Source organism: Pseudomonas sp. D4-21, from assembly GCF_051132125.1.
Lineage (GTDB): Bacteria > Pseudomonadota > Gammaproteobacteria > Pseudomonadales > Pseudomonadaceae > Aquipseudomonas.
Genome location: NZ_CP071664.1, coordinates 57,672 through 113,662 on the forward strand (window position 1 = coordinate 57,672; position 55,991 = coordinate 113,662).

At 60.7% G+C, this 55,991-nt stretch carries 53 protein-coding genes (2 of these 53 cut by a window edge); 29 read left to right on the forward strand and 24 right to left on the reverse strand.

The genetic code is table 11. From position 1 onward, the window contains the following. Both J3Q04_RS00280 and J3Q04_RS00285 read right to left on the reverse strand, forming a co-directional pair. A protein-coding gene (locus tag J3Q04_RS00280; protein WP_420766025.1) for a homoserine kinase crosses the window boundary here: on the reverse strand, positions 1 to 176 show its start. 775 nt of this gene lie to the left of the window's left edge; only the first 176 of its 951 coding nucleotides appear in the window; its start codon is at positions 174 to 176; its stop codon lies beyond the left edge, outside the window. A gap of 59 nt (positions 177 to 235) precedes the next feature. Beyond that, entirely contained in the window at positions 236 to 523 is a 288-nt protein-coding gene (locus J3Q04_RS00285; protein ID WP_030138994.1) for a DUF2782 domain-containing protein, read from the reverse strand. A gap of 74 nt (positions 524 to 597) precedes the next feature. On the opposite strand from J3Q04_RS00285, the gene polA reads away from it, so the two are divergent. Then, on the forward strand, positions 598 to 3,366 hold the full coding sequence (gene polA / locus J3Q04_RS00290; RefSeq protein ID WP_434608659.1) for a DNA polymerase I: 2,769 nt from the start codon (positions 598 to 600) through the stop codon (positions 3,364 to 3,366). Positions 3,367 to 3,841: 475 nt separating this feature from the next. Here the strand turns inward: polA and yihA are convergent, their stop codons facing one another. Continuing rightward, positions 3,842 to 4,483 (reverse strand): ribosome biogenesis GTP-binding protein YihA/YsxC, encoded by a 642-nt coding sequence (gene yihA / locus J3Q04_RS00295; RefSeq protein WP_420766023.1) that lies wholly within the window; start codon positions 4,481 to 4,483, stop codon positions 3,842 to 3,844. A 191-nt stretch (positions 4,484 to 4,674) separates the two neighbouring features. Between yihA and J3Q04_RS00300 the strand changes: the two genes are divergently transcribed. The 7 genes from J3Q04_RS00300 to J3Q04_RS00330 all read left to right on the forward strand — a co-directional run bounded on the left by J3Q04_RS00300 (position 4,675) and on the right by J3Q04_RS00330 (position 11,934). Continuing rightward, on the forward strand, positions 4,675 to 4,965 hold the full coding sequence (locus J3Q04_RS00300; protein WP_420766022.1) for a c-type cytochrome: 291 nt from the start codon (positions 4,675 to 4,677) through the stop codon (positions 4,963 to 4,965). A 45-nt stretch (positions 4,966 to 5,010) separates the two neighbouring features. Beyond that, positions 5,011 to 5,622, forward strand: coding sequence for a c-type cytochrome (locus J3Q04_RS00305; RefSeq protein WP_434608656.1), 612 nt, complete (start codon positions 5,011 to 5,013; stop codon positions 5,620 to 5,622). Positions 5,623 to 5,809: 187 nt separating this feature from the next. Further along, on the forward strand, positions 5,810 to 6,451 hold the full coding sequence (locus tag J3Q04_RS00310; RefSeq protein ID WP_420766020.1) for a thiol:disulfide interchange protein DsbA/DsbL: 642 nt from the start codon (positions 5,810 to 5,812) through the stop codon (positions 6,449 to 6,451). Between the two features lie 15 nt (positions 6,452 to 6,466). Then, a complete protein-coding gene (locus J3Q04_RS00315; RefSeq protein ID WP_420766019.1) occupies positions 6,467 to 7,345 on the forward strand; it encodes an endonuclease/exonuclease/phosphatase family protein in 879 nt (292 codons plus the stop codon). Continuing rightward, on the forward strand, positions 7,342 to 9,375 hold the full coding sequence (locus tag J3Q04_RS00320; RefSeq protein ID WP_434608652.1) for a diguanylate cyclase: 2,034 nt from the start codon (positions 7,342 to 7,344) through the stop codon (positions 9,373 to 9,375). Before J3Q04_RS00315 ends, J3Q04_RS00320 begins: the two co-directional genes overlap by 4 nt. Before the next feature lie 90 nt (positions 9,376 to 9,465). Further along, positions 9,466 to 10,245, forward strand: coding sequence for an N-acetylmuramoyl-L-alanine amidase (locus J3Q04_RS00325; protein ID WP_434608651.1), 780 nt, complete (start codon positions 9,466 to 9,468; stop codon positions 10,243 to 10,245). 75 nt (positions 10,246 to 10,320) lie between these two features. Further along, positions 10,321 to 11,934 (forward strand): EAL domain-containing protein, encoded by a 1,614-nt coding sequence (locus J3Q04_RS00330; protein WP_420766122.1) that lies wholly within the window; start codon positions 10,321 to 10,323, stop codon positions 11,932 to 11,934. 7 nt (positions 11,935 to 11,941) lie between these two features. Here J3Q04_RS00330 and J3Q04_RS00335 read toward each other — a convergent pair whose 3' ends face one another. Continuing rightward, a complete protein-coding gene (locus J3Q04_RS00335) occupies positions 11,942 to 13,732 on the reverse strand; it encodes an ATP-binding protein (protein WP_434608648.1) in 1,791 nt (596 codons plus the stop codon). Between the two features lie 10 nt (positions 13,733 to 13,742). Continuing rightward, positions 13,743 to 15,089 carry a sigma-54-dependent response regulator transcription factor AlgB gene (algB, locus tag J3Q04_RS00340; protein ID WP_420766015.1) on the reverse strand — a complete coding sequence of 449 codons (1,347 nt, stop codon included), beginning with the start codon at positions 15,087 to 15,089 and terminating at the stop codon, positions 13,743 to 13,745. A gap of 437 nt (positions 15,090 to 15,526) precedes the next feature. Between algB and J3Q04_RS00345 the strand changes: the two genes are divergently transcribed. The 5 genes from J3Q04_RS00345 to J3Q04_RS00365 all read left to right on the forward strand — a co-directional run bounded on the left by J3Q04_RS00345 (position 15,527) and on the right by J3Q04_RS00365 (position 19,967). Then, entirely contained in the window at positions 15,527 to 15,814 is a 288-nt protein-coding gene (locus J3Q04_RS00345) for a hypothetical protein (RefSeq protein ID WP_420766014.1), read from the forward strand. Between the two features lie 78 nt (positions 15,815 to 15,892). Further along, positions 15,893 to 16,057, forward strand: a complete 165-nt coding sequence (locus J3Q04_RS00350; protein ID WP_003177151.1) for a DUF1328 domain-containing protein — start codon at positions 15,893 to 15,895, stop codon at positions 16,055 to 16,057. 1 nt (position 16,058) lies between these two features. Further along, positions 16,059 to 16,523, forward strand: a complete 465-nt coding sequence (locus J3Q04_RS00355) for an inhibitor of vertebrate lysozyme family protein (RefSeq protein ID WP_434608645.1) — start codon at positions 16,059 to 16,061, stop codon at positions 16,521 to 16,523. A gap of 692 nt (positions 16,524 to 17,215) precedes the next feature. Then, positions 17,216 to 18,547: a glutamate/aspartate:proton symporter GltP gene (gltP, locus tag J3Q04_RS00360; protein ID WP_420766012.1), complete on the forward strand. Its 1,332-nt coding sequence runs from the start codon at positions 17,216 to 17,218 to the stop codon at positions 18,545 to 18,547. A gap of 190 nt (positions 18,548 to 18,737) precedes the next feature. Beyond that, a complete protein-coding gene (locus J3Q04_RS00365) occupies positions 18,738 to 19,967 on the forward strand; it encodes a nucleoside recognition domain-containing protein (RefSeq protein ID WP_420766011.1) in 1,230 nt (409 codons plus the stop codon). Positions 19,968 to 20,010: 43 nt separating this feature from the next. Here the strand turns inward: J3Q04_RS00365 and J3Q04_RS00370 are convergent, their stop codons facing one another. From J3Q04_RS00370 to J3Q04_RS00380, 3 genes are all read right to left on the reverse strand, one after another. Next, a complete protein-coding gene (locus J3Q04_RS00370) occupies positions 20,011 to 21,018 on the reverse strand; it encodes a DUF5924 family protein (RefSeq protein ID WP_420766010.1) in 1,008 nt (335 codons plus the stop codon). 56 nt (positions 21,019 to 21,074) lie between these two features. Then, positions 21,075 to 22,463: a M16 family metallopeptidase gene (locus J3Q04_RS00375; RefSeq protein WP_434608643.1), complete on the reverse strand. Its 1,389-nt coding sequence runs from the start codon at positions 22,461 to 22,463 to the stop codon at positions 21,075 to 21,077. Positions 22,464 to 22,535: 72 nt separating this feature from the next. After that, on the reverse strand, positions 22,536 to 24,194 hold the full coding sequence (locus tag J3Q04_RS00380) for a Na/Pi cotransporter family protein (protein ID WP_434608641.1): 1,659 nt from the start codon (positions 24,192 to 24,194) through the stop codon (positions 22,536 to 22,538). Positions 24,195 to 24,450: 256 nt separating this feature from the next. Here J3Q04_RS00380 and J3Q04_RS00385 point away from each other — a divergent pair, with 256 nt between their 5' ends. Both J3Q04_RS00385 and J3Q04_RS00390 read left to right on the forward strand, forming a co-directional pair. Further along, the gene (locus J3Q04_RS00385) at positions 24,451 to 24,753 is read left to right on the forward strand and encodes a transposase (RefSeq protein WP_014717988.1); all 303 of its coding nucleotides are present in this window, start codon (positions 24,451 to 24,453) and stop codon (positions 24,751 to 24,753) included. Between the two features lie 8 nt (positions 24,754 to 24,761). Next, the gene (locus tag J3Q04_RS00390) at positions 24,762 to 25,586 is read left to right on the forward strand and encodes an IS3 family transposase (RefSeq protein WP_434611621.1); all 825 of its coding nucleotides are present in this window, start codon (positions 24,762 to 24,764) and stop codon (positions 25,584 to 25,586) included. A 190-nt stretch (positions 25,587 to 25,776) separates the two neighbouring features. On the opposite strand, the gene J3Q04_RS00395 is transcribed toward J3Q04_RS00390, so the two are convergent. Continuing rightward, positions 25,777 to 26,544, reverse strand: a complete 768-nt coding sequence (locus J3Q04_RS00395; protein ID WP_420766007.1) for a TerC family protein — start codon at positions 26,542 to 26,544, stop codon at positions 25,777 to 25,779. A gap of 77 nt (positions 26,545 to 26,621) precedes the next feature. Next, positions 26,622 to 27,929, reverse strand: coding sequence for a CitMHS family transporter (locus J3Q04_RS00400; protein ID WP_039593443.1), 1,308 nt, complete (start codon positions 27,927 to 27,929; stop codon positions 26,622 to 26,624). Positions 27,930 to 28,492: 563 nt separating this feature from the next. On the opposite strand from J3Q04_RS00400, the gene J3Q04_RS00405 reads away from it, so the two are divergent. Next, positions 28,493 to 29,152, forward strand: coding sequence for an NAD(P)-dependent oxidoreductase (locus J3Q04_RS00405; RefSeq protein WP_434561436.1), 660 nt, complete (start codon positions 28,493 to 28,495; stop codon positions 29,150 to 29,152). A gap of 5 nt (positions 29,153 to 29,157) precedes the next feature. Here J3Q04_RS00405 and J3Q04_RS00410 read toward each other — a convergent pair whose 3' ends face one another. Beyond that, positions 29,158 to 30,108 (reverse strand): choline sulfate utilization transcriptional regulator, encoded by a 951-nt coding sequence (locus J3Q04_RS00410; protein ID WP_420766005.1) that lies wholly within the window; start codon positions 30,106 to 30,108, stop codon positions 29,158 to 29,160. A gap of 114 nt (positions 30,109 to 30,222) precedes the next feature. Between J3Q04_RS00410 and betC the strand changes: the two genes are divergently transcribed. The 3 genes from betC (at position 30,223) to J3Q04_RS00425 (ending at position 34,399) form a co-directional block, all read left to right on the forward strand. Next, positions 30,223 to 31,731 carry a choline-sulfatase gene (gene betC / locus J3Q04_RS00415; RefSeq protein WP_434608637.1) on the forward strand — a complete coding sequence of 503 codons (1,509 nt, stop codon included), beginning with the start codon at positions 30,223 to 30,225 and terminating at the stop codon, positions 31,729 to 31,731. Positions 31,732 to 31,754: 23 nt separating this feature from the next. Next, the gene (choX, locus tag J3Q04_RS00420) at positions 31,755 to 32,675 is read left to right on the forward strand and encodes a choline ABC transporter substrate-binding protein (protein ID WP_420766003.1); all 921 of its coding nucleotides are present in this window, start codon (positions 31,755 to 31,757) and stop codon (positions 32,673 to 32,675) included. A gap of 155 nt (positions 32,676 to 32,830) precedes the next feature. Beyond that, positions 32,831 to 34,399 (forward strand): SulP family inorganic anion transporter, encoded by a 1,569-nt coding sequence (locus tag J3Q04_RS00425; RefSeq protein WP_434608635.1) that lies wholly within the window; start codon positions 32,831 to 32,833, stop codon positions 34,397 to 34,399. Positions 34,400 to 34,478: 79 nt separating this feature from the next. Here the strand turns inward: J3Q04_RS00425 and aroE are convergent, their stop codons facing one another. After that, on the reverse strand, positions 34,479 to 35,300 hold the full coding sequence (gene aroE / locus J3Q04_RS00430) for a shikimate dehydrogenase (protein ID WP_434608633.1): 822 nt from the start codon (positions 35,298 to 35,300) through the stop codon (positions 34,479 to 34,481). A gap of 13 nt (positions 35,301 to 35,313) precedes the next feature. Then, positions 35,314 to 36,228 (reverse strand): oxygen-dependent coproporphyrinogen oxidase, encoded by a 915-nt coding sequence (gene hemF / locus J3Q04_RS00435; RefSeq protein WP_434608630.1) that lies wholly within the window; start codon positions 36,226 to 36,228, stop codon positions 35,314 to 35,316. A 162-nt stretch (positions 36,229 to 36,390) separates the two neighbouring features. On the opposite strand from hemF, the gene J3Q04_RS00440 reads away from it, so the two are divergent. Continuing rightward, positions 36,391 to 37,368: an NADPH:quinone reductase gene (locus J3Q04_RS00440; RefSeq protein WP_434608628.1), complete on the forward strand. Its 978-nt coding sequence runs from the start codon at positions 36,391 to 36,393 to the stop codon at positions 37,366 to 37,368. Between the two features lie 267 nt (positions 37,369 to 37,635). Here J3Q04_RS00440 and J3Q04_RS00445 read toward each other — a convergent pair whose 3' ends face one another. The 3 genes from J3Q04_RS00445 to J3Q04_RS00455 form a co-directional block, all read right to left on the reverse strand. Next, positions 37,636 to 38,193 carry an L-threonylcarbamoyladenylate synthase gene (locus tag J3Q04_RS00445; RefSeq protein ID WP_434561424.1) on the reverse strand — a complete coding sequence of 186 codons (558 nt, stop codon included), beginning with the start codon at positions 38,191 to 38,193 and terminating at the stop codon, positions 37,636 to 37,638. A 60-nt stretch (positions 38,194 to 38,253) separates the two neighbouring features. Then, complete coding sequence (gene dprA, locus J3Q04_RS00450) at positions 38,254 to 39,348, reverse strand: DNA-processing protein DprA (RefSeq protein ID WP_434608625.1); 1,095 nt, start codon at positions 39,346 to 39,348, stop codon at positions 38,254 to 38,256. Between the two features lie 80 nt (positions 39,349 to 39,428). Beyond that, the gene (locus J3Q04_RS00455) at positions 39,429 to 40,454 is read right to left on the reverse strand and encodes a LysM peptidoglycan-binding domain-containing protein (protein WP_434608623.1); all 1,026 of its coding nucleotides are present in this window, start codon (positions 40,452 to 40,454) and stop codon (positions 39,429 to 39,431) included. 155 nt (positions 40,455 to 40,609) lie between these two features. On the opposite strand from J3Q04_RS00455, the gene def reads away from it, so the two are divergent. The 8 genes from def to J3Q04_RS00495 all read left to right on the forward strand — a co-directional run bounded on the left by def (position 40,610) and on the right by J3Q04_RS00495 (position 48,920). Next, positions 40,610 to 41,116 (forward strand): peptide deformylase, encoded by a 507-nt coding sequence (gene def, locus J3Q04_RS00460; protein WP_053126951.1) that lies wholly within the window; start codon positions 40,610 to 40,612, stop codon positions 41,114 to 41,116. Between the two features lie 71 nt (positions 41,117 to 41,187). Next, on the forward strand, positions 41,188 to 42,147 hold the full coding sequence (gene fmt / locus J3Q04_RS00465) for a methionyl-tRNA formyltransferase (protein ID WP_434608621.1): 960 nt from the start codon (positions 41,188 to 41,190) through the stop codon (positions 42,145 to 42,147). Beyond that, positions 42,144 to 43,454: a 16S rRNA (cytosine(967)-C(5))-methyltransferase RsmB gene (gene rsmB / locus J3Q04_RS00470; RefSeq protein WP_434608619.1), complete on the forward strand. Its 1,311-nt coding sequence runs from the start codon at positions 42,144 to 42,146 to the stop codon at positions 43,452 to 43,454. Before fmt ends, rsmB begins: the two co-directional genes overlap by 4 nt. Positions 43,455 to 43,478: 24 nt before the next feature. Next, complete coding sequence (trkA, locus tag J3Q04_RS00475; RefSeq protein WP_420765993.1) at positions 43,479 to 44,852, forward strand: Trk system potassium transporter TrkA; 1,374 nt, start codon at positions 43,479 to 43,481, stop codon at positions 44,850 to 44,852. A gap of 176 nt (positions 44,853 to 45,028) precedes the next feature. After that, on the forward strand, positions 45,029 to 45,340 hold the full coding sequence (locus tag J3Q04_RS00480; RefSeq protein ID WP_434608617.1) for a tetratricopeptide repeat protein: 312 nt from the start codon (positions 45,029 to 45,031) through the stop codon (positions 45,338 to 45,340). Between the two features lie 209 nt (positions 45,341 to 45,549). Then, entirely contained in the window at positions 45,550 to 45,792 is a 243-nt protein-coding gene (locus tag J3Q04_RS00485; RefSeq protein WP_434608615.1) for a hypothetical protein, read from the forward strand. A gap of 61 nt (positions 45,793 to 45,853) precedes the next feature. After that, the gene (locus J3Q04_RS00490) at positions 45,854 to 46,561 is read left to right on the forward strand and encodes a DUF2459 domain-containing protein (protein WP_434608613.1); all 708 of its coding nucleotides are present in this window, start codon (positions 45,854 to 45,856) and stop codon (positions 46,559 to 46,561) included. A 166-nt stretch (positions 46,562 to 46,727) separates the two neighbouring features. After that, entirely contained in the window at positions 46,728 to 48,920 is a 2,193-nt protein-coding gene (locus J3Q04_RS00495; RefSeq protein ID WP_434608611.1) for a TonB-dependent receptor, read from the forward strand. 607 nt (positions 48,921 to 49,527) lie between these two features. On the opposite strand, the gene J3Q04_RS00500 is transcribed toward J3Q04_RS00495, so the two are convergent. From J3Q04_RS00500 to J3Q04_RS00520, 5 genes are read right to left on the reverse strand one after another with little or no spacing between them, the layout of a single operon-like run. Continuing rightward, complete coding sequence (locus J3Q04_RS00500) at positions 49,528 to 50,163, reverse strand: SCO family protein (protein ID WP_434608609.1); 636 nt, start codon at positions 50,161 to 50,163, stop codon at positions 49,528 to 49,530. Beyond that, the gene (cyoE, locus tag J3Q04_RS00505) at positions 50,160 to 51,059 is read right to left on the reverse strand and encodes a heme o synthase (RefSeq protein WP_420765987.1); all 900 of its coding nucleotides are present in this window, start codon (positions 51,057 to 51,059) and stop codon (positions 50,160 to 50,162) included. Before cyoE ends, J3Q04_RS00500 begins: the two co-directional genes overlap by 4 nt. Beyond that, positions 51,047 to 52,126: a COX15/CtaA family protein gene (locus tag J3Q04_RS00510; RefSeq protein ID WP_420765986.1), complete on the reverse strand. Its 1,080-nt coding sequence runs from the start codon at positions 52,124 to 52,126 to the stop codon at positions 51,047 to 51,049. Before J3Q04_RS00510 ends, cyoE begins: the two co-directional genes overlap by 13 nt. Before the next feature lie 10 nt (positions 52,127 to 52,136). Beyond that, a complete protein-coding gene (locus tag J3Q04_RS00515; RefSeq protein WP_434608607.1) occupies positions 52,137 to 52,730 on the reverse strand; it encodes a hypothetical protein in 594 nt (197 codons plus the stop codon). Beyond that, a complete protein-coding gene (locus tag J3Q04_RS00520) occupies positions 52,696 to 53,433 on the reverse strand; it encodes an SURF1 family protein (protein WP_434608605.1) in 738 nt (245 codons plus the stop codon). The genes J3Q04_RS00515 and J3Q04_RS00520 overlap by 35 nt, the downstream gene beginning before the upstream one ends. Positions 53,434 to 53,503: 70 nt before the next feature. On the opposite strand from J3Q04_RS00520, the gene J3Q04_RS00525 reads away from it, so the two are divergent. Beyond that, positions 53,504 to 53,707: a twin transmembrane helix small protein gene (locus J3Q04_RS00525; RefSeq protein WP_420765983.1), complete on the forward strand. Its 204-nt coding sequence runs from the start codon at positions 53,504 to 53,506 to the stop codon at positions 53,705 to 53,707. A 24-nt stretch (positions 53,708 to 53,731) separates the two neighbouring features. Here J3Q04_RS00525 and J3Q04_RS00530 read toward each other — a convergent pair whose 3' ends face one another. From J3Q04_RS00530 to ctaD, 3 genes are all read right to left on the reverse strand, one after another. Then, entirely contained in the window at positions 53,732 to 54,619 is an 888-nt protein-coding gene (locus J3Q04_RS00530) for a cytochrome c oxidase subunit 3 (protein ID WP_420765982.1), read from the reverse strand. A 24-nt stretch (positions 54,620 to 54,643) separates the two neighbouring features. Next, positions 54,644 to 55,195, reverse strand: a complete 552-nt coding sequence (locus J3Q04_RS00535; RefSeq protein WP_420765981.1) for a cytochrome c oxidase assembly protein — start codon at positions 55,193 to 55,195, stop codon at positions 54,644 to 54,646. A gap of 121 nt (positions 55,196 to 55,316) precedes the next feature. Next, positions 55,317 to 55,991 carry the 3' portion of a cytochrome c oxidase subunit I gene (gene ctaD / locus J3Q04_RS00540; RefSeq protein ID WP_420765980.1) on the reverse strand. It continues 912 nt past the right edge of the window, so only the last 675 of its 1,587 coding nucleotides appear in the window; the start codon falls outside the window, past its right edge — the gene reads right to left on this strand; the stop codon is at positions 55,317 to 55,319.

The window sequence follows — 55,991 nt, forward strand, 5'->3', positions numbered from 1 at the left end:
TGCACCGGGCCGCGCTCGACCAGGGTCAGGACGAATTCGCCCCGCTCAAGGCTGATGAAAAAATTGGTGTTTTCGCTGCCAGCGGCGATCCCCTGGAAGTCAAGCAGGCGGCCGAGCCCGTAAGGGGCGAGAAAGGTTTCCAGCTCGGGCCGAGCCAGGGGCGTGAACACAGACATGGTTAAAACTGCCAGTACGGGCGCTCTTCAGCGAGCGCCGGTTGAAGTCGAGAGCGGCATTACCACTCAAAGATTTTCCACGAAGGGATCAGCATATCCGGCTGGTCCGAGCGGATGAAATTTGCATCGGTGCCGTCGGCGCGTACCAGGAAATAAGGCTTGCCGTTCTTGGGCGTGACCTTGATCGCGTACAAAAAGCCGTTTTGCCGATATTCCTGGATGGTTTTATCGCCTTCGGTGCGGATGGTGACATCCGGGTCCGCCGAGGGTGCGTCATCCGCCGCCATGACGGCTATCGGGGTGAATGCAAACAAACCAGCGAGTAACAGGCGATTTAGTGTACGCATGATAACCTTGTCCCTTTGTCGTCAACGGTCCCGCTATTCTAGCCCCGGACCCGCCGAAAAGGTTGATCCTGCTCATGAGCCAAGCCCCCCTCGTCCTGGTGGACGGTTCTTCTTATCTGTACCGCGCCTTTCACGCGCTGCCACCGCTGACCACCTCCAAAGGCCTGCCGACCGGTGCGGTCAAGGGCGTGCTGAACATGCTCAAGAGCCTGCGCAAGCAGTATCCGGACAGCCCATTCGCGGTGGTATTCGACGCAAAGGGTGGGACATTTCGCGATGCGCTGTACGCTGAATATAAAGCCAACCGCCCAAGCATGCCCGACGACATGCGCGTGCAGATCGAACCGCTGCACGCCAGCGTCAAGGCCCTGGGTTTCCCACTGCTATGCGTGGACAACGTCGAAGCCGACGACGTGATCGGCACCCTGGCCCGGAGCAGTGCCGCCGTCGACCGGCCTGTGGTGATCTCCACTGGCGACAAGGACATGGCGCAACTGGTCGATGGGCACATTACCTTGGTCAATACGATGACCGGTAGTGCGCTGGACGTGGCTGGCGTGAAGGAGAAGTTTGGCGTCGCTCCAGAGCAGATCATCGATTACCTGGCGTTGATGGGCGATTCTTCCGACAACATCCCGGGCGTTCCGGGTATCGGACCGAAGACCGCGTCCGGCCTGTTGGTAGGCGTCAACGGCGGCCTGACCGAGCTGTATGCGCAACTGGACATCGTTGCCACGCTGCCGATTCGCGGCGCCAAGACGTTGGCTGCCAAGTTGGAAGAACACAAGGAAATGGCGTTTCTTTCCTACGAACTGGCGACCATCAAGACAGACGTGCCCCTGGATATCGGCCTTGACGACCTGCAGATGGGCTCGCCGGATCACGAAAAGCTCGCCGAGTTGTATACGCTGCTGGAATTCAAGAGCTGGTTCGAAGAGAACCAGCGCGACGCCAAGCGTGCCGGCCAGGATATCGTGGAAGTCACCGAAGAGCCGGCGGCGGGTATCGAGAAGAAGTACGAGGTCATCCTTGATCCGGCCAGCTTCGATGCGTGGCTGGCGAAGCTGGAGCAGGCGCCGCTGTTTTCCCTGGTGACACAAACCAATGGTGGGGATGCGCAGCACTCTCAACTGGTGGGGTTGTCGTTCTCCGTGGCCCCTTTCGAGGCGGCCTACATCCCGCTGACCCATTCCTACATGGGCGTGCCGGAGCAATTGGATCGCGACACAGTGCTCAAGGCGCTCAAGCCTTTGCTGGAAAATCCGCACAAGCTCAAAGTCGGTCAGCATGCCAAGTTCGAAACCAACATCCTGGCTAATTGCGCCATCGATGGCGACCAAAACAACGGTATTCTGGTGCAGGGCATCGTCTTCGACACCATGCTGGAGTCCTACGTACTGGATTCCACGGCGACCCGTCACGACATGGACAGCCTGGCGCTGAAATATCTGGGGCAAAGCAAGACCGATATCCAGGACATCGCCGGCAAAGGCGTCAAACAGCTGAGCTTCGACCAGATTTCACTTGAGCTGGCGGGCCCGTACGCGGCCGAAGACGCCGACGTGACCTTCCGCCTGCACCAGGCCTTGCAAGAAAAACTGGCCGTCACGCCAAGCCTGGGCAAGGTGCTCAACGAGATCGAAATGCCGTTGATGCCGGTCCTGGCGCGCATCGAGCGCCAAGGGGCGCTGGTGGATGCCAACCTGCTCGGCGTACAGAGTGTCGAGCTGGGTGACAAACTGGTGGCGCTGGAGCGTGAGGCGTTTGCCATTGCCGGTGAGGAATTCAACCTGGGCTCGCCCAAGCAATTGGGCGTGATCCTGTACGAAAAGCTCGGCTTGCCGGTGCTCAGCAAAACCGCCAAGGGCCAGGCATCGACCGCCGAAGCAGTGCTTGCCGAGCTGGCGGAGCAGGATTACCCGCTGCCCAAGGTGCTGATGCAGTACCGCTCGTTGAGCAAGCTCAAGAGCACCTACACCGATCGCCTGCCGGAGCAGATCAACAGCCGCACCGGACGCGTCCATACCAACTACCAGCAAGCCGTCGCCGCGACCGGGCGTTTGTCATCCATAGACCCGAACCTGCAGAACATTCCTATCCGCACCGCGGAAGGCCGTCGGATTCGTCAGGCATTCGTCGCGCCCAAAGGCTACAAGCTGTTGGCGGCGGACTACTCGCAGATCGAGCTGCGGATCATGGCGCACCTGGCTAAGGATGAAGGGCTGCTCCATGCCTTTCGCAACGACCTGGACGTGCACCGCGCCACTGCTGCCGAAGTGTTCGGCGTAGAGCTGGAGGCGGTGACCCATGATCAACGACGCAGCGCCAAGGCAATCAATTTCGGTTTGATCTACGGCATGAGCGCCTTCGGCCTGGCCAAGCAGATCGGTGTCGATCGCAAGCAGTCCCAGGCTTACATCGATCGCTACTTCACGCGTTATCCCGGTGTGTTGGAGTACATGGAGCGCACCCGCGCACAGGCCGCCGAACAAGGTTTCGTCGAAACCATTTTCGGACGCCGGTTGTACCTGCCGGACATCAACGCGAAAAACCCGGCCCTGCGCAAAGGCGCCGAGCGCACCGCCATCAACGCGCCGATGCAAGGCACGGCGGCCGACATCATCAAGAAAGCCATGGTTGCCGTGGATGGCTGGCTGAGCGCGTCAGGGCTGGATGCGAAAGTCATCCTGCAGGTCCACGACGAACTGGTGCTGGAAGTGCGTGAAGACCTGGTCGACCAGGTGAGTGTGGAAATCCGCCAGCACATGAGCGCCGCGGCTAAGTTGGACGTGCCGCTGCTGGTGGAAGTGGGCGTGGGCAATAACTGGGACGAGGCACACTGATTCTTTTGTGCTGAGACCTCCAAGCTCTTGTGGCGAGGGAGCTTGCTCCCGCTCGGCTGCGCAGCAGTCGTAAACCGGGCGATGCGGCCTACTGGAAAAATGCAGGGGCCTACGGCGCAGGCCAGCGGGAGCAAGCTCCCTCGCCACAGGGGATTGGTGTCAGGATAGGGATATGGCCATCGCGAGCAAGCTCGCGATAGCGTCAGCCCAGGCAATCGATACCGCATTGAATCACCGCAAACCCAGGCGTGGCCTCGTTAGCTCTGAAATTTCCTACAGTTATTTCCAAAATAATCTGAACTAAAGATGTGAATTACCACTCAGAGATTCTGAATGGCTGGTGAAGCCCTTCAATGCTCCTATGTTGTGTTAAGTGTTGGCAGATATCTGGACCCCGCCCTAGCGGTCCGGAACTTGGACCCCGAACTTCCCCCTCCCCATACGAAGTCCGGGGTTTTTTTTGCCTGCGATTTGGCTATTCAGCCGCCTCGCCGCCCTTGTCCGCCAGCTCCATCCAATCGGCCAATACCGTGTAGGCCTCTTCCAGCCCCATGCGCTTGGGGGCAGAGAACAACTGGATAGTAATCGTGTCGCCCCAACCCTTACGGATCTCCGATTGCACTTTGAGCAGGGTGTTCTTTGCCGCGCCGTAAGTGAGCTTGTCGGCCTTGGTCAGCAAGATGTGCATCGGCATGCCGCTGGCAACGGCCCAATCGAGCATCAGCAGGTCGAAGTCGGTCATCGGATGGCGGATATCCATCATCAGAATCAGGCCTTTCAAACTCTCGCGGCTACCCAGGTAAGCTTCCAGGTGTCGTTGCCAGTGCTGTTTGAGCGGGATTGGCACCTTGGCATAACCGTAGCCCGGCAGGTCGACCAAACGGCGTTCATCGTCTAGCTTGAAGAAGTTCAAGAGCTGTGTGCGACCCGGGGTTTTCGAGGTGCGCGCCAGGCTTGCATGGGTCAGGGTGTTCAGCGCGCTGGACTTGCCAGCGTTGGAACGTCCGGCGAAAGCCACTTCGAAACCTTCGTCGTCAGGGCATTGATCGACTTTGGCAGCGCTGAGCATGAAGGTGGACTGTTGGCACAGGCCAAGGATGGGGTTCTTCAGTTGCATGGGATTTCCGATGTGGGCGGCGTCGGGAATGGACGCGGCAAGCTGTGTCGTTTCCGTTTCAGTGACGCCAGTATATAATGCCGCAGATTTTGTGTGCGCTTTGTCCCAGCGTAGGATGAAGCTCACGGGAGCGATAGAACTGAATTGCGCATCAGAACGCAGCTCGTTCCCAACCCTGAAAAGGTCGTTTTATGACGAAATGGCTGCTAGCTGCCGGTGTCTTGATGCCGCTTTACAGCGCTCAGGCTACACAGGATCCGGAAGCTGTGTACAACCGTGTTTGTGGTGCCTGTCATTCCGGCCAACTACCCATGGCGCCTCGCAAGGGTGACCAGGAAGCTTGGACGCCGAGGTTGGCGAAAGGTATGGGGACGCTGGTGCAACACGTGACCCAGGGTTTCAAGGCGATGCCGCCGCGTGGTTTGTGCATGGACTGCAGTGCCGAGGATTACCAAGCCATCATCCAGTGGATGAGCGAGTAAGCCCGGTCCATAACTCTTAACCCTTAGCCGTAGTTGGATTAGCTGATGAACAAACTGATCGTGAGTCTGCTGTTGACCTTGGGGATATCCGGCGTAGCCCACGCCGCTGGCGATGCCGCCGCCGGTCAGGCGAAAGCGGCCGTATGCGGGGCCTGCCACGGTCCGGATGGCAATAGCATGGCGCCCAACTTTCCAAAACTGGCGGGCCAGGGTGAGCGCTACCTGACCAAGCAGCTGAAGGAAATCAGGGATGGCAAGCGTGTCGTCCTGGAAATGACCGGCCTGCTGAACAACCTGAACGATCAGGATCTGGCGGACCTCGCGGCGTATTTCGCCAGCCAGAAGGGCAGCGTTGGCGCCGCCGATCCAAAACTAGTGGCTCGCGGCGAAGCGCTGTTCCGCGGTGGCAACCTGGAAAAAGGCCTCCCAGCCTGCACCGGGTGCCACTCCCCTGACGGCAAGGGCAATGCCGCTGCCGGTTTCCCACACCTGGGCGGCCAGCATGCCCAGTACATCACCAAGCAACTCACCGATTTCCGCAAGGAAGAAGGTGGTCGCGCCAACGATGGCGACGCGATGACCATGCGTACGATTGCTCGCAAGCTGAGCGACGAAGACATCGCGGCCGTTTCCAGCTACATCCAGGGCCTGCACTGAGGCCGTTGCAAGGGGGACATCTCTTGCAACGTTAACGCCCGATTAATCTATCGATGCAAACATCAAAAGGGTGGCTTTGGCCGCCCTTTTTTGTGGCCGCTGCCGTTACACTAGCGAAACTGAACCCGCCGGGCCCTGTCTGAAAAACACGCCTCGCGAGGCCACCTCATTTGTCCAGGAGTAAAGCATGCGTAATCTGATCATCAGCGCCGCGCTCGTCGCCGCCAGCCTGTTCGGCGTGACTGCCCAAGCAGCTGAAGCACCCGCCGCGCCTTATGTCGAATTGGCCAACCCCGTGCCGGTAGCAGTGCCTGGCAAGGTCGAGGTCGTGGAGCTGTTCTGGTACGGCTGCCCGCATTGCTACGCATTCGAGCCTGTGATCAATCCATGGGCTGAAAAGCTGCCTTCGGACGTGAATTTCGTGCGCATTCCCGCCATGTTCGGCGGCCCATGGGACGCCCACGGCCAGATGTTCCTGACCCTCGAGGCCATGGGCGTCGAGCATCAGGTTCACGCTGCGGTGTTCAACGCGATCCAGAAAGAAGGCAAGAAGCTCACCAAGAAAGAAGACATGGCTGAGTTCCTCGCAACCCAGGGCGTCGACAAGGATAAGTTCCTGGCCACGTTTGATTCCTTTGCTATTCAGGGACAGATCAAGAAGGCCCGTGAGCTGGCGAAGAAATACGAAATCACCGGCGTACCGACCATGGTCGTCAATGGCAAATACCGCTTTGACATCGGCTCCGCTGGCGGCGCGAACGAAGCGCTGCAACTGGCGGACACGCTGATCGCCAAAGAGCGAGCGGCCACCAAGGCTGCTGCCAACTAAGCCCGGCCCACGGCCATGGCCCGCTGGAGTACCGAGCGCATCGTTGGCCTGCACGAACCGCGGGTCAACGAGCACCATGTCGCCTCCACGGGCCTGCCGGCGGACAGCCGCCTGCGGTTGCTCAGTTTTAATATCCAGGTCGGCATCAGCACCGAGCGCTACCGGCACTACCTGACCCGGGGCTGGCAACATCTGCTACCCCATACGGGACGCGCCGGTAACCTGCAAAAGATAGGCGACCTGCTGAAAGACTTCGACCTGGTTGCCTTGCAGGAAGCCGATGGCGGAAGCCTGCGCTCCGGCTACATCAATCAAGTCGAACACCTTGCCCATCTTGGTGCGTTCCCCTACTGGTACCAACAACTCAATCGCAACCTCGGCCGGCTCGGCCAGCACAGCAACGGCGTGCTGAGTCGCCTGCGACCGTGGGCGATCGAAGACCATCCGCTACCAGGCCCCAAGGGGCGTGGAGCGATCCTGGCGCGCTTCGGCGAAGGTCCGGAGGCGCTGATTGTGGTGATGATGCACTTGGCTCTCGGGGCTCGCACCCGAACGATGCAGTTGGCCTACATTCGCGAACTGATCGGCGGCTACAAGCACCAGGTGCTGATGGGCGACATGAACACCCACGCCAATGACTTGCTCCAGACGTCGCCACTGCGCGACCTTGGCCTGCTCGCCCCGCAGCTCGAAGCCACGTTTCCCAGCTGGCGCCCCCAGCGCTGCCTGGACCATATCCTGCTGAGCCCGACCTTGACCCTCGAACGCGTCGAAGTATTGGCCCAGCCCATTTCCGATCACCTGCCGGTCGCGGTCGAAATACGTCTGCCGGGTTCGCTCACGGCCGACGCATTCCCTGCGCTGAGTCCTTCCCCTTGCGGACCCGATGAATGAGCGACGACGCCGAACGCTGGAGAGAGAAGTACCTCAAGAGCATCGAACAACAGGAAAAGCTTGAGCGCCGCTGGGACGCTCGGCTCGACTTGCTGCGTCGAGGCCTGGTGCGCAGCACCTTGGCCGCCGAGGGTACCGACCGGGCCGTAGACCAGTGCATGAAAGAGATGCGCGAGGTGGTGCGCACCGACGACATGGACGCCGCCCTCGCCGCCTTGCTGCCGCGCCTGGAGAAAGCCGTACTCGATTCCGAACAGCGCCGCGAGACGCGTGTGGACCAAATGAGCGCCGCGTTGACCGCGTTGGTCGCCCAGTTGCAATCCTTGCCGCTGCCGAAGGAAGTCAGCCGGCCATTGAAGAAGTTCTCCAAGCAATTGGATGCCCGGGTCGGCCAGGCGCGGGAAATCCCTTTGTTGCTCAGCGAATTGAGCGGCTTGCAGGGCAAGGCGCTGAGCGCGTTGGAAACGCCGGATCAGCCGAGCCGGCCCGGTCTGCTGCAACGGCTGTTCGGTGGGCACGGTCACGATGAGGTGCCCGTCCAGCCCCAGCCGTCCGAGCCGGCCCGGTCCAGCCCGACGCCTGAGACGGATGCCGCGGCGCTGGCGCCTGCGCAACCGGCAGTCGAGACGGTATCCATCGCACCTGCCCCCACCCCATTAGCGGAGCAAGACCACGCAGCCACCGTGCCAGAAACGGGGCCGGTCGCGGTAACGGAGCCGGCAGATGAACCGCAAGACGAGCCTGCACCGCAGCCCGAGCCGGAAGCCAGCACCCAGGTAGCCCAGGCCGCCGTCGAACCATCCCCGGTCCTCGCCGAGCACGCCGAACCCGGTACCGTGCTGGAAAACCCGGACGAGCTGGTGCCAGAGGCGTCAACGCAGCCGCTTGAGGAAATACCCCTTGCTGTCGAAGAGCCCGTCGAGCTCCCCGCATCGGTCGATCCCGATGAGGCTCATTACGCCCTGCCAGACTCGCCGGAACCCTCCTACAGCTCGGTCGCCAGGCATATCGAAGACACCCTGCTGGGCTTGCTTGGCGATCTGACGTTGCCCGAGCGTCATCGGCCCCAGGCGGAAGCCATGCGAGAGCGTTTGCGCAACGGTTTGAACTGGTATGAGTTGTTGCCGATCCTCGACGATCTGGCGGTGCTTATGTTGGCGATCACTGACAGCGGCCAGCACGAGTTTGAAGCTTATCTGCAACGACTCAACGATCGTCTGGAGTCATTCCAAAGCACGCTGCAAGCCGCCAGCGATGACCATGCCGACAATCTTTCGGCCTCCAGGGAAATGGACTCCCAGATCCGCGAGCAAGTGGATGGCCTGCAGAGCAGCATGCAGCAAGCCGATGACCTGGAAGGCCTCAAGCAAGTGCTGGAAAACCATTTGGAAGGGCTGCTGGGTACGATGGATGAACATCGCAAGCAGCGTGACCAGCGTGAGAAGGACGTTTCGATTCGCCTGAAAAGCCTGGCCGAGCGCGTTGCGTTGATGGAGCAGGACGCTCTGATCGTGCGCGAGAACCTGGAGGAGCAGCGGCAAAAGGCCTTGATCGATCCGCTGACCGGCCTGCCCAACCGCGCAGCCTGGAGCGAGCGTCTCGAACGGGAAGTCGACCAGTGGCAGCGGCACGGCAATAGCCTGTTGATCGCCATGCTCGACCTCGATCACTTCAAGCGGATCAATGACAACTACGGTCACTTGGCCGGCGACCGGGTACTCAAGCTCATTGCCTCGGTCCTGCGCAAGCGTATCCGCGGCAGTGACTTCATCGCCCGCTTTGGCGGCGAGGAGTTCGTCCTGCTGGTGCCAGACACACCTCTCGCGGCCGGCGCAAAACTGGCCGAGGTATTGCGCGCGGCCATCGAGGCCTGTCCGTTTCATTTCAAGGGCGAGCCAGTGACAATCACGGTGTCGATGGGCATGACGGCCTTCAAGCCGGGGGAACGCAGCGAGCTGGTGCTCAAACGAGCCGATGAGGCGTTATATCGGGCAAAAAATGCCGGGCGTAACCGAGTGGAGCTAGGCTGAGCAATTGTTCCATTTTATTAAGGGCATCGGATCATCCCTAGGTGATACGTTACACTGTTGCATTATTTTCCTGCGTGCATGTTCTTTGCCATGAAACTTATCCCGCTTCTTGCTTCGCTGCTCCTACTGGCCGGTTGTGCGAGCGGCCCCCGGCTCGATACCAGCCACCCATCGGTCAACCACGACAGCCGTGCCCAATACATCGTGGTGCACTACACCTCGGCTTCGCTTGAACGTTCGTTGTCCCTGCTGACCCACGGCGAAGTCAGCGCTCACTACCTGATAGGGGACGATAAGGACGCGACCATCTACAAGCTGGTAGACGAAAACCGGCGCGCCTGGCACGCCGGGGAAAGCGAGTGGCAAGGCCGGACCTGGCTCAACTCCAGTTCCATTGGGATCGAGATCGTCAATCCGGGCTATATCGACACGGCCACCGGCCGCCTCTGGTACCCCTACAGCGAAGCTCAGGTGCAATCGTTGATCGCCTTGCTCAAGGACATCACCCGGCGTAACGCGATCAACCCGGTCAATATCATTGGCCATAGCGACATTGCCCCCAACCGCAAGCTGGATCCCGGTCCGTTGTTTCCCTGGAAGCGACTCGCGCAGGCAGGCCTGGGCGTCTGGCCGGACGAGGGAGCGGTCGCGCGCCAGCAGGCTGCCTATGGCGATCAATTGCCGGCCGCCAGTTGGTTCCAGGCCGAGCTGGTCCGCCTTGGCTACCCGACACCCCGCACCGGCGAATGGGATGTCGCCACCCACCAGGTACTGGCCGCCTTCCAGATGCGCTACCGGCCGGCCCGGTTCGATGGCTCGCCAGACGCGCAAAGCGCGGCGATTTTGCAGGTGCTCAATCAGACAAAATAATGACGCTCGTCTGACTAATCGAACCAAATCCAAAACAGAAGCTATAACTCATTGGTAACTTTCGGATTACTGATGATGACGGCTGCGCGCGAAACCCTGCAGAGCTGGCTCCATCGCCCTATTTTCCTGGCGATGACGGCGGCTGCCCTAAGTACCGTGTTGTTGCTGGCGGGCAGCCTGTTTGTCGTCATGCAACAGATCCAACAGCGTGAAAGCGATCAGATGAATGCCCAAGGCGAGCGTTTCCTGCAGCGCCTGGAACAACTTTTCGGCCAACTGCGCGAAAGCCTCGATGACCTGCAGGCACAACCGCTGCGTGGCTGTAACGACGACATGATCGCCACCTTGCAGCAGGTGAGTTTCAATTATCGCTTCGTCTACGAGGCGGCTTATATCGACAGCTCCGGCATGTGCTCCAGTCGTCCGCGCCAGAGCGCTTTGTCGCTGGCACGAGCGCCTGACTTGCGGGGCCCCGCCTACAGCTATTGGCTCAATACCACCACGGAGCCCGACGAGAACCGTGCTGCGTTGATGTTGGGGCGCGGAAATTTCCGAGTGGCAACGTCTCGCGGCCACCTGACCGATGTGGTCGACCTGCCGCCGGGCAGCAGCCTGCTCGTCGTCCTGGATGCTGGCGAGCGGGCCATTCCAGTCCTAGGCACCGAACAGCGCTGGCCACCGACGGAGCCGTGGCCACCGAAAAGCAAAAACGCTTTGCAAGTCACCAAGCATCGGTTGATCTACCGAATGCCGACCGATAACCCGGAATACCAATTGGTGCTGATTGCGCCCCGTAACGGCGTACGCATTCCGGCTAACGCCTGGTGGATGCTGCCTATCAGCCTGGTGCTGGGGCTGGGCATTGGTTTCCAAGTCTTTTTACTCGCGCGCCAGCGTCAGTCCATGGATGCCGAGTTGCACGGTGCTATCCGACGCGGCGAGTTGCAGGTGCTCTATCAACCGATCTTCGATCTGCACAGCCGCAACTGCGTAGGCGCCGAGGCCTTGCTGCGCTGGCGCCGGCCGGACGGCACCCTGACCAGCCCGGATCTGTTTATTCCGATGGCGGAGGACACCGGGCAGATCCGCCAGATCACCGATTTTGTCCTCCAGCGGTTGTTCGACCAGTTGGGCCAGCTGTTGCGGGCCAATCCGCACCTCTACATTTCCGTGAACCTGGCGGCCTGCGACGTGATGGTGCCGCGCATCGGCGATGTGATCGCCCGGCTGCTGGCGATGCATCGTGTGTCGGCGCACCAGATTGCCTTCGAAGTCACCGAGCGTGGCCTGGTCGACGTGCTCGTCGCTCGCGATAACCTGCAATCGTTGCGCGACGTAGGGCATCAGGTATTGATCGATGACTTCGGCACCGGCTATTGCAGCCTGGCTTACTTGCAGACACTGCCGGTGGACTGCCTGAAGATCGACAAGGCGTTCATCGACGCGTTGGGGCACGACGCCGCCAGCAGTGGCGTGGCCCCGCACATCATCCGCATGGCCCACGCGCTGGAGCTCAAGGTTATCGCCGAAGGCATCGAGCACGAGGCACAGGCGTCTTATTTGAGCAGCGAGGGCGTGAAGTTCGGTCAGGGTTGGTTGTTTGCCCACGCGCTCAGCGCGGTGCAGCTCATCGAGTTGATCACTCGCGGTCGCCGTCTGGTCGGGCGACGCATGGATGACGAGGCGTGAAGCGCCCTCAGACCGTCAGGGCCATGTAGAACTGGGTGCCCTGCCCTGGCCTTGAGTACACGCCCATGCGTCCTCCGTGAAGCTGGACGATCTCCTTGCACAGGGCCAGGCCGAGGCCGGCGCCGCCCTTTTTGCGCCCAACCTGGACGAAGGGCTCGAAGATCCGTCCTTGCTGGCCATAAGCAATCCCCTCGCCGTTATCTTCGACGCTGATGATTACCCGTTCGCCATGGCGTCGGGCTTGCAATCGGATCTGGCCGTCATCGTTGGTGTGGCGCATCGCGTTATCGATGAGGTTGTCCAGCACTCGGTCCAGTTGCGCCGCATCGGCATGCAGGCGCGGCAGCGGACCCTGGATCTCGACGAGTAATTCGATACCTTTCGCTTGCGCTTGTGCGGCAAAGCGCATCCTGGCGGCTTCCAACAGTTCTTCGATGGAGCATGGCGCCAGGGTGAGTTTCTGCAAGCCGTTCTGGTAGCGAGAGAAGTTGAGCAAGTCATTGATGAGCTGCATCAACCGCTGCATTTCTTCGTTGACGGTATTGAGTAGATCCGCTTCACGGGACTCTCGAGGAAAATGCATGCGCTCCTGCAGCAGTCCGAAGGCCATGTGCATGCCCGTAACGGGGGTGCGCAATTCGTGGGAGGCCCGCAGGACGAATTCACTGCGCACCCGTTCGAAGGCGCGTTGCTCGGTGACGTCATGCAGCACCATCACCGCGCCGAGAATCTGCCCTTGGGTATGGATGACCGGCGTGAGGCTGTAGGTCAGCACACGCGACTCGCCATCGACTTCGATGCTCAGGTCGTCCGGCGCCCGCTCTTGTGTGCCGCCGCGCAGGACCAGCTGCAACTCGTCGTCCAGCTCGACCCGTCCAAGCGCTTCCCCGAGCCCTTGTCCCAGTCGCTCCTGGTCCCAGCCCAATTGGCGTTGCGCCACGGGGTTGAGATGCTCGAGCCGACCTTGGCGGTCAATCATCAACAAGCCATCGTCAATGCTGTCGAGTACCGCTTGCAGGCGTTGCTGGCCGGCGAGTAGCTCCTCCACATTGGTCGCCTGATGTTCGCGCAGCGCCTGGGCCATGATGCCGAAGCGCCGGCTCAGCAAGTTCAGCTCCGCCGCCGAGGAGATTGGCAGCGTCACCTCGAAATTGCCTTGACCTATATCGTCAGCCGCCGCGACCAACGCCTCGATCGGCGCGCCAAAGCGCCGGGCGATGCCATGGGCCGTCACGAAGCCGATGATCAGCACCGCCAGCCCCACCAGCCCCAGCAGGCCTGAAATCAATAGGGCACGTTCGCGGGCGCGGTCCTGGGTTTCGCTGATTTTGTTCAGGGCATGGCGATAGCCCTCGATCAAGCCTCCACGTAATACGTTGAACTTATCGGTGAGCGCCTGAATGTTGGCAAGATGTTTGGGTTGCTGCAGAGAAGCATCGAAAGCCGCGAGAAAGCTGATGTAGTCGGCTCTGGCGCGGCTGAAGCTGGTGGCGGGTTCGTCCGATCGCTGTTCCTGAGCGATGCCTTCGTCCAGCAACTCGAAATATTGGCGCTTGGACGCTTCCAGCGCCGCCAGGTTGGGGGTTTCGTCGAGCATGATCATCAACTGGTCGCCCAGTGTCTGACGGAGCTTGAGGCCCAGGTCCAGCAGCACGAAGTTGTCGCGAACGGATTGTTCTTGGGTGTTGGCCATCTGCATTACGCTGACCAGTCCCAGCAATAGCCCTAGCAGCGCCACTGTGATCAGCGCCGAAATGCTGAGGAACAACCGTGTGCGCAGCTTCATCGCCAGTTTCATAAGGTGCTGCTCACAGGTTGTATTGCTTGCGTTTGCGATACAGCGTGGACGCGTCGATGCCCAGGGTCTTGGCGGCCTGGTCAAGGGTGTCGGCAGTGGCGAGCACTGCACCGATGTGCGCCTTCTCCAGTTCGTCGAGACTCAGCGCGGCACCGATACGCGGAGCGTTGTTGATCGGTTGCTCGGCCATGCCCAAGTGACTGATTTCAACCTTCTCCTGAGGGCAGATGATGCTGGCGCGCTCGACCACGTTGCGCAGCTCGCGAATGTTGCCCGGCCAGCGGTAGCCTAGCAGCGCTTCGCGTGCCTCATCGCTGAAGCCCCGTGCCGGACGGGCGTATTCTTTGACGAAGCGCGCCAGGAAGCGATCGGCGAGGGTCAGGATGTCCTCGGCGCGTTCGCGCAGGGGTGGCAGGTGCAGGGTAATGACGTTCAGGCGGTACAAGAGGTCCTCGCGAAACCGTCCATCGCGCACCATGTCCTCCAGATTGAGGTTGGTGGCGGCGAGGATGCGGACGTCGGCACGTCGGGTCACCGGATCGCCAACCCGCTCGTATTCCTTGTCTTGGATGAAACGCAGCAATTTTGGCTGCAACGCGAGGGGAAAATCGCCAATTTCATCAAGAAACAGCGTGCCGCCGTCCGCTTGGTTGACCCGCCCCAGCGTGCTTTCGCTGGCACCCGTGAACGCGCCGCGGCTGTGGCCGAACAACTCGCTTTCCATCAGTTCGGTGGTCAGCGATGGGCAGTTGATGGTGACGCAGGACTTCTTCGCGCGCTTGCTCCAGCCGTGGATCGCCCGCGCCAGTTCGCCCTTCCCGGTGCCGGACTCGCCGAGGATCAGGATATTGGCGTCCGTGCTGGCAACCTGCCGAGCGGTTTCGAGGACAACCTTCATCGCTGGGCTGTGGGAGTCCAGGCCGTCCTTAGGCTTACGCATTTCTCCTTCCAGGGCTTCGAGCCTGGCGGACAGTTGGCGTACCTCCAGTTGCTTGGCGGTCGCCAGCCGCAGTTGGTCCGGGCTGCAAGGCTTGACCAGATAATCGGCGGCGCCGGCCTGGATCGCGTCGACGGCCGTGTCCACGGCGGAATGAGCTGTCACGATAACGACGCGCATCCAGGGTGCCTGGATTCGCATCTGTCCCAATACGTCGAGACCGTTGTCTTCGCCCAGGCGCAGGTCCAGGAAGCACAAGTCGAATACCTGGCGTTGCAGCAAGGCTTCGGCCTGTGCGGCACTGTTGGCGGTAGCGACGCTATAGCCCTCGTCTTCCAGGCAATAACGGAAGGTACGCAGGATGGCGGACTCGTCGTCTACCAGCAGAATGCGGCCTTGATGCTCGGTGGCGGATTCCATCTTTCCTACGCTCCTTAATGAATGATGATGATTAGTGTCAGAAAAATCGGGCAAGTTGCATGGTCCATTCTGATCGAATATTACCCACCGAATCGGAATCTGTGGACCTCCTTCGTCTAAAAGACTGATTTTCGGCCAATTTTTAGCGCTGCCGGCGACAACGGTTCGGCTCGCTCATTCCGACATCCGTTTCCGACCCGCAATTCAAAAAAGAAATCGGCCGCAGACCTTTATCTCAATTCGTGCATAACGCACGACGCTCGCCAGGCCCATCGTGCAGGATGCGCTCCCGCAAATGGTTGCCGTCTTACTAACTTATTGATTTGAAAGGGTTTTATTGTGATAAAAAATCTGGCATGCCGGCTGCAATGTTCTGGTCAACGTGGCGCTGAGGGCGCCTCAACCAGATCACCGCTAGGGTGGGGAGGAGTTTCAGGATGAATCGTCAAGTTGCCGCCCAATTTCGCATTACCCGCCTGCATATCCAGCAGGGGCTGTGGGCTTTTGTCGCGTTGCTGGTCACGCTTGTAGCGGGTCAGCAATTGATGCTCTGGCATGAAAGCCAGAAGCCGGAAGCTCCACTGGTATCCACCTACCGTGCCCCGCAAACCCATTTCAGTGCCGCCAGTACGCTGGCGCAGGAATCCGCTTCGATGCGGATGATGGAAGTTGACCAGGCGCAGCCTCTCTCGGAAATGCCTCGTGAAGAGCGCTGGGTGTTCTGATTCGAACCGGTCGTCCGTTGCACCGGAACCATCATTGCCAGATTCGTTACTAAATAGAAAAGCGTAAGGAGAATCACCATGTTGAGCTGGGCTATTACCTTCCTGATTATTGCCATCATCGCCGCTGTATTGGGCTTCGGTGGTATCGCAGGCACCGCCACGGGCATCGCCAAGATTCTCTTTGTCGTGTTCCTGGTGATGTTCATCGCATCGTTCTTCTTTGGCCGTCGTGGCCGAGGCTGACATGAGCGTGACTCTTAAAGGACTGGCCGCCGCCCTGCTGTTGGGCGGCAGTGCCATGGCAATGGCTGCCAACGACGGTCAAATGCGGGTCAACCAATTGCTGCAGTCGGACACGCAATATCGCGAGACTTGGCAGCAGGTCGTCAAGAAGGAAGAACGTCTGCCCGAATGGGTGATGAACCTGACGGGCGATGCAGAGCAAATGAACGCGGTCGAAGAGGACGGCGACAAGTATCTGGTCGGGCCGTTGTGCGAGACTCAGGCCACTTGCAAGAGCAAACGCCTGTTCGTCGCCTTCAGCTTCGATAAAGACGAAGCTTATGCCCTGTTGGTGGAGGTGCCCGCAGGCCTGCCGGCCGATAAGTCGCCGACCCGTCACGCGGACTATCGCTTTCTTGGCAATCCCGATGAAGGTATGCAAGAACTGTTAATGGAACAGCTCAAGAAAGATCCTAACTGGTACTGATTTCTTGAAGCGGGAAGAGCAACGCTGCTTTTCTCTCTGCGAAGCCCGAGGAGGGCCGAAGCATGACCAGGGGGTTGGGACGTTCTGACCATACAGGGTCGGAGTGACCTACGGGCACAAGGGGTGCCTGCGAAAGGGCCGGGTCAGGTAAAAGCTGCGACGCAAGTTCGCGAAGTCGTGACGGCTTGGCGAACTTGCGTAGAGCTTATCCCCACGCTAGAGCGTCTCGCTGCTCTTGCGCCAATATCCGCCATTCGGCCGCGACACATTGTCCTGTTTGTTCCCCACGAGCTCGAACCGTTACCGTATATCGGAGAATGAGTGCCAGGGTTCTTGTCTCCGACCGGAGCTTCGACCCGCTCCATCCATCGTCTTTCCAAGCAATCCGAATAACGCCCGGCTACGCTGAAATGGCCGCATCACGGCACTTTTGCCTGCTCCAATGGCGTATTCGAACTGTTTGGGACGCACGTTTCGTTTTGTAAAACTCATGCCGATTCGGCATAGGGTAGGCGTTTACGGCATTAGACGATCCCCCCTTGCATCGCAATAGTTGCGCCTTTTTTCGCCTGCTGGTGAGCTGCCTTTGGCGCTCAGGGTGACCTTATACGGGGCAGCGGCATGGGTTCGAACCGCCGTCTGGCGGTCCGTTGATGTGGCTGTCCGAGTCAAACTGAAGTAAGGGTAATGATATGAAGAAGGCAAAACTAAGCCTCGCCTGGCAAATCCTCATCGGTCTGGTGCTCGGGATTGCAATCGGCGCGCTGCTCAACCATTTCAGTGCCGAAAAGGCCTGGTGGATCAGCAACGTGCTGCAACCGGCAGGCGATATCTTTATCCGTCTGATCAAGATGATCGTGATTCCCATCGTGATCTCCTCGCTGATCGTTGGCATCGCCGGCGTAGGCGACGCCAAGAAACTCGGGCGGATCGGCTTCAAGACCATCGTCTATTTCGAGATCGTGACCACCATCGCCATCGTCGTCGGCCTGCTCTTGGCGAATTTCTTCCAGCCGGGCAACGGCATCGACATGAGCACCCTGGGTACGGTGGATATCTCCAAGTACCAGGCCACGGCGGCCGAGGTCCAGCATGAGCATGCGTTTGTCCAGACGATCCTCAACCTGATCCCGTCGAACATTTTCGCGGCCGTCGCTCGCGGCGAAATGTTGCCGATCATCTTCTTCTCCGTCCTGTTCGGCCTTGGTTTGTCCAGCCTGCAATCGGACCTGCGCGATCCTCTGGTGAAGATGTTCCAGGGCGTGTCGGAGAGCATGTTCAAAGTCACCCACATGATCATGAAGTACGCGCCGATCGGTGTGTTCGCCCTGATCGCCGTGACGGTGGCCAACTTCGGTTTCGCTTCCCTGTTGCCGCTGGCGAAGCTGGTGATCCTGGTTTATGTCGCCATCGCCTTCTTCGCCTTCGTGGTGCTGGGCCTGATCGCTCGGGTGTTCGGCTTCTCGGTGATCAAGCTGATGCGCATCTTCAAGGATGAGCTGGTGCTGGCCTACTCCACCGCCAGTTCCGAAACGGTGTTGCCGCGGGTTATCGAAAAGATGGAAGCGTATGGGGCGCCAAAGGCTATCTGCAGTTTCGTGGTGCCTACCGGCTACTCGTTCAACCTTGACGGTTCGACGCTGTACCAGAGCATCGCCGCGATCTTTATCGCCCAGCTCTATGGCATCGACCTGTCCATCGGCCAGCAGTTGATGCTGGTATTGACCTTGATGGTGACCTCCAAGGGCATCGCTGGTGTGCCGGGCGTGTCCTTCGTGGTGCTGCTGGCCACACTGGGCAGCGTTGGCATTCCACTGGAAGGCCTGGCGTTCATCGCCGGTGTCGACCGCATCATGGACATGGCCCGTACGGCGCTGAACGTGATCGGAAACGCCTTGGCCGTGTTGGTCATTTCCCGTTGGGAAGGCATGTACGACGATGCCAAGGGCCAGCGCTACTGGAATTCTTTGCCGCACTGGCGCAGCAAGGAGCCGTTGCCGGCAGGGGAAACTTCCAGCCGCTGAGGCATGCCTTAAGGTCCCATCGCGAGCAGGCTCGCTCCCACAGAGATCACTCAATCATTGTGGGAGCGAGTCTGCTCGCGATGGTGGCGGCACATGCAACATCAAGCCAACCAGACCCCGGAGAAATCCGGGGTTTGTCGTTTCGGCCAGCCCCGCTATCATTCGCCGCATCTTCCGGGGGACTTAACCGATGCTCAATGGCCTGTGGCTTGGCTTCTTTATCGTGGCAGCCGTGTCCGCACTGGCGCAGTGGCTGATTGGCGGCAACGCCGGGATCTTCGCCGCCATGGTGGAAAGCATCTTTGCCATGGCCAAGCTGTCGGTGGAAGTCATGGTCCTGCTGTTCGGCACCCTGACCCTTTGGCTGGGGTTCCTGCGCATCGCTGAAAAAGCCGGCATCGTCGACTGGCTCGCCAAGGCCCTCGGGCCGCTGTTTCTTCGTTTGATGCCGGAAGTCCCAGCCGGTCACCCGGCGATTGGCCTGATCACCCTCAATTTCGCGGCCAATGGCCTGGGCCTGGACAATGCCGCCACGCCCATCGGCCTCAAGGCCATGCGCGCCCTGCAGGATCTGAATCCCAGCCCGACCATCGCCAGCAATGCGCAGATTCTGTTTCTGGTGCTCAATGCATCGTCGCTGACCCTGCTGCCGGTGACCATCTTCATGTACCGCGCCCAGCAAGGCGCGCCGGACCCGACCCTGGTGTTCTTGCCGATCCTGCTCGCCACCAGTGCCTCGACCCTGATGGGGCTGCTGTCCGTGGCATTCATGCAGCGTCTGCGCCTGTGGGATCCGGTGGTCCTCGCCTACCTGGTCCCGGGCGCGCTGGCGCTGGGCGGCTTCATGGCGCTGCTGGCCACGCTTTCGGCCACGGCGCTGGCGGGGCTGTCCTCGATCCTCGGGAACCTGACTTTGTTTGGCTTGATCATCCTGTTCCTGGTGGTGGGCGCGCTGCGCAAGGTCAAGGTGTACGAAACCTTCGTTGAAGGCGCCAAGGAAGGGTTCGATGTTGCCAAGAACCTGCTGCCGTACCTGGTGGCGATGCTGTGTGCCGTCGGTGTGCTGCGGGCCTCCGGAGCGCTGGATTTCGGCCTGGACGGTATTCGGCACCTGGCCCAGTGGGCTGGCTGGGACACGCGTTTCGTCGATGCGTTGCCCACTGCCATGGTCAAGCCGTTTTCCGGCAGCGCCGCCCGGGCGATGCTGATCGAAACCATGAAGACCTCTGGGGTAGACAGCTTCCCTGCCCTGGTGGCGGCGACGATTCAGGGCAGCACCGAAACCACTTTCTATGTGTTGGCGGTCTATTTCGGCGCGGTGGGCATCCAGCGAGCGCGCCATGCGGTGGGTTGTGCCCTGCTGGCGGAGCTGGCCGGTGTGGTGGCGGCGATCGGGGTTTGTTACTGGTTCTTTGGCTGACCTGTGCAAGCGAGCCTGCTCGCGATAGGGCCTGACGAGCCCTTTATTCCGTCACCTTGAACCGCAGCACGCCGATCATCTGGCCATTCTCGGTCAGCACCCGCACTTGCCATTTGCCTGTCGGGTCGCCGGGGAAATTCTGCTTGTGGGTCCAGGCGCGATAGCCTTCCTTGCGCCCTCCGTGAATGTCCAAAGCGATGCGGTCCACTTCTTTGCCGTTGAATTGCCAGACATGGTAGATCCGCTCGTCCAGGCCTCGCGGCGCATTGATGGCGGTGTAGGCGTACAGGCCATTGCTGCGAATCTGGGCGGCGCTGACTTCCTTGAGGCTGGCGCCAGGCGTGCGATCTTCCACTTGGGTGCTGATCGCCACCTCGGTCATCCAGAGCGTGGCGGGCGGTACCCAGGAGCGCAGCACCCAACCGGCGGCGCCAATGCCCAAGGTGATGCACAGGATGGCCAGGGCGTTGCGCACGGTACGGATCGGAAAGATCGAAGCCAGGCTCGGGAACGACAACAGCATGGCGATGCCCAATGCCAGCTTGAAGCTCTGGTCGGTGGTCAGGTGCAGGATCACTGGCAGGGCGGTCAGCAACGCCGCGAACAGCGTCAGGGTGTGCAACGCCAGAAAAGCCCATCGCCGCGGCGCCAGCCATTTGTAATACAGGGGGTCGGTGATCGAGACCAATGCCGCCGCCGCGAGCAGGCCAGTGAAGATCAGTTGGCTGCTGTTCCAGGTGGTGGTGATGAAGAAAAACGGCAAGACAAAAAACAGGCTTTCCTGATGAATCATTTGCGTGGCGTAACGCAACAGCGGCTGGGGAATTTCCCGTTTGAAAATCCGTGTGAACAACCGGGTCAGGCTGTTCTCCAGCATCAGCCAGAGCCAGCTCACCAGCATCATGATGGCGATCCAGGTCGCCAGGCCTTGCTGGCGATCCACCAGCATGAAACTGCCGACCCCGGAAATGAAGCCGCCGAGCGCGATGACCCCTGGGTAGCGCTTCATCAGTTCAATAATGCGCTGGATTAAATGAGTCAGGTTCGGCATTCGGCAGGTTCACGCTAAGTCGTAGGAAAAATCCCTGACAGGGTACCACTGTGAATTCATTCCGGGTCCCGTCGATGCCTGCGCCGTATCAGCCAGGCCACCAGCCCCAGCAGAACCGCCACCAACCCGCCGAGTGTCCAGACAAGTTCGTCATCGCTGAGCAGCGGCTTCTCGATGCGCAAATAGCCTGGGTCCTTGAGCAGCTCACGCAGGGCCAGGTTGGCCTGTTCCAGGCTGACTGCCTGCAGGCGCTCGGCTGGGTTGGCGAAGCGGCCGTCTTCGTAGTCGCCCAGGGCGCTCCAGTAATAGTCGGCCAGTGCGCTGTTGCCTTGGACGGCCCAGGACTGATGGGCAATGGCGGCACGCTTTATCCGCACGAAACTCTCGGGGTCCAGGCCGTCCCTCAACAACGTGTTGCGCAGCGTCTCGAGCGCGTGTTCGGCCGGGGGCAGGTCCTCGCGGGCCAGGTCGGCGTTGAGGCTCAGGAAACCGACGCCGCCGAAGACGTCCCGCTCCACCCACGGGCCATAGGACAGGCCGTCAGCCAGGCGCAGTTGCCGGTAGAGCGCCCAATCCAGGTAATCCTTGAGCAGGTCGAAGGTTTCATCATGTTGTTGCTCCAGCACCGGCTCCGGGAACAGCCAGTGAAGCTTGGCGCTGTCGCCGACCAGCCCACGAATCAGGTTGCGCTTGGTCACCGCGCTGTAGCGGATCTGCGCCAGCGGTTCATGGACGCTGGGTTCGACCGGTTCGAGCTCGCCGAAGGCGCGTTCCAGATAGGCCGGCAGCAATCGATCGAGGTCACCTACGACGATCAACGTCATGTTATTGGGCGCGTACCAAGCCTTGCGCACCTGTTCCAGTTGGGCGACGGTAAAGCGTTCGACCTCGGCCCGTTCCGCACAACGCAAGCCCAGTTCCACGGCCAGTTGGTTGCTGGCTTTGTGGCCCAGGTCCTGGCGGTCGAGCCAGCGTTGCAGATGGGTGTAATGGCCGCCATCCTCGCGCTCTACCACCCGTTTGGCCGCTTCCAGATTCTTTGCGTCAATTCGGGTACGGGTCAGCAATGCCAGCAACAAGTCCAGGACTTTGCGTTGATTGCGCGCTGGCGCCTCGATGACAAACGTCGTGTCGGCGTTGCTGGTGAAGGCGTTCCATTCGCCACCCAGCGCCTGCATGCGCTCTTCCAGGCCGCCCTCGCCGGTATCGTCGACGCCGCTGAACAGCACATGTTCGAGCAGGTGTGGCAGTTCCTTGTCGGCGCAGCTGAAATCATCGAGGCCCACGCCGACCACCAACCGAATCGCCACATGTCCACGTTCCGTGCCGGGCTTGAGCAACAACTGCATGCCGTTGGGCAACGTATATCCCTCGACCTGGAAGCGATCCTGGGCAACGACGGGTAGGGAACCGAACAAAAGCAGGACGAGTAGCAGACAACGCATGGCGGGCTTCCTGGCGGCTTGTAAATCCATGGTCCGGGGACACACTTGTTGACTGGCCGAGACGCCAGTCGTTCAAGGCGAATGGGTGATGTCGGACATTTCATCGGCGGACAGGGCGCCGATCTCGGATGTTTCCAGCACCACATAGGCGCTGCCGCAGAACAACGAATTCAAGCGCCGCATGTCGGCGATCAGTTCCAAGTGAAGGGAACTCGTCTCAAGGCTTTGCACGACTTTGCGCTGCAAGCGGCTGACATGGGCGTGGGCCATCCGTCGTTCCTGCGCGCGAAAGCGCCGTTTCTCGCGCAGCAATTGGCGAGCACTTTCCCGATCGGCACTGAGGAAGACCGACAATCCCAGGCGCAGGTTAGCGATCAGATGGCTGTGCAGCCCCGCCAACTCTTCCAGGCCCACGTCAGAGAACGAGCGGCGTTGGGAGGTCTTCTGCTGCTGGACCTTGCGCAACATGCGTTCGATGAGGTCACTGGCCAGTTTGAGGTTGATCGCCAGCTCGATGATTTCCGCCCAGCGGCGACTGTCCTGTTCACTGAGATCTTCACGAGGCATTTGCGCCATGTAGAGCTTGATGGCGCTGCACAGCGCTTCGACGTCATCGCTCATGCTGCGCAGTTGTTGAGTGATCGCCGTTTGCTCGCCTCGCAGGACGCCGAGCATGGACTCGAGCATGTTTTCGATCAGGTCGCCAATGCGCAGGGTTTCCCGCGCGGCGTTCGCCAGCGCCAGGCTTGGTGTGGCGAGGGCGGCGGGGTCCAGGTGCCGTGACGTGGCTTTGCCATTGGCTTGCGGTCGTTCCGGCAGCAGCCAGGCACAGAGCCTGGCCATCGGTCCGACGCTGGGCAACAGCACCAGGCAACGCACGGTGTTATAGAGCAAATGAAAGCCAATGACGGTTTCCTGGGGGCTGAAATCCAGGCCGTCCAGCCAACCCACCAGCGGGTCGAGTACCGGAATGATCAGCAGCAGGCCGATCAGCTTGTACAACAGGCTGCCCAGCGCCACCTGGCGTCCGGCGGCGTTCTGCATGCTGGTGCTGAGGAACGCCAGCACGCCGCTGCCGATATTGGCACCGATCACCAGGCCGATGGCGACTGGCAAGCTGATCACCGCAGCGCCGGCGAGGGTCGCGGTCAGCAAAACCGCCGCCAGGCTGGAATAGGAAATCATTGCGAACAGCGCACCCACCAAGGCATCGAGCAGGATGTCGCCGGTCAACGAGGCGAAAATCACCTTCACGCCCTGGGCCTGGGTGATCGGCGCGGCGGCTTCGACAATCAATTGCAGGGCCAGGATGATCAGGCCCAGGCCGATGGAGACCCGGCCCATCTGGCCGACGCGGGTCTGTTTGCGCGAGAGGAAAAAAATCACTCCGAGGAAGATCAGCAGCGGCGACAGCCACGACAGGTCCAGGGTCAGCACCCGGGCCATCAATGCGGTGCCGACGTCCGCACCGAGCATGGTCGCCAGGGCAGGGGTCAATGCCATCAGGCCCTGGCCGACGAAGGAAGTGACGAGCATCGCCGTGGCATTGCTGCTCTGGACCATGGCCGTGACCATGATGCCGGCGATGAACGCCAGCCAGCGCCTGGACATGTTCTGGCCAATGACATGGCGCAGGTTCGAGCCGTAGACCCGCAAGATGCCGGTCCGGACGATATGCGTGCCCCAGATCAGCAAGGCCACGGCGGAAAGTAGATTCAGCAGGGTCAGCATGAGGAGCCCCCTGTTAGCGTCCCAGATGGACAAATTGACGGTGCCACATCGTTTTACTTCTTGTACTTAAGCTGTAGTTGCCGAATGGTCCGGGCGCCAGCATTGCACAGCTGAAGATGGGTTTGAAACAAAACTGTCATAAAACAGTTTCCTCGAAAACACCCCGCCCCCTGTAGGAGCGAGCCTGAACTGGCCTAATGATTTTGGACACTTCAATCGGGCGCTATGATAGCGCCCAAATCTGAGGTGTTTGGATATGCGTAAATCTTATTCGAGTGAGTTCAAGCTCAAGGCTGCCAGCATGGTGCTGGATGAAGGCCAGCCGGTTACCGAGGTCTGTGCCAGCCTAGATATCGGCCCCACTGCTCTGCGCCGCTGGGTCGATCAAGTGCAAAAAGAACGCCTGGGTTCGACCCCGGTAGGGGCCAAGGCGATTACTGCTGATCAGCGAGAAATCCAGAGGCTCAAAGCCCTACTCAGGGAGAAAGACCTGGACATTGAAATCCTAAAAAAGGCCAGTGCTCTCCTGCTTTTGGACGCCAAAGATCATTCACGCTGATCGATGAGCTGGACGAGCAATACGGCGTTAAAAGGTGTTGCCGGGCGTTTGGGATCAACCGCAGTAGTTTCTACGCCTGGCGCCAGCGCCAAGGCAGAGCAAATCCTGAACGGGACAAGCTCAAAGCCGCGCTGGTCAGGCACCACAGGGCGTCCAGAGAGTCGGCCGGCGCACGTACTTTGTCCAAGGAGCTAAAAGCCAAAGGGCATCGTATCGGACGTTATATGGCTCGCAGTTTGATGCGCGAAGCTGGCATCGCTAGTCGTCAGCGCAGGCGCCATAAGTACAAGTCGCCGGGCGTTGAGGCATTGGTGGCGCCGCACGTGCTCAAGCGAAAATTTGATGTAACGGCGGTTAACCAGGTGTGGTGTGGCGACGTGACTTACATCAAGGTCGGCAAGCGGTGGATGTACTTCGCCGCCGTTCTGGATCTGTACGCTCGGAGGATCGTGGGTTGGTCGTTCTCGATGATTTCTGATGCCAACCTGACCTGCGAAGCGCTACGCATGGCGGTTGAGCTACGCGGCCACCCCCAGGATGTGTTGTTTCATTCAGACCAAGGTTGTCAGTACACCAGTCATAAATTCCGAAACGAGCTTGTGAAACACGGGTTTAGGCAAAGTATGAGCCGTAAAGGCGAGTGCTGGGACAACGCCCCCATGGAGCGTTTCTTTGGTAGTTTGAAATCAGAGTGGGTTCCTGAAACGGGCTACAAACTGGAACATGAGGCCCGGGCAGACGTGCAGCGCTATGTCTCGCGCTACAACATCAGCAGGCCTCACAGCTACAACGACTACCGGTCGCCGGTCGCGAAGGAAAGGTTGGCGGCGTGAACCTTAATCGGTGTCCAAGATTACTTGACCAGTTCAGCCTGCTCGCGACGGCGGCAGCACATCCAACATCTTTGTTTCAGGCGATCGCTTTCGCGAGCAAGCTCGCTCCCACAGGTTTTGCATTCGAGCGTTTTTTGCAGGCATGAAAAAGGGGCTCACAAGAGCCCCTTCGTTTCACTGCCCTACATCTTTACTGACCCGGGACATCCTTGCGCAGTTTCACCGGATCCTGTTGCTTGCGCTTGCGAGCAATCGCTGTGCGCATCTTGATGTTGATCGCTTCCACCGCCAGCGAGAACGCCATGGCGAAGTAGACGTAGCCTTTGGGCACGTGCACGTCGAACGATTCGGCGATCAGCACGGTACCTACCACCAGCAGGAACGACAGCGCCAGCATCTTCAGCGACGGGTGCTTGTCGATGAACGTGCTGATGGTGCCCGAAGCCAGCATCATCACCAGGACGGCAACGATGATTGCCGCCACCATGACCGGTACGTGGGAAACCATGCCCACGGCGGTGATGACCGAGTCCAGGGAGAACACGATGTCGATGATTGCGATCTGGATGATGGTGTAGATGAAGTTGCCACCCTTGACCGACGGCTCATCGCTGCTTTCTTCCTCGCCTTCCAGCGCGTGGTACATCTCCTGGGAGCTTTTCCACAGCAGGAACAAGCCACCGAAGAACAGGATCAGGTCACGACCGGAGATGCCCTGGCCGAACACTTCGAACAGATCGGCGGTCAGGCGCATGACCCAGGTGATCGACAGCAGCAACAGGATCCGCGTGATCATCGCCAGCGCCAAGCCGAAAATCCGGGTGCGCGCCTGCATGTGCTTGGGCATGCGGCTGACCAGGATCGAGATCATGATGATGTTATCGATGCCCAGGACAATTTCCAGGGCGGTCAGGGTAAAGAAGGCAACCCATATTTCCGGGTTGGTCAGCCATTCCATGTGAGTTCCTTTGAGCGAGTGTTAGGCCGCGCCGCGCCTTCGGTTGACCGATAGGGGCGACGCAGCGGGCATTGCTTTTATAGAGTGCTGAACAGCGGAAAAATCCCCATCAGCAAGGCGGCGAACATTATGCACAGGCAAACCAGTACTGCCCACTTCAAGGTGAAGCGCTGGTGATCGCCGAATTCGATACCGGCCAAGGCTACCAGCAGGTAAGTCGACGGAACCAGCGGGCTCAGCAGGTGGACGGGCTGGCCAACGATGGAGGCACGGGCCATCTCGACGCCAGTGATGCCGTAATGGCTGGCCGCTTCCGCCAGAACTGGTAACACCCCGTAATAAAATGCATCGTTCGACATGAAGAAAGTGAACGGCATGCTCACCAGCGCGGTGATGACCGCCAGGTACGGGCCGAGGAAGTCCGGGATGACCGCCAGCAGGCTCTTGGACATGGCGTCGACCATGCCGGTGCCGGACAGGATGCCGGTGAAGATCCCCGCCGCGAAAATCAGCCCGACCACCGCTAGGACGCTGCCGGCGTGGGCCGCGACGCGGTCCTTCTGCTGCTGCAGGCACGGATAGTTGACGATCATCGCAATACTGAACGCCACCATGAACAGCACGGGCAGCGGCAACAGGCCGGCGATCAGGGTGCACATCAAGACCAGGGTCAGCGCGCCGTTGAACCAGATCAGCTTCGGACGGCGGGCGTCCGGGAACTGGGAAACGCTGATTTCGCTGTGGTCCATTTCGTCGCCCGCCAGGTGCAATTCACCCAGGCGCGCACGCTCGCGTTTGCCGTACATGTAGGCAATCGCCAGGATCGCCACGACGCCGGCCAACATGGCGGGAATCATCGGCACGAAGATGTCGGACGGATCCACATGCAGCGCACTGGCCGCCCGGGCGGTCGGGCCGCCCCAGGGGGTCATGTTCATCACGCCGCCGGCGAGGATGATCAGGCCAGCCATGATCCTTGGACTCATGCCGATGCGGCTGTAGAGCGGCAGCATCGCGGCCACGCAGATCATGTAAGTGGTCGCGCCGTCACCATCAAGGGAAACGACGAGCGCCAGAACGGCGGTACCGACCGAAACTTTCAACGGGTCGCCCTTGACCAGCTTGAGGATCTTGCGAACGGCCGGGTCGAACAGGCCGGAGTCGATCATCAGGGCGAAATAGAGAATCGCAAACATCAGCATCACCCCGGTAGGGGCGAGCTTGGTGATGCCTTCGAGCATCATCGGGCCGATCTTCGGTGCAAAACCGCCGAACAGGGCGAACAGGATCGGGATGATGATCAAGGCGATCAGCGCGGAAAGGCGCTTGGTCATGATCAGGAACATGAACGTGATGACCATGGCAAAGCCAAGGAAAGTCAGCATGGGAAATACTCCAGGCGTGGCGCGGCGGGCAAAGGCGAACCGGTCAGGTCAGCGCAGGATGCAAAGCACGGGGCGGACGGATGGAGTGGGCGCAACGGGATGGGTAGCAGCGGACATCAGAATCACCATTGTTGTTGTTAAAAAGGCCGCACGAGCATCAGCAAGCTCGTTGTAGGCCACCGGTCTGTTGCCGGTAGGTGAGGCGATCCTAATCGCGCAAGCTTTCAGCAGCCTTTCGCAGGCCGACCGTATGACCAACGCATGAAGTTACTTTGTGGCGGGGGATTTATTCCCGTTGGACTGCGAAGCAGGCCCAAAAGAGCAGACCGCATTCTTTCGAAATTTCGCAATGACAGGTTTCAGGGCCGCTTCGCGCCCAGCGGGGATAAATCCCCTCGCCACAAAAGCAATCAGCGTTTCACTTTGAAGGCTGAAAGATTCAAATACACGTGGGCGTGGTAGCCCTTGATCCGTTGCATCGGTCAATCCTTGATAAAGAGGCGAACCCTCTTGGTTTTCCGCGGGTCAGAGCCTTTACACGCGGGAAAAAAGGAGCGCCAGCCATGAAAAACGCGGAAACCCCGGTTATCAAAGTGGTGCTTTATGGTGCCATGAGCAGCCTCGGCAGTGCGTTGATGGCTGAACTGCTGCGACGACAGCATGAAGTAATCGCCATTCTGGATGACCTTACCGCCCTGGCCCCACGCCCGGGACTGCGGGCCAAGACCGGCGATCTGTTCGACCCGGAGCGGGTCAAGCAAAGCGTCGCCGGTGTCAGCGCCGTCGTATGCCTGTTGAACGCACCGGGATTGCCGATGAACAGCGAGCAGGTGGAGCGCACATTGATTCCCGGCCCGGTGGAGCAAGTCCTGGCGGTGGATGCGTTGATTGCCGGCATGCAAGCGGTGAACATTTCACGGTTGTTTTTGGTGGGTGACTTCGCGGTGCTCGACGAAGAACAAGCCGACGACGACTTGCAGCGCCATGCCGCCGAAGAAGTGCTTGATGCTCTGAAGAACAGCACGCTGCAGTGGACCCTGATCAACGCGCCCTATGCCGCGCCAGGCTTGGGCATCGAACACTTCAGCCAGGTCAGTACCAGCCTCGAGCCGGGCCTGGCCGAAACCCTGGAGCGGCTCAACCGCGTGGCCGTCGGCATCGCCGATGAGCTGCGCTTGAACCTGCATGTGGGCGAGCACGTCAGTTTTGTCACGGCCGTGTAGGCGTATCAAACGGCGATGGAAGGCAGCGGCAAGCCAGTGAGCGACTCGGCGCTGTTGGCCTGTTCTTCCATCAACCAATCCACGAACAACTTGATAAGAACACCGCGGCGCTTGCGCTGGGGCAAGACCACGTAATACCCCAGCCGGGACAGCACCGTTTGGGCGATCGGACGACACAACAATCCTTGGGCCAGCAAGTTATCCACAAGGTGTCGCCAGCCGATGGCGACGCCCTGGCCGCCGATTGCCGCCTGGATGAGCAGCGTGTAATTGTCGAAGCGCAACTGCCCGGGCGCTGGCGGCGAGTTGATGCCTAATTCGCGAAACACACCACTCCAGTCGAACCAGTTGCTGCTGTTGCCCGCGCGCAGGTGCAGCAACGGGAATTCCGCCAAGGCCTGGGCGGGCAAGGGCAGGGGACGTTCTCCGAGCAGCAGCGGACTGCACACAGGGAAAACTTCTTCGCTGAACAGCCAGCGACTTTCGCCTTGTTTGAAGCGACCATCGCCGAACAACACTGCAACGTCGATATCGGTACGGAGCATGTTGTGGTTGCGCTCGCTGGTCACCAGGCTCACATCTACCTGGGGATTGGCTGCGTGAAATCGATGCAGCCGAGGCATCAGCCAATAAGCGGCAAAGGCAAAGTCCGTCGCCACTTGCAGCACTTCGTGCTGGTGCTGGGCGGTGATCGCGTTCAGACCCGCATCGATGCTTTGCAAACCGGCCTGGACTTGCTCGAACAGCAGCGTGCCCGCTTCAGTCAGCTCGATGCCTCGATAGATGCGGTCAAACAACCGCGTGCCCAGCTGTTCTTCCAACCGTTTGATCTGCTGGCTAATGGCCGGCTGCGTGGTGCCCAGCTCGATCGCGGCCGCGGTGAAGCTTTGCTGGCGAGCCGCTGATTCGAAGACACGGAACAGGTCCAGGGAGAGGTCACCCAAGGCTTCATACATAAGCTGTGCTTATCCTAGTCATTGTCTCGCATGGGCTTTACCCCAAAACTCAGGGGCTACATGCTCAATCGCAGCACTATCGCATAACTGCCTACTATGGAATGCCGCGAATACATGAAGCGCAAGAACATTCTTTTCATCATGGCCGATCAAATGGCCGCGCCAATGTTGCCGATCTATGGTCCGTCGCCCATCAAGTTGCCGAACCTGTCCCGCCTGGCCGACCAGGGCGTGGTGTTCGATGCCGCGTATTGCAACAGTCCGTTGTGCGCGCCGTCACGCTTTACCCTGGTGAGCGGCCAGTTGCCAAGCAAGATTGGCGCCTACGACAACGCGGCGGATTTCCCAGGGGACGTTCCGACGTATGCCCACTACCTGCGCCGCCTCGGCTACCGCACGGCGTTGTCTGGCAAGATGCATTTTTGCGGACCGGACCAGCTGCACGGCTACGAAGAACGTCTGACCAGTGACATCTATCCTGCCGACTACGGCTGGGCCGTGAATTGGGATGAGCCGGATGTGCGGCCGAGCTGGTATCACAACATGTCATCGGTGTTGCAGGCCGGCCCGTGCGTGCGGACCAATCAGCTGGACTTCGATGAAGAGGTGGTGTTCAAGGCCCAGCAATACTTGTTCGACCACATCCGCGAGGACGGCGACCAGCCGTTTTGCCTAACGGTATCGATGACACACCCACACGATCCGTACACGATTCCCAAGGCATTTTGGGATTTGTATGACGACAACGAGATCCCACTGCCGCAAACCCCGGCGCAGGCTGAACTCGATCCGCATTCCCAGCGCCTGCTCAAGGTCTATGATCTTTGGGATAAGCCGCTGCCTGTGGATAAGATCCGCGATGCTCGTCGAGCGTATTTCGGGGCGTGCAGCTACATCGACAGCAATGTCGGCAAGTTGCTGCGAACCCTGGAGGACACCGGGCTGATCGACGACACCATCGTCGTCTTCTCCGGCGATCATGGGGATATGCTCGGCGAAAAGGGGCTGTGGTACAAAATGCACTGGTTCGAAATGGCCGCTCGGGTACCGTTGTTGATCAGTGCCCCGGGGCAGTTCGCCAATCGCCGTGTCGGTGCGGCTGTGTCCACCGCCGACCTGCTGCCGACCCTGGTTGAACTGGCCGGCGGTACGCTGGAGCCAGGTCTGCCACTGGACGGCCGTTCGTTGGTGCCGCATCTGCAAGGGCAGGGCGGACATGATGAGGTCTTCGGCGAATACATGGCTGAAGGCACGATCAGTCCGTTGATGATGATCCGTCGCGGCCCGTGGAAATTCATCTATAGCGAGGATGATCCATGCCTGCTGTTCGATCTACGCAACGATCCCAAGGAGCAGCAAGACCTCAGCCAATCGCCCGAACATCAGTCGCTGTTTGCTGATTTTCTCGCCGAAGCGCGGGCCAAATGGGACATTCCGACGATTCATCAACAGGTACTCGCCAGCCAGCGACGTCGACGTTTCGTCGCCCATGCGCTGACCCTGGGCAAACTCAAGAGCTGGGATCACCAGCCGCTGGTGGACGCCAGCCAGCAGTACATGCGCAACCACATCGATCTGGACGATCTGGAGCGCAAGGCCCGTTATCCACAACCCTGCCAATAAACCAATAACGTAAGGGGAAGCACATGCAAAAGTTATCCACAGTACTGGCCGCCGGGCTGTTGGCGTTGAGCAGTGTTTCGGCGTGGGCCGAGCAAAGCTGTGAGACGGTCAAAATGGCTGACCCGGGCTGGAGCGACATCGCTGCGACCAACGCCATCACCGGTTTCCTGCTGGAAGGCATGGGTTACAAGCCCAAGGTCGATACGCTTGCCGTGCCGATTACGTTTGGCGGCCTGAAAGATGGTCAGGTCGATGTGTTCCTGGGTAACTGGATGCCGGCGCAGCAGGGCTTCTATGACAAATTCGTGGCCAACGGTGATGTTACGCAACTCGCCAAGAACCTTGATGGCACCGAATTCACCCTGGCGGTGCCCGATTATGTCTGGGACGCAGGCGTGCATAACTTTGCCGACCTGAACAAATTCGCGGACAAGTTCGACAAGAAGATCTACGGCATCGGGTCCGGTGCCCCGGCCAACCTTTCCCTGAAAGAAATCATCAAGACCAACGATTTCGGCATGGGCGAATGGAAGCTGGTGGAGTCCAGCGAACAGGCCATGTTGGCGGAAGTCTCTCGGGCGGTGAAAAAACAGAAGTTCGTGACCTTCCTCGGCTGGACCCCGCACCCGATGAACGTGCAACTGAAGATGCACTACCTCAAGGGCGGCGAGAAATATTTCGGCGACACCGGCAGCGTGTACACCTTGACGCGCAAAGGTTATGCACAGGCCTGCCCGAACGTTGGCAAACTGCTGACCAACCTGAGCTTCACCCAGGAAATGGAAAACAGCATCATGGCTGAGGTGGTGACCAAGAAAGTCAGCAACGCCGACGCGGCCAAGGCCTGGATCAAGGCCAATCCGGCGGTGCTGGATAAATGGCTGGATGGCGTGAAGACCGTTGACGGTAAGGACGCGCTGGCGGCGGTGAAGGCCAAGCTCTGACAGCTGCGCCGGGCTCTTGTGGCGAGGGAGCTTGCTCCCGCTCGGTCGCGCAGCGGCCGCAGAATCGGGCCTGCTGCGCAGTCCAGCGGGAGCAAGCTCCCTCGCCACGTTGGTTCACCTGATACTCCTGCGCCAAACCCCATTCTTGAGGCCCCATGGCAATCCCCACGCGCCATTCGCTGTTTCCATTCCTGAGCTGGCTACCCCGGCAGACGCGCGCCAGTGTCGGCCGTGACCTGGTTGTCGGCCTCAGCGGTGCGATTCTCGCGCTGCCGCAGTCCATTGCCTACGCCCTGATTGCCGGGTTGCCACCCGAGTACGGACTGTACGCGGCGATCGTGCCGGTGCTGATCGCCTGCTTGTGGGGTTCGTCGTGGCATCTGATCTGCGGTCCTACGGCGGCGATCTCCATTGTCCTGTACGCCACGGTCAGTCCCCTGGCCGTTCCGGCAACCCAGGACTACATCACGCTGATCCTCTTGCTGACGGTCTTGGCGGGTATTTTCCAATGGCTGCTCGGGTTGTTGCGGTTCGGGGCGCTGGTCAATTTTGTCTCGCATTCGGTGGTGCTGGGTTTCACCTTGGGCGCAGCGGTGGTCATTGCCTTGGGGCAACTGCCGAACCTGCTGGGCCTGGACCTGCCGAACGAAGCCACGGCGTTGAAAAGCTTGCTTATGTTGTTCAACCACATCGCAGCTGTGGATAAGCCTTCGCTGTTGTTGGGACTGGGCACCCTGGCGCTGGGCATTGTGCTCAAGCGCTTGCTGCCACGCTGGCCAAGCCTGTTGATAACTTTGGTCATCAGCAGCCTGGTGGTCTGGGTGTGGCCGGCGATGTTCGGGCATGTGGCGTTGGTTAGCGCCTTTGTCGGGCGCCTGCCGCCGTTCACACCGCTGCCGCTGGACCTGGAATTGATCTTGCGCCTGCTGCCCGGTGCCGTGGCGGTGGGCATGCTCGGGCTGGTGACCAGTCTGTCCATTGCCCGGTCGCTGTCGGTCCGCTCCGGGCAGTTGCTCGATGCGAATCAGGAGGTGAGGGCGCAGGGTCTTTCCAATATTGTTGGAGGATTTTTCGCAGGATCGTTGTCAGCCGGTTCCTTCACTCGCTCGGGCCTCAGCTACGAGGCTGGCGCCTGTTCGCCCCTGGCCGGGATGTTTTCGGCATTGTGGGTAGCGCTGTTTGCCGTTGCCGGCGCGAAATTGATCGCGCACATTCCGATTCCCGCCATGGCCGGCAGCATCCTGCTGATCGCCTGGGGCCTGGTGGACCATCGCGGCATCCGGGCGTTGTACCGGGTGAGTCGCTCCGAATTCCTGGTCATGGGCCTGACCTGCCTGGCCACGCTGTTGCTGGAATTGCAAACCGCTATCTACGCCGGCGTACTCGCCTCGCTGTTTTTCTACCTTAAGCGCACCTCCCAGCCACGTGTGCACCATAGCCGCGAAGGCGAGGCGGACATCTTGCGGGTGGGCGGCTCGATCTTTTTCGGCGCCAGTCATTATTTGCAGGTGCGTTTGCAGCGTATGCAGGCGCAACGGGTGGTGATCGACGCCCAGCAGATCAACTTCATCGATTATTCGGGCGTGGAAATGCTCCATCAGGAAGCCCGGCGGTTGCGTGGCCAGGGGCGTAGCCTGACCTTGCGTGGGGCAAGGCCGCAGGTGGTGGAGGAACTGCTGAAACTGGAAGGAGCGCAGGCGTGCCCGATTCACTTCGAAGAATAGGACACAAGGCAGACATACTCAGTGGCGAGGGAGCTTGCTCCCGCTGGGCTGCAAAGCAGCCCTAGAGGGTCTGTCAGTCTTATAGCGCCAACTGACGACGCAACTCGGCCAGCACCGGCGCCGTATCCGGGCGTACCCCGCGCCACAGGTAGAACGCTTCGCCCGCCTGCTCGGCCAGCATGCCCAGGCCGTCCATCGCCATCGCCGCGCCATGTTCCCGGGCCCAGCGGCAGAAGGATGTCGGCTCCTTGCTGTACATCATGTCGTAGCAGAACGTCTGGCCCGGCTCGATCAGGCTTGCGGCAATCGGCGGTACATCGCCCGTCAGGCTGGCGGACGTGGCGTTGATGACCAGGTCTACCGGCTCCTTCAACCAATCAAAACCACTGGCCGAGACCGGGCCCAGGTCGGCGAACAGCTCAGCCAGCAACTCGGCTTTTTCCACCGTCCGATTGGCGATGATCACCGACGCCGGTGCTTCGGCCAGCAGCGGTTCCAAGGCGCCGCGCACCGCACCGCCGGCGCCGAGCAAGAGGATGCGCTTGCCCTTGAGGCTGAAACCGGCGTTGACGGTCAGGTCCCGCACCAGCCCCGCACCGTCGGTGTTGTCGCCCAAGAGGCGGCCGTCGGCCAGTTTGCTCAAGGTGTTGACCGCCCCGGCGCGCTGCGCCCGGTCGGTCAAGCTGTCAGCCAGGCGGAAGGCGTCTTCCTTGAACGGCACGGTGACGTTCGCCCCACGGCCCTCGCGGAAAAATTCCCGGGCGCAACCGGCAAAATCCTCCAAGGGTGCCAGCAACGTGCTGTAGTCCAGCACCTGCCCGGTCTGCTCGGCAAACAGGCGATGGATCATTGGCGACTTGCTGTGGCCGATCGGGTTACCCATTACAACGTAGCGGTCCATTGATAATCCCCGTTCAGACCGTGGCCAGCCAATCGCGATCCTGCAGGAAGTACTCGGTCAGGCGAGCCTCTTCGCTGCCCGGTTCGGCTTTCCAGTCATAACTCCAGCGGACCTGCGGCGGCAGGGACATCAGGATCGACTCGGTACGCCCGCCCGATTGCAGGCCGAACAGCGTGCCGCGGTCATAGACCAGGTTGAATTCCACGTAGCGTCCACGGCGGAACTCCTGGAATTCCCGTTGCTTGGCCGTGAACGGGTCGTGCTTGCGACGACGCACGATAGGCAGGTAGGCATCGATGTAGGCATCGCCAATGGCGCGCATGAAGGCGAAGCTGGTGTCGAAGTCCCACTCGTTCAGGTCATCGAAAAACAGGCCGCCGATACCTCGGGGCTCGTTGCGATGCTTGATGTGGAAATAGCTGTCGCACCAAGCCTTGTAGCGCGAATAGATATCCGGGCCGAACGGTTCGCAGGCTTGCTGGGCGATGCGGTGCCAATGCACGCAATCTTCTTCCACGCCGTAATAAGGCGTCAGGTCGAAGCCACCGCCAAACCACCAGACCGGCTCCTCGCCTTCCTTTTCGGCGATGAAAAAGCGCACGTTGGCGTGGGACGTCGGCACATGGGGGTTGTGGGGGTGGATAACCAGTGACACGCCCAGGGCTTCGAAGCCGCGCCCGGCCAGCTCAGGCCGGTGGGCACTGGCTGACGGTGGGAGACCGCTGCCGAAGACGTGGGAAAAGTTGACGCCGCCCTTTTCGATCACCGTGCCGTTTTCGATCACTCGCGTACGACCGCCACCTCCGGCTGGCCGGGTCCAGGCGTCCTCGACGAAGCGAGTGCCACCGTCCTCGGTTTCCAGTGCCGCGCAGATGCGGTCTTGCAGGTCCAGCAGATAGGCTTTCACGGCCTCGGTGCGAGTAGTCATGACATCACCTTGATCAGGGCTACGCTGCTCGGCGTACAAGGCCGCCGGCAAAATGGGCGCACAGGATAACACCGCATCCGCCCACACCACAGTTGACGTGGATCAAGCTTAGGAGTCCGATAGCAGGCTTGGTAAAAGTCCCACGATAAGGAGAAAGTGAAGATGGCCAAACGCATCCAGTTCAGTTCCCACGGCGGCCCAGACGTACTTGAGTTCGTGGATTACCAGCCCGCCGAGCCCGGTCCGCAACAGGTCCGCGTGAGCAACAAGGCCATCGGCCTGAACTTCATCGACACCTATTACCGCAGTGGCCTTTATCCGCCACCGGCCTTGCCGTCGGGGCTCGGTGCGGAGGGCGCGGGTGTGGTCGAGGCCGTTGGTTCGGACGTCACGCGTTTCAAGGTAGGTGACCGCGTCGCCTACGGCAGTGGGCCGCTGGGGGCGTACAGCGATGTCCACGTATTGCCCGAGGCCAATCTGGTCCACTTGCCCGAGGCCATCAGCTTCGAACAGGCTGCCGGGGTAATGCTCAAGGGCCTGACCGTGCAATACCTGCTGCGTCAGACTTACGAGCTCAAGGGCGGCGAGACTGTTCTGTTCCACGCCGCCGCCGGTGGCGTGGGCTCCTTGGCCTGCCAATGGGCCAAGGCTTTGGGCGTAAAACTGATCGGCACTGTCAGCTCGGCGGAAAAAGCCGCCATCGCCAGATCCCATGGCGCCTGGGAAGTCATCGACTACAGCAAGGAAAACGTCGTACAGCGCGTGCTGGAATTGACTGACGGCAAGAAAGTCCCAGTGGTGTACGACGGGGTTGGCAAAGACACTTGGCTGACGTCGTTGGATTGCACGGCGCCGCGTGGCCTGGTGGTGAGCTTCGGCAATGCTTCTGGTGCGGTGGACGGCGTGAACCTGGGGATTCTCTCGGCCAAGGGCTCGCTGTACGTCACCCGCCCGACCCTGGCGACCTACGCCAACAATGCCGAAAACCTGCAGCGCATGGCCGATGAGCTGTTCGGGATGATCGCCAGTGGCAAGCTCAGCGTGGATATCAATCAGCGATTCCCGCTGGCTGAAGCGGCCAAGGCGCATACCGAATTGTCGGCGCGGCGGACGACGGGGTCGACGATCCTCCTGCCCTGATCCAGTGGTCGCTAAAAGACCGGTGGGAGCGAGCCTGCTCGCGATAGCGGTGTATCAGTCAACATCTATGCTGACTGACCTGACGCCATCGCGAGCAAGCTCGCTCCCACAGTTGCTTTGTGGTGTTCATAAATACTGCGTGAACACAAAACCCTGTGGGAGCGAGCCTGCTCGCGAAAGCGGTGTATCAGCCAACATTGATGCTGGCTGACCTGACGCCTTCGCGAGCAGGCTCGCTCCCACAGTTGATTGTGTGCTGACAAAAAGTCAGTCCGGGCGCACCACCTTGCCCGTCGCCAAATCACGAATCACGCTCGGGTTCTTGCGCCCGCCCAGGTTACCGCCCAGCACCAGATCGAGCTGGCCGCGGAAATACTGTTCGACGCGGATGCGCGTGCGCGCCGCCGGCCGGCCTTGTGGGTTGGCCGACGTGGAGACCAGCGGGCCGATCAACGAGCACAAGTCACGGACGATTGGATGATCGCTGACCCGCAGCGCAACGGTGTCATGCACGCCGGTGATCCACTCCGGCAACAGATCCTGGTGCGGCACCAGCCAGGTATTGGGCCCCGGCCAGGTGCTGGCCATGCGGTCCATCCAGGTTTCGGGGAAGTCTTCGAACAGAAAGTCGAACTGGCGAATGTTGTCAGCCACGAGTATCAAGCCCTTGTCGGGCCTTCGGGACTTGATAGCCAACAGACGCTCCACCGCATCCTCGTTCCACGGATCGCAACCCAGGCCCCAGACCGCTTCGGTTGGATAGGCAATCACCGCCCCGGCGCGAATTTCTCGCGCGGCTTGTTGCACACGCCAACTGTTGACCATGAAACATTCTCCGCAACGCAAATAAGGCTGTGGGCAGTTTACCGATCTTCCCCATAAAACCTAGCGTGCGAACCAACGACCGCTGTCACAAATGGCGCGTCCCTCCATTTCCAGCTCGGTCAACGCCGCCAGCACCTTGGGCAGACCCCAGCCGCTGGCGTCGGCCAACGCCTCGCTGCTCAGCGGTGCGGCATGCAGCAGGCGCAGCAGCGGATGGGTCACGGGCACAGCCTCGGCGGCCAGCGGCAGCCGCTGCCAACCGCGCAACGCTTCGAGAATGTGCTCGACAGTTTCCACCAGCGCCGCCCCGTCGCGGATCAGTTGGTGACAACCTCTGGCCCCAGGATGATGAATCGACCCTGGAATGGCATACACCTCGCGACCCTGTTCCGCCGCCAGCCGGGCGGTGATCAGCGAACCGCTCGCGACACTGGCTTCGACCACGAGCACGCCGAGGGATAAGCCGCTGATGATCCGGTTTCGACGCGGGAAGTTGCCGGCGTTGGGCGCTGCGTCCAGCGGAAACTCCGATATCACCGCGCTGCCCTGGGCAATCATTGCCTCCGCCAGCCGTCGATTGCGCTGTGGATAAAAATTTTCGAGGCCGGTGCCCAGCACGCCGATGGTTTGCCCGCCGACCTCCAGTGCCGCCTGATGGGCAGCGGCGTCGATGCCCAAGGCCAGGCCGCTGGTAATGACAAAACCGGCGCCGGCCAGGCTTCGAGAAAACGCCGCCGCCGTATCCATGCCCGGGCGGGATGCTCGGCGACTGCCGACCATGGCCAGCTGCGGTTTTTCCAGGATCGAGGCGTCGCCCGCGACCATCAGCAGCGGGGGCGCGTCGCTGATCTGGGCGAGCAAAGCGGGGTAGTCAGGCTGGTCCCACATCAATAAATGCTGGGCCGGACCGTCTAGCCAGGCCAATGCGTGGGCGGCACCGTCGCGTATTTGCGGGGCGCGTCGGGCCTCGGCGCACGTGGCCGGCAACCCCAGCGCCCGCCATGCGCTGGCCGGTGCGCTGATGGCTTTGGACGCTGAGCCAAAAGCCTCCATCAGGGTCATGAAACGTTTAGGCCCCAGTTCCGGCAAGCGATGCAAGCGCAGACGGGCCTCCAGTTCCGCAGGCGGAACCGAAGCAGATTCAGGCAATGGCATGTGATCAATCCTTGATCGTTATAGCCCCGTTCAAGCGGGAACAAGCTGTGGATAACTCTGTTGGTAACTTGTGAGACACGTTACGGATTGCGCACTTTGTCGAGTATCGCCAGCGATCGCGAGGCGTACAGCACCAGGCCATAACTGAGTTTGTCGTAGGTGCGGAATACCATCAGCAGGCCGGCGCGTTCGTCCGGGATTTTCACCGGTGCACCGGTGATACGGTCACGCACGGTTTCGCCGGTCTTCATCACGGCCAGAACGTTGCCCTCAACCAGCCCGTCGCGCCGCCCCTTGTTCAGCGTCACCACGTCCATCGCGCCGATCTGCGTTACGCCACGGGGTACGTCGAGGATGAGCCCCTGGATGTCCGATTTCGGCGCGCTGGGCATGAAAGTCGAATTGATCGAGCGCTCTTCGCCGCTGAACAGGCGATCGCCCAGGCGTACCTCTTGCGTGGTCCGTCGCAGGGCCAGTGTCGTGACATCGCCTTCGGTGGCAACGATTTCACCGCTGCCGATGTCATCGGCATTGATGCCCAGAAACTCCTTGGTCTCGGGATCGGTGTAGACCTTACCCTGGCGGAAGATGCCATAGGCCGGCTGGCTCGTGTCGAAGTCGCCGCGGGCGAAGATCCGGTCGCCGGTGCCGCTGAGCACTCGTTCGGCGTCGCCTGCAACGACGTAGGGTGCCTTGTTGAAATCTTCCGCCGTGTCGACGATGCGGTTGCTCAGCAAAAAACTGTTAATGGCCTGCAGCGGGATGCTCGGGATCGCGTCAGCCACCGGTGAACTGCGAATGCGAGGCGACAGCTTGATGGTGCCGCGTGAGGTGCCGCGATTGAGGGTCAGGCGCGGCTGGCCGTTGATGTAGACCAGCGACAGGGTGTCGCCGGGGTAGATCAGGTTGGGGTTTTCGATCTGTGGGTTGGCCTGCCACAGCTCGGGCCATTTCCATGGTTCGCGCAGGTATTTGCCGGAAATGTCCCACAGCGTGTCCCCCGTCACCACTGTGTATTGTTGGGGAAAACCTTCCCGAAGTTGCACTTGCCCGTGCGCGATACCGGCCGAAGCCAGGAGCAGCAGGGCGAGTAGTGATTTCCTCATGCGGTGAATCCCTTTATTATGTGCGTTCGCGTAAAACGCCAGAGCCCCCGTGGCTCGCTCTGTTTCAAGAGCAACGTTTTACAACGGTAGCCTGCATCCCAATACACGCCAGGCAAGCCACCCGACTTTACTTCACACGTGCATTTATCAAGCTTATGGCCATTTTGAACATTCTCGAATTTCCGGACCCGCGCCTGCGCACTATCGCCAAACCGGTGGCTGTAGTGGACGACGAAGTGCGTCAGCTGGTCGATGACATGTTTGAAACAATGTATGAGGCGCCAGGCATCGGCCTCGCCGCGACCCAGGTCAACGTGCACAAGCGTATCGTCGTCATGGACCTCTCCGAAGACCGCAGCGAGCCCCGGGTGTTCATCAACCCCGAGTTCGAAACGCTCACCGACGAGATGGAGCAGTACCAGGAAGGCTGCCTTTCGGTGCCGGGCTTCTACGAAAACGTCGACCGTCCGCAGAAGGTCAAGATCAAAGCCCTGGACCGCGACGGCCAGCCTTACGAGTTGATCGCCGAAGGCCTGCTGGCGGTGTGCATCCAGCATGAATGCGACCACCTCAACGGCAAGCTGTTCGTCGATTACCTGTCTAATCTCAAGCGTGACCGGATCAAGAAAAAACTGGAGAAGATCCATCGCCAGAACGCTTGATGCCCCTCTTCAAAGGCTTGCCGCGGCAAGCCTTTTTCTTTTTGCGACTGCTTTGTAACTGAGAGCTTCCCATGACTGAGCCACTGCGCATCGTCTTTGCCGGCACTCCCGAATTTGCCGCCGAACACCTCAAGGCCCTGCTGGCCAGCCCCCATGAAATTGTCGCGGTCTATACCCAGCCGGATCGTCCTGCCGGTCGCGGACAGAAACTGATGCCCAGCCCGGTCAAGCAGCTTGCCTTGGAGCACGGCTTGCAAGTCCTGCAACCGCCGACCCTGCGCGATGCCCAGGCCCAAGCAGAACTGGCGGCGCTGGAGCCGGATTTGATGGTGGTGGTTGCCTACGGCCTGATCCTGCCGCAAGTGGTGCTGGATATCCCGCGCCTGGGTTGCATAAACAGCCACGCCTCGCTGCTGCCGCGCTGGCGCGGTGCCGCGCCGATCCAGCGCGCCGTGCAGGCGGGCGATGCCGAGAGCGGCGTGACCGTCATGCGCATGGAAGCAGGCCTGGACACCGGGCCGATGCTGCTCAAGGTCAGCACCCCCATTGGCGCCGAAGACACCGGTGGCAGCCTGCACGACCGCCTCGCGCTGATCGGCCCGCCAGCGGTGGTCCAGGCCATTGCCGGCCTGGCCGCCGGCACGCTGGAAGGCGAAGTGCAGGATGACAGCCTCGCCACCTACGCGCACAAACTGAACAAGGACGAAGCCCGCATCGACTGGAGCCGCCCGGCCGTTGAGCTGGAACGGCTGGTGCGCGCCTTCAACCCTTGGCCGATCTGCCACAGCACCTTGAACGGCGAAGCCCTGAAAGTGCTGGCGGCCAGTTGCGCCGAAGGGAAGGGCGCACCGGGAGAAATCCTCAGTGCCAGCAAGGACGGCCTCGTTGTCGCGTGTGGCGATCAAGCATTGTGTCTGACACGTCTGCAATTGCCCGGCGGCAAGGCGCTGGGCTTCAGCGACTTGTTCAACAGCCGTCGTGAGAAATTTGCCATCGGCACCGTCCTCGGCCAAGCGGCGGACGCTTCATGAATCCCCGTTTGGCTGCCGCCAAGGCACTTGCCGCTGTACTCAGCGGGAAAGCCTCGCTGAACAGTTCCCTGCCGGCGCAGCTGGACAAGGTTGAGGACCGTGATCGCGGTTTCACCCAAGACCTGGCGTTCGGCACCGCCCGTTGGCAGCCGCGGCTGTCGGCCCTGGCTGCCAAGCTGTTGCAGAAGCCGTTCAAGGCCGCCGATGCCGACGTCGAAGCGCTGCTGCTGGTGGGGCTCTATCAACTGCTCTACACCCGCGTCCCCGCCCACGCCGCCATCGGCGAAACCGTGGGCTGCGCCGACAAGCTGAAAAAGCCCTGGGCCAAGGCCCTGCTCAATGCCGTGCTGCGCCGCGCCCAACGGGAAAGCGAAACTCTGCTGGGTGAACTGGAACACGACCCGGTGGTGCGCACCGCCCACCCGCGCTGGTTGCAGAAATCCCTCAAGGCCTTCTGGCCCGAGCAATGGGAAGCCATCTGCGCGGCGAACAATGCCCACCCGCCGATGATCCTGCGGGTCAACCGTCGCCACCATACCCGCGATGCCTACCTGGCGTTGCTGGGCGAGGCGGGCATCCCGGCCATCCCGTGCCAGTACAGCCGCGACGGCATCGTGCTGGAAACTCCCGGCGATGTGCGTGCACTGCCGGGCTTCGCCGAGGGCTGGATCAGCGTCCAGGACGAAGCCGCGCAATTGGCCGCCGACCTGCTGGAGCTGGCGCCCGGCCAACGGGTGCTGGACGCCTGTTGCGCGCCGGGTGGCAAGACTTGTCACATCCTCGAGGCCGAGCCGAAACTGGCCGGCGTGGTGGCCGTGGACCTGGAAGCCAAGCGCCTGGTGCGAGTGAAGGAAAACCTTGAGCGCCTGGGCCTGGACGCCGAACTATTCGCCGCCGACGGTCGCGACACGGCTGCGTGGTGGGACGGCAAGCCGTTCCAGCGCATCCTGTTGGACGCACCTTGCTCGGCCACCGGCGTGATCCGTCGCCATCCGGACATCAAGCTCACCCGGCAGCCGGACGACATTGCCGCATTGGCCGTGTTGCAAGGCGAACTGCTTGATGCCATGTGGTCGACCCTGGACGTGGGCGGCATGCTGCTCTACGCCACCTGCTCGACTTTGCCGACGGAAAACACCGAAGTGATCGAAGCATTCCTCGCTCGCACGCCGGGTGCCCGTGAGCTGGACATTGCCACCCAGGCTGGCATCAAGCAGCCCCATGGCCGGCAGTTGTTGGCCCAGGACGGCGGGCACGACGGGTTCTATTACGCCAAGCTGATCAAAATCGCCGCCGCACGCGGTTAAAACCGATTCGATAGGAGTGACTGGATGAAAATCATCATCCTGGGTGCAGGGCAGGTTGGCGGCTCGCTGGCGGAACACCTCGCCAGCGAGGCCAACGACATCACCGTGGTCGACACCGACGGCGAACGCCTGCGCGACCTCGGCGACCGTCTCGACATTCGTACGGTACAAGGGCGCGGCTCCTTGCCGACGGTATTGCGCCAGGCCGGCGCCGACGACGCCGACATGCTGGTGGCGGTGACCAACAGCGACGAAACCAACATGGTCGCCTGCCAGGTCGCCCACACGTTGTTTCACACCCCGACCAAAATCGCCCGGGTTCGCGAAGGGGCCTACCTGACCCGCGCCGACCTGTTCGACAACGAAGCGATCCCGGTGGACGTGCTGATCAGCCCCGAGCAGGTGGTGACCAACTACATCAAGCGCCTGATCGAACACCCCGGTGCCCTGCAAGTGATCGATTTTGCCGAGAGCAAGGCGCAACTGGTGGCGGTCAAGGCCTACTACGGCGGACCGCTGGTGGGCCAGCAACTGCGCCAATTGCGCGAGCACATGCCCAATGTCGAGACCCGCGTGGCAGCGATTTTCCGCCGTGACCGGCCGATCCTGCCCCAGGGCGACACCGTGATCGAAGCCGATGACGAAGTCTTCTTCATCGCCGCCAAAGCGAATATTCGCGCGGTCATGAGCGAAATGCGCCGCCTCGACGAAAACTACAAACGCATCGTCATCGCCGGCGGCGGCCAGATCGGCGAACGCCTGGCCGAAGCCATCGAAAGCCGCTACCAAGTCAAGATCATCGAGATGAACCCGGCACGCTGCCGCTACCTCTCCGACACCCTCGACAGCACCGTGGTGCTGCAGGGCAGCGCCTCCGACCGCGACCTGCTGCTGGAAGAAAACATCGCCGACGCCGACATCTTCCTGGCCCTGACCAACGACGACGAAGCCAACATCATGTCCTCGCTCCTGGCCAAGCGCCTGGGGGCCAGGAAGGTCATGACCATCATCAACAACCCGGCCTACGTCGACCTGATCCAGGGCGGCGACATCGACATCGCCATCAGCCCGCAACTGGCAACCATCGGCACCTTGCTCGCCCACGTACGCCGCGGCGACATCGTCAGCGTCCACTCCCTGCGCCGCGGCGCGGCCGAAGCCATCGAGGCGATTGCCCATGGCGACGCCAAATCCAGCAAAGTCATCGGCAAAGCCATCCGCGACATCGGCCTGCCGCCCGGCACCACCATCGGCGCCATCATCCGCGACGAAGAAGTGCTCATTGCCCACGACGACACCGTGATCCAGACCGGCGACCATGTGATCCTGTTCCTGGTGGATAAGAAGCACATTCGCGACGTCGAAAAGCTGTTCCATGTGGGGTTGAGCTTTTTCTGATCCAGGCTGTGCGGTGGCAGTCATGGCCTCATCGCGAGCAAGCTCGCTCCCACAAGGGTTCGCTGTCGTTCACAAATATTGTGATCGACCGAGATCCACTGTGGGAGCGAGCCTGCTCGCGAAAGCTATCTAACTCCCAGCAGATCCATCACTGACACAACAGATAAGGACGCCCCATGCTCGACTCCCTGGAAAAAATGCTCGCCAAGGGCATGGACAGCGCCCTCCTGCGCTTCGGCCTCGGCAAAGGCTACCTAGACCTAGGCGAATTCCCCCGCGCCGCCGAACACCTCCAACGCTGCGTCGAATTCGACCCCAAGTATTCCGCAGCCTGGAAACTACTGGGCAAGGCCCACCAAGGCCAAGGCGACGCCGCCGCAGCCCGCCAAGCCTGGGAACAAGGCCTGGAAGCTGCCCGAGCCCATGGCGACAAACAGGCTGAAAAAGAAATGACCGTGTTCCTCAAGAAGCTGGATCGCCAGCCCTGACTTCACACAAAACTGCTTTTGTGGCGAGGGAGTTTGCTCCCGCTTGAGTGCGAAGCAATTACAAAAAAGCCCACCGCGTTCTCAATACCAGCCCATCAAGCAGCCAACACGATCTGTCTGGCTGCTTACTGATAGGCTTTCACCGCTTCAGCATCGGCCCCCAACGCACCCTCTCGATACTGATCACCAAGACCTGACCGGAGACATACATGTCCGAAATTACTCAATTGGTCATTGCCTTGGTGTTGTCCTTTCTGCTTGATCGATTCCTCAAACCCTATCTGCTACGCAAGTGGCTGGGCGTGGCGTTGATGGCTGCGGGTGTGGTTGGCTGCTTTGTGGCAGGTCAGACCCGTGTGTTGGGGTTTGATCTGGGGTTGCTGTCGGTTTTTGCCGTGGTGATAGGGATGGGGTTGTTCATGAAGCGGCGGCGGTTTGAGGAGGTTGGCTGAGGGGGATGGCGGATGGATTAATATCAGGTAATAAATCCGTTCCCTTAAGTGGTCCCTGTGTATGCGCATTGCAGTGTTGGCCCTGGTCCTCACGCTGTTCGGCTGCGCTAGCGCGTCGGACCCGCCGAGGGGCGAGGGTGGCGGTTGGCGGTCCTTCTATGTGGTGAATCATGGCCTGCATACTGGGTTGGTGATTGCGCGCTCCGATCTGCTTCAAGTGCTTCCCGCACTGGTCGAAGCATTCAGCGAAGGCGACTTCGTTGAGTTCGGCTGGGGTGACGAGGATTTCTACCGAGCCCCACAAGCCACCTTGAGCCTCGCCCTGGGAGCCTTGTTCGGGTCGACGGCAACCGTGCTGCATGCGGTCAAGATTGACGGGGACCCGAGGCGGCGTTTCACCGCAAGCGAGGTCATCGAGGTGCGGGTGACGGAGGACGGCTACCGACGACTGCTCGCGTTCGTGGCCGGGACCTTCACCCGCTCAGCGACGGGCACCTTGGTGGTGCTCGGGCCTGGCCTGTATGGAGAGAGCCGGTTCTACCAGGCCGAGGGTCACTATTCGCTGTTTTATACCTGCAATACCTGGGTCGCAGAGGCGCTGGCCGCGAGCAACTGCCCAATGTCGCCCGTAGCGGTGATTACGGCGGGGAACGTCATGTCGCAGTTGCGCCGAGCGACAGCGGTCGGCGCTTTTTGCGGGCTCGCCCCCACAGTGGGCGGCGTTGGGCTCGGTGTTCGGTTCGACACATCCCCCCTCGCGTGGAAGTGAGAGCAAATTTCCCCTTCCTGATAGCCAGTCCCTGTGGCGATTCAGGCGCTTGATGCCGACAGAACCGCTTCCAGATCTTTATAGCATCGTGTCAGTTGGTATGGATAATCTATCTGCGAATCATTAGCATTGGCGGCATTGGCCGTTTCCCCGCAGGTACTCACTCATGCTATTTCCATTTCGCCTTACGTTGCTCGCTGCGTGCTGCTCAGTCAGTTTTCTTGCCCAGGCGGCAGCGCCTATTGAATTGGGCGTGACCGACGTTACTGCCGATGCGATTAAAACCAATTCCAACACGTTATCGGCGCCCTATGCGGGGGGGCAGGTGGCGAGGGGAGGCCAGATGGGGGTGCTGGGCAATCAGGACAACATGGATGTCCCGTTCGTGATGACCAGTTACACCTCGCAGTTGATTGAAGATCAGCAAGCGGAAGACGTGGGTGATGTGCTGCTCAATGATCCGTCGGTGCGTCAGTCCTATGGGTTTGGTAACCAATCCCAGGTGTTCGTGATTCGAGGCCTGCCGCTTGCTAGCGACGACATTTCCTACAACGGGCTGTACGGTGTTTTACCGCGCCAAATTCTGTCGACGGATGCGATTGAGCGCGTCGAGGTGTTCAAGGGGCCCAACGCGTTCATCAACGGCGTCAGCCCGACGGGTTCGGGTCTTGGGGGCGGTGTCAATTTGCAGCCCAAGCGCGCGGAGGATGTCCCGACTCGTCGCTATACGCAGGACATCAGCACCGATGGCCGCATGGGCGAGCATTTGGATATCGGGCAGCGGTTCGGCGAGGACAATCGGTTTGGCGCCAGGTTGAACCTGAGCCAGCGCGAGGGTGAAACAGCGATCGACAACCAGGATCAGCGCACAAAGTTGTTCGTTGCTGGCTTGGACTATCGAGGTGATGACTTCCGCGTTTCCACCGATTTCGGCTACCAGAAACAGCGTATCAATGGACTGCGTAACTCTGTGAACATCGGCAACGCCACGCGCATTCCCACGGCTCCGGATGCGAGTCACAATTATGGACAGGACTGGACTTACTCCGAAACCGAAGACACCTTCGGCATGGTTCGTGGCGATTGGGACTTGAACGAAAACTGGACCGCCTACCTGGCTGGCGGTGTAAAGCACACCCGAGAAACTGGGGTATACGCCACACCGACGCTGGTCGACAATAACGGTGTCGCGACGATCGGTGGCTCAGAAATTCCACACAACGAAGACAACACATCGTTCAGTGGCGGGCTGAACGGGCGCTTCAACACGGGACCTGTTTCCCACCAGGTTGCGATCGGCGGCTCAACGATCTGGACCGAGCAGGAAAACGCCTACACCTTCTATCGTCCCGTTACCGGCAACAGCAATCTCTACGACACCCCAACGCTACCCAAGCCGACCGCGGTGTCCAGCACCGGCGGTGAAATGGGCGATCCCGGGGTGACCGGCAAAACCCGCAACCGTAGCCTAGCGATTTCCGACACGTTGGGCTTGTTCGATGACAAATTGCTGGTCACTTATGGTGTCCGTCGTCAGCAGTTGCGTGTCGAAAACTATAAGTACGATGGCACCACCTCAAACGGTGTAGCCAATCCAGCAAACGACGGCAGCCGTAGCACGCTCTACGATGAAGCCGTTACCACGCCTGTCTACGGCATTGTCTACAAGCCTGTGGAGAGCGTGTCGCTCTACGCCAACCGAATCGAAGGCCTTGCTAAAGGGCCAGTGGCGTCCGGTTCAGGCATCACCAACCTGGGCCAAGCCTTTCCCCCGGGCCGCACAAAACAGTTGGAAGCGGGCATCAAGCTGGACATGCAAACCTTCGGTGCCAACGTGGGTGTTTTCCGTATCGAGAAACCTTCCGATGGCTACGTCGACAACGCGCAGAACCTCTATGTGCGTGACGGTGAGCAGGTCAATAAAGGGTTGGAGATCAGCGTATTCGGTGAGCCCATCGAAGGTCTCCGGTTGATGGCCGGCGGCACCCGAATGACGTCCGAACTCAAAAACACTGCGGGCGGTTTCAACGATGGCAACCACGCCATTGGCGTGCCAACGTTCCAGCTCAATGCCAGCGTGGATTGGGATGTCCCAGGCATTGAAGGCGCCGCGCTCAGCGCCAGAATGTTGCGCACTGGCGGGCAGTACGCTGATCAGGCTAACAACTTGAGCTTGCCTACCTGGAACCGTTTCGACGCTGGCGCACGTTATAAGATGAAATTCGTAGAGAAAGACCTGACGTTGCGCGTCAATGTGGAAAACATTACCGACAAGAACTACTGGGCCTCGGCGAACGGCGGCTATCTTTCGCAGGGTGATCCGCGCTTGGTGAAGTTTTCGGGGACTATTGATTTCTGATCAGAAGCGGAACGTGGAGCGTCCCTGGCGACATCCATGGGAGCAAAGCTTGCTCGGATAGTGGAGACCAGCCAAACCTGTATCGACAGACCTGCCCCAATCGCGAGCAAGCTTTGCTCCCACAGATTTCGGCATTTCTTCAGGTAAACCGCATCGTCTGGTTTTGCGACTGCTGCGCCCGAGACGTCGGACCGGCCGAGCGGGAGCAAGCTCCCTCGCCACGGGCGGTGTCTGGGCTGGCGTCATCGCGAGCAGGCTCGCTCCCACAGGGGATTGAGGCTGTTGCAGATACTCTGTTCACCGCCGCCCGGTGTGGGAGCGAGCTTGCTCGCGAGGAGGGTGTCACATTCAATATTGATGCAAGCTGACCCGCCGCTTTCGCGAGCAAGCCCGCTCCCACAGTACGTGGCGTTGGGCTGGATGTTCGGATCGACACTAACCCCTGTGGCGAGGGAGCTTGCTCCCGCTGGCCTGCGCAGCAGGCCCTCTGCATTTCCTCAGGCAAACCGCATCGTTCGGTTTTGCGGTCGCTGCGCAACCGAGCGGGAGCAAGCTCCCTCGCCACGGGGAGATGCATTATCAGGAAGCAAGTGGCCTCGCCTTGGCTTCATTTGCGCTTGAGCATCTCCGGTAACTGCGCCACCAACTTCTGGTTATTCAACGGCGCCCGAATAAACCCGCGTTGCTTGCCGTCCGGTCCAATCACGGCAAGGTTGCCGCTGTGATCGACGGTGTAGTTTGGCTTGCTGGTGTCCGCCGGAATAAAGGGAATGCTCACCGCATTGGCGAGTTTCTGTAGGTCTTCGACGGAGGCGGCGGTGAGGCCTTTGAACTGCGGGTCGAAGTAGCCCAGGTATTGCTTGAGCTGCTTGGGGGTGTCGCGGTTCGGGTCGACGCTCACCAGTACGATCTGCAACTTGGCCACCGCCTCGGGCGGCAGTTCGCTTTTGATCTGGCGCAGTTGGGCGAGGGTGGTTGGGCAGATGTCCGGGCAGAAGGTGTAGCCGAAGAACAGCAGGCTCCACTTGTCTTTCAGCCCATCCATCGCCACGGGCTGGCCGTCCTGGTCGGTCATTTTCACGTCCGGCAGGTTGCGGCTTTGCGGCAGCAGGATGATGCCGGCGTCGATCAATGCGGTCGGGTCACCCTGGCCTTTGCTGGACAGCACCTTGTTGATGGTCAGGCCGAGGATCAGTGCGATAACGGCCGCGAGGATGAAGACGGTTTTCTGGGTTCGAGTCATAGGCTCAACAGTAAGTAGTGATCAACGAGCAGGGCGATGAACAGCAGGAACAAGTACCAGATAGAGTACTTGAACGTATTGATCGCCGCGTGCGGCCGACTGCCACGGTACAACACCACGGCCCATTGCAGAAACCGGGCACCCAGCACTAGCGCACAAACCAGGTAGATCAACCCGCTCATCTGGATCACGAATGGCATCAGGCTCACCGCCAGCAGCACCAAGGTGTACAGCAGGATATGGATCTTGGTGTAGTGCTCGCCGTGGGTCACCGGCAGCATCGGAATGTCGGCCTTGGCGTATTCCTCCTTGCGATGAATCGCCAGGGCCCAGAAGTGCGGCGGCGTCCAGGCGAAGATGATCAACACCAGCAACAGCGGTTCGGCGCTGACGTGTCCGGTGGCCGCCACCCAGCCCAGCAGCGGCGGAGCGGCGCCGGCGAGGCCGCCGATGACGATGTTCTGCGGCGTTGCCCGCTTGAGGAAGCCGGTGTAGATCACGGCGTAACCGAGGAGCGAGGCGAGGGTCAGCCAGGCGGTCAGTGGGTTGGTAAAGATCAGCAACATGGCTTGCCCGGCGACGGCCAGTGCCAGGGCGAAAGTCAGTGCAGCGGCGGGCGAGACCCGCCCTTCGGCCAGCGGCCGCTTATGGGTGCGGGCCATCACCGCGTCGATACGCCGATCCACCACGTGGTTCACCGCGGCCGCGCCACCTGCGCACAGCGCGATGCCCAGGTTGCCGAATACAAGGACCGTCCACGGCACTCCGGCGCGGGTCGCGAGAAACATGCCGACCAGCGAGGTGATCAGCATCAATACCACCACTTTGGGCTTGGTCAGCTCCAGGTAATCGCGCCAGATCGCCTGGCTATGGCGTTCACCGGTCAAGGTTGCCATGGCATCTCTCCTTTAATCGTAATGGGGGCGACGCCGTGTTCGGGCGGATTGAAGCGCCAGCGCAGCGGGACGTGGTGCCGTACCCGGACCAGGCTGGTGCGGGCGTGATAATTGACCAGCACCAGGGTCAGCAGCAGGGCGGCGCCCCCGGCGTTGTGGGCCACGGCCACCGGCAGCGGCAGATGAAACACGACGTTGCTTATACCTAATGTAATTTGCGCGACCAGCGCGGTGAGGACCAGCCCCGCCAGTCGGGTCATGCCCACCGTCTTCAGTTGCCAAGCCAGCCCAAGCAGCACCACAGTCACCAGTAACGCGCCGATGCGATGGGTCACATGGATGGCGGTACGGGCGTCGCTGTCCAGTTGCCCGCCCAGGTAGTTCGGGCCGATGTGCTGGGTCAGGTGAAAGCCGTTGGCGAAATCGGCGGGCGGCATCCATTCACCATGGCAGGTGGGGAAGTCGATGCAGGCCACCGCGGCGTAGTTGGAACTGACCCAGCCGCCCAAGGCGATCTGGCCGATCACCAGCAGCAGCCCGGCCGTGGCCCAATGTTGCAGGCGCTTGGGCACGGTCAGCGCCGGCAACACGCCGGACAATCTCAGCGTGAGCAGAAACAGCAGGCTCAACGTCGCGAACCCGCCCAGCAGATGACCGGTGACGACTTGAGGCCAGAGCTTCAACGTCACGGTCCACATGCCGAACGCCGCTTGCGCGAACACAACGGCGAGGAGAAACAGTGGCAATTTCAATGGCAAGCCAGGGTGACGACGGTTCGTCCAGGCCCGGGCGGCCAGCGCGGCAATCATCAGCGCCAAGGCACCGGCGAAATACCGGTGGACCATCTCGTTCCAGCCTTTATGGGCCTCAACCGGGGCGTCGGGGAAATGCAATTCGGCATGGGCCAGTTGGGCTTCGCCCTTGGGTACGCTGATGAATCCGTAGCAACCCGGCCAGTCGGGGCAACCGAGGCCGGCGTGAGTCAGGCGGGTGTAGGCGCCTAACAGTACGACAATCAATGCCAGCAACGTGGCGAACAGCGCGAGGCGAAATCCAGGCTTGGCCATGTCGATGTCCTCATCCGATGTTCGACAGTTTCAGCAGGTGCCGCAGGTCGTTGAGCAAATCCTTGCCCTTGACCCGGGCGTCGTAGCGCAGCACCAGGTTGCTGTGGGGATCGATGATCCACAGCTGGGCGCCGCCGGAACCCTGGGCGCCTTTCTGATAGGCAGGCAGATCCAGCGGGTAGCGTTGCAGCTGGGGATATTCGCGCTGCAGCTGGGCGTCGTACTCGCTGTCCAGGGGTTGCGCGATGGCCAGGGCATGGCTGGCGCGGCCGGCTTCGCGGCCCAGGCCGATCTGCACTTGCCGGGCCAGGTAGACCAACTGGCGGCAGTCCACCGAGCACTCTTGAGGGGCCGTCACCAGGATCTGCCAGCGCTGCTCGTCGGCCTGCACGCCGATGTCGGCGCGGGACTGGCCGTTGCCGATCAACTCGCCGTGGTAGCTGCGGCTGTCGGGGACCCAGAACTGGAATTTGTACATGCCGGTGGCGAGGATCATCGGGCCGATCACGCCCAGCACAATCAACAGCAATTGCATGCGGCCCTTGCGGCGGCTGCGTGCATCGGGCGCTTCAGACGTGTTGGTTGGATTCATGGTGCTTCCCATGGTGTCTCCCTGCGTTGTGCCATCCGAGATAGAGGAAAAGGCCGAACAGCGCCGCCGCCATGGCGAACCACTGCACGGCATAGCCGAGGTGTTTTTCCGGACCCATGGCAACCACCGGCCAATCGGTCTGGTAGGCGCCGGGGCCGCTTTGTTGTCTTAGTTCGTAAGCGAAGCCGCCACGGTCCAGTTCTGCCCAGAGTTTCTGCGGTTCGATGGTGGTGACCAGCCGCGGCCACGGTGCGCTTGCCGGGTCGGCGTGAAGTTGGAACGTGGCGCCGGGTGCGACGTAGACCCAGGCTTGAAGGTCGACAGTCTGTTCAGGTGTGCTGAAGACTGGCGGGGTGCGGCGATCCGGCCAGGGCAGCCAGCCACGATTGACCAGCAGCCAAAGCCCGCTGGCGTGATCGAGGAACGGCTGCAGCAGTTCGACGCCCACCTTGCCGTCGTGCTGGCGGTTGTCCAGGAGCAGGCTGTGCTCGGCGTCGAATTGGCCACGCAGGCTGACCGGACGAAAGGCCGGATCCGTCGTATCCGAAAGCTCGACGCTGTTCATCGGCTTGGCCACGCGGCGCTCGGCATAAGTGTCCATGAGCACACGTTTCTGTTCGCCCCGGCTCATTTGCCAGAACCCCAGGCACACCATCACCGGCACCAGCACGGCCACCACGAGTGACGGCACGATGCCCGGCCGGAAGCCTTTCATGGCGCCGCCCTAAGGCTAATGAACGGGATAGCTATACTCACGTGCATCGCGTCCCCCCGGAGTGTTTCCAATGCTCAAAGCAGCCATCGCCCTGATGCTGATCGCCACGGTTGCCAGCCTGTTCAGCGGCTTGTTTTTTCTGGTCAAGGACCAAAGCGATTCCAATCGCCTGGTCATCGCCCTGGCAATTCGCGTGGCCTTGGCCGCTGTGACCGTCGGCTTGATTGCCTGGGGCTTTTTCAGCGGCCAGTTGGTGTCGCATGCTCCTTGGTAAAGAGTCGCCCTGATAATGGCTGCCTCAGAGTATGTAGACGAAGAAGAACAAGCCGATCCACACCACATCGACGAAGTGCCAGTACCAGCTCGCGGCCTCGAAGCCGAACTGATGCTCGTTGTCGAAGTGCCCCCGCATGATGCGCATCAGCATCACGAACAGGATGATCGTGCCGATGGTGACGTGGGCGCCGTGGAAACCGGTGAGCATGAAGAACGTCGCGCCGTAGATCCCCGAGCCCAACGTCAGGCCCAGCTCTTTATAGGCGTGGATGTATTCCTCGGCCTGGAAGCCCAGGAACGCGCAACCCAGCAGCACGGTGATCGCCAGCCACACCTTCAATGCGCCGCGATGGCCTTTTTTCAGGGCGTGGTGGGCGATGGTCACGGTGACGCTGGAACTGACCAGCAGGATGGTATTGAGCAGCGGCAAGCCCCAAGGGCTGATCACGTCCTTGGGCGGTGGGAAGAGTTTGGGATCCGGGTTGTTCAACAACGGCCAGACATATTCGAAGTTCGGCCACAGCATCTCCGACAAACCCTTGCTGCCTTCACCGGCCAGGCCGGGCGCCGACACCACCCGGACATAAAACAGCGCGCCGAAGAACGCGACGAAGAACATCACTTCGGAAAAGATGAACCAGCTCATGCCCCAGCGAAACGAGCGATCGAGCTGCGCGCTGTACAGCCCGGCGCGGCTTTCCTTGATGACGGCGCCAAACCAGCCGAACAACATGTAGGCCACCAACAGGCCGCCGACGAAAAAGATCAGCGGGCCGTTGGAGTCCGGGCGTGCCGCCTTCAGGTCGTTGAACCAGGTCGCCAGCCCATACACCGTGACGAACATCCCGACCGTGGCGATGATCGGCCATTTGCTCTGGGCCGGAACGTAGTAGTGCTCATGAGTTGCCATTTATTGTTCTCCTTATCGGGCACGCTATCGGTCAGTGTTTAGAGCCACCGGAGGATGACGAGCAGTGATATCGAACAGCGTGTAGGACAGCGTCAGATGCTTCACTTCCTTGGGCATGTCCCGGTCGACGATGAAGCGCATGGGCATCTCGATGCGTTCGCCGGGTTGCAGCACTTGCTGGGTAAAACAAAAACATTCGGTCTTGTGGAAATACGCCGCCGCCGTGCTCGGCGAGATGCTCGGAACTGCCTGGGCGCTCATCGGCCGGTCGGTGGGATTGTGGGCGACGAACACCATTTCGTTCACTGCCCCCGGCTTGACCACCAGTTGATCGCCCTTGGGGTAGAAATCCCAGACCATGTCCACTGCGTTGGTCGACAGGAATTGCACCCGCACCTGCCGTGATTCATCCACCGTCTGCACGCCTTCGTACTGCCCACCGGTCTTGCCGTTGATGCCGAACGCCTTGCACATCACGTCGTAGATCGGCACCAGGGCAAACCCGAAGATGAACATGGCCACCACTACCAGCAGCAGGCGGGTGACCAGTTTCTTCAGCGAGATTGAATCAGCCATGGTTCCCGCTCCTCCCCGAGAACCCTGTGGGAGCGAGCCTGCTCGCGATGGCGGCGACTCGGTGTGTCATACACACCGCTATCGCGAGCAGGCTCGCTCCCACACAAGGCCCCGGTGTCATCTATTTCACTTCCGGCGGCGTAGTAAACGTGTGATAGGGCGCCGGCGACGGCACGCTCCACTCCAGCCCTTCGGCGCCATCCCACGGCTTGGCCGGGGCTGGCTCGCCGCCGCGGATGGTCTTGATCACGATGAACAGGAAGAAGATCTGCGTGGTGCCGAACATGAACGCGCCGATGGACGAAACCATGTTGAAGTCGGCGAACTGCAGGTTGTAGTCGGGAATCCGCCGGGGCATGCCCGCCAGGCCCACGAAGTGCATCGGGAAGAACGCCATGTTCATGCCGATGAACGAGAGCCAGAAGTGCAGCTTGCCGAGGGTTTCGTCGTACATGTGGCCGGTCCATTTCGGCAGCCAGTAGTACGCCGAGGCGAAAATCCCGAAGATCGCGCCGGGCACCAGCACGTAGTGGAAATGCGCGACCACAAAGTAGGTGTCTTGGTACTGGAAGTCCGCCGGGGCGATGGCGAGCATGAGCCCGGAGAAGCCGCCGATTGAAAACAGGATCACGAACGCCACGGCGAACAGCATCGGCGTCTCGAAGGTCAGCGAGCCCTGCCACATGGTGCTGGCCCAGTTGAACACCTTCACCCCGGTGGGCACGGCGATCAGCAGGGTCGCGTACATGAAGAACAACTCGCCCACCAGCGGGATGCCGACCACGAACATGTGGTG

Excerpts from the sequence above, each read along its gene's own strand:
- J3Q04_RS00285 (WP_030138994.1), bottom strand. The coding sequence starts at position 523 with ATGCGTACACTAAATCGCCTGTTACTCGCTGGTTTGTTTGCATTCACC.
- polA (WP_434608659.1), top strand. The coding sequence starts at position 598 with ATGAGCCAAGCCCCCCTCGTCCTGGTGGACGGTTCTTCTTATCTGTAC.
- yihA (WP_420766023.1), bottom strand. The coding sequence starts at position 4,483 with ATGCAACTGAAGAACCCCATCCTTGGCCTGTGCCAACAGTCCACCTTC.
- J3Q04_RS00300 (WP_420766022.1), top strand. The coding sequence starts at position 4,675 with ATGACGAAATGGCTGCTAGCTGCCGGTGTCTTGATGCCGCTTTACAGC.
- J3Q04_RS00305 (WP_434608656.1), top strand. The coding sequence starts at position 5,011 with ATGAACAAACTGATCGTGAGTCTGCTGTTGACCTTGGGGATATCCGGC.
- J3Q04_RS00310 (WP_420766020.1), top strand. The coding sequence starts at position 5,810 with ATGCGTAATCTGATCATCAGCGCCGCGCTCGTCGCCGCCAGCCTGTTC.
- J3Q04_RS00315 (WP_420766019.1), top strand. The coding sequence starts at position 6,467 with ATGGCCCGCTGGAGTACCGAGCGCATCGTTGGCCTGCACGAACCGCGG.
- J3Q04_RS00320 (WP_434608652.1), top strand. The coding sequence starts at position 7,342 with ATGAGCGACGACGCCGAACGCTGGAGAGAGAAGTACCTCAAGAGCATC.
- J3Q04_RS00325 (WP_434608651.1), top strand. The coding sequence starts at position 9,466 with ATGAAACTTATCCCGCTTCTTGCTTCGCTGCTCCTACTGGCCGGTTGT.
- J3Q04_RS00330 (WP_420766122.1), top strand. The coding sequence starts at position 10,321 with ATGACGGCTGCGCGCGAAACCCTGCAGAGCTGGCTCCATCGCCCTATT.
- J3Q04_RS00335 (WP_434608648.1), bottom strand. The coding sequence starts at position 13,732 with ATGAAACTGGCGATGAAGCTGCGCACACGGTTGTTCCTCAGCATTTCG.
- algB (WP_420766015.1), bottom strand. The coding sequence starts at position 15,089 with ATGGAATCCGCCACCGAGCATCAAGGCCGCATTCTGCTGGTAGACGAC.
- J3Q04_RS00345 (WP_420766014.1), top strand. The coding sequence starts at position 15,527 with ATGAATCGTCAAGTTGCCGCCCAATTTCGCATTACCCGCCTGCATATC.
- J3Q04_RS00350 (WP_003177151.1), top strand. The coding sequence starts at position 15,893 with ATGTTGAGCTGGGCTATTACCTTCCTGATTATTGCCATCATCGCCGCT.
- J3Q04_RS00355 (WP_434608645.1), top strand. The coding sequence starts at position 16,059 with ATGAGCGTGACTCTTAAAGGACTGGCCGCCGCCCTGCTGTTGGGCGGC.
- gltP (WP_420766012.1), top strand. The coding sequence starts at position 17,216 with ATGAAGAAGGCAAAACTAAGCCTCGCCTGGCAAATCCTCATCGGTCTG.
- J3Q04_RS00365 (WP_420766011.1), top strand. The coding sequence starts at position 18,738 with ATGCTCAATGGCCTGTGGCTTGGCTTCTTTATCGTGGCAGCCGTGTCC.
- J3Q04_RS00370 (WP_420766010.1), bottom strand. The coding sequence starts at position 21,018 with ATGCCGAACCTGACTCATTTAATCCAGCGCATTATTGAACTGATGAAG.
- J3Q04_RS00375 (WP_434608643.1), bottom strand. The coding sequence starts at position 22,463 with ATGCGTTGTCTGCTACTCGTCCTGCTTTTGTTCGGTTCCCTACCCGTC.
- J3Q04_RS00380 (WP_434608641.1), bottom strand. The coding sequence starts at position 24,194 with ATGCTGACCCTGCTGAATCTACTTTCCGCCGTGGCCTTGCTGATCTGG.
- J3Q04_RS00385 (WP_014717988.1), top strand. The coding sequence starts at position 24,451 with ATGCGTAAATCTTATTCGAGTGAGTTCAAGCTCAAGGCTGCCAGCATG.
- J3Q04_RS00395 (WP_420766007.1), bottom strand. The coding sequence starts at position 26,544 with ATGGAATGGCTGACCAACCCGGAAATATGGGTTGCCTTCTTTACCCTG.
- J3Q04_RS00400 (WP_039593443.1), bottom strand. The coding sequence starts at position 27,929 with ATGCTGACTTTCCTTGGCTTTGCCATGGTCATCACGTTCATGTTCCTG.
- J3Q04_RS00405 (WP_434561436.1), top strand. The coding sequence starts at position 28,493 with ATGAAAAACGCGGAAACCCCGGTTATCAAAGTGGTGCTTTATGGTGCC.
- J3Q04_RS00410 (WP_420766005.1), bottom strand. The coding sequence starts at position 30,108 with ATGTATGAAGCCTTGGGTGACCTCTCCCTGGACCTGTTCCGTGTCTTC.
- betC (WP_434608637.1), top strand. The coding sequence starts at position 30,223 with ATGAAGCGCAAGAACATTCTTTTCATCATGGCCGATCAAATGGCCGCG.
- choX (WP_420766003.1), top strand. The coding sequence starts at position 31,755 with ATGCAAAAGTTATCCACAGTACTGGCCGCCGGGCTGTTGGCGTTGAGC.
- J3Q04_RS00425 (WP_434608635.1), top strand. The coding sequence starts at position 32,831 with ATGGCAATCCCCACGCGCCATTCGCTGTTTCCATTCCTGAGCTGGCTA.
- aroE (WP_434608633.1), bottom strand. The coding sequence starts at position 35,300 with ATGGACCGCTACGTTGTAATGGGTAACCCGATCGGCCACAGCAAGTCG.
- hemF (WP_434608630.1), bottom strand. The coding sequence starts at position 36,228 with ATGACTACTCGCACCGAGGCCGTGAAAGCCTATCTGCTGGACCTGCAA.
- J3Q04_RS00440 (WP_434608628.1), top strand. The coding sequence starts at position 36,391 with ATGGCCAAACGCATCCAGTTCAGTTCCCACGGCGGCCCAGACGTACTT.
- J3Q04_RS00445 (WP_434561424.1), bottom strand. The coding sequence starts at position 38,193 with ATGGTCAACAGTTGGCGTGTGCAACAAGCCGCGCGAGAAATTCGCGCC.
- dprA (WP_434608625.1), bottom strand. The coding sequence starts at position 39,348 with ATGCCATTGCCTGAATCTGCTTCGGTTCCGCCTGCGGAACTGGAGGCC.
- J3Q04_RS00455 (WP_434608623.1), bottom strand. The coding sequence starts at position 40,454 with ATGAGGAAATCACTACTCGCCCTGCTGCTCCTGGCTTCGGCCGGTATC.
- def (WP_053126951.1), top strand. The coding sequence starts at position 40,610 with ATGGCCATTTTGAACATTCTCGAATTTCCGGACCCGCGCCTGCGCACT.
- fmt (WP_434608621.1), top strand. The coding sequence starts at position 41,188 with ATGACTGAGCCACTGCGCATCGTCTTTGCCGGCACTCCCGAATTTGCC.
- rsmB (WP_434608619.1), top strand. The coding sequence starts at position 42,144 with ATGAATCCCCGTTTGGCTGCCGCCAAGGCACTTGCCGCTGTACTCAGC.
- trkA (WP_420765993.1), top strand. The coding sequence starts at position 43,479 with ATGAAAATCATCATCCTGGGTGCAGGGCAGGTTGGCGGCTCGCTGGCG.
- J3Q04_RS00480 (WP_434608617.1), top strand. The coding sequence starts at position 45,029 with ATGCTCGACTCCCTGGAAAAAATGCTCGCCAAGGGCATGGACAGCGCC.
- J3Q04_RS00485 (WP_434608615.1), top strand. The coding sequence starts at position 45,550 with ATGTCCGAAATTACTCAATTGGTCATTGCCTTGGTGTTGTCCTTTCTG.
- J3Q04_RS00490 (WP_434608613.1), top strand. The coding sequence starts at position 45,854 with ATGCGCATTGCAGTGTTGGCCCTGGTCCTCACGCTGTTCGGCTGCGCT.
- J3Q04_RS00495 (WP_434608611.1), top strand. The coding sequence starts at position 46,728 with ATGCTATTTCCATTTCGCCTTACGTTGCTCGCTGCGTGCTGCTCAGTC.
- J3Q04_RS00500 (WP_434608609.1), bottom strand. The coding sequence starts at position 50,163 with ATGACTCGAACCCAGAAAACCGTCTTCATCCTCGCGGCCGTTATCGCA.
- cyoE (WP_420765987.1), bottom strand. The coding sequence starts at position 51,059 with ATGGCAACCTTGACCGGTGAACGCCATAGCCAGGCGATCTGGCGCGAT.
- J3Q04_RS00510 (WP_420765986.1), bottom strand. The coding sequence starts at position 52,126 with ATGGCCAAGCCTGGATTTCGCCTCGCGCTGTTCGCCACGTTGCTGGCA.
- J3Q04_RS00515 (WP_434608607.1), bottom strand. The coding sequence starts at position 52,730 with ATGGGAAGCACCATGAATCCAACCAACACGTCTGAAGCGCCCGATGCA.
- J3Q04_RS00520 (WP_434608605.1), bottom strand. The coding sequence starts at position 53,433 with ATGAAAGGCTTCCGGCCGGGCATCGTGCCGTCACTCGTGGTGGCCGTG.
- J3Q04_RS00525 (WP_420765983.1), top strand. The coding sequence starts at position 53,504 with ATGCTCAAAGCAGCCATCGCCCTGATGCTGATCGCCACGGTTGCCAGC.
- J3Q04_RS00530 (WP_420765982.1), bottom strand. The coding sequence starts at position 54,619 with ATGGCAACTCATGAGCACTACTACGTTCCGGCCCAGAGCAAATGGCCG.
- J3Q04_RS00535 (WP_420765981.1), bottom strand. The coding sequence starts at position 55,195 with ATGGCTGATTCAATCTCGCTGAAGAAACTGGTCACCCGCCTGCTGCTG.